This window comes from Luteibacter sp. SVR4-7G (genome assembly GCF_056755555.1).
Genome location: NZ_JBPGXO010000020.1, coordinates 1 through 56878, shown reverse-complemented (window position 1 = coordinate 56878; position 56878 = coordinate 1). Strand labels below are relative to the sequence as shown.

48 protein-coding genes (1 of these 48 cut by a window edge) are annotated in these 56878 nt (G+C 66.9%); 28 read left to right on the top strand and 20 right to left on the bottom strand.

Going from position 1 to position 56878, the window contains the following annotated elements:
* Both ACR9ZH_RS09655 and ACR9ZH_RS09650 read right to left on the bottom strand, forming a co-directional pair.
* Positions 1-366 carry the 5' portion of a cation:proton antiporter gene (locus ACR9ZH_RS09655; protein WP_481290550.1) on the bottom strand. The gene continues 822 nt to the left of window position 1, outside the view, so only the first 366 of its 1188 coding nucleotides appear in the window; it begins with the start codon at positions 364-366; its stop codon lies off the left edge, out of view.
* 49 nt (positions 367-415) lie between these two features.
* Positions 416-1876: an MFS transporter gene (locus tag ACR9ZH_RS09650; RefSeq protein WP_481290549.1), complete on the bottom strand. Its 1461-nt coding sequence runs from the start codon at positions 1874-1876 to the stop codon at positions 416-418.
* Positions 1877-1989: 113 nt separating this feature from the next.
* On the opposite strand from ACR9ZH_RS09650, the gene ligA reads away from it, so the two are divergent.
* Genes ligA through gloA2 form a run of 3 tightly spaced genes read left to right on the top strand, consistent with a single transcriptional unit; the run spans position 1990 to position 5716 of the window.
* Positions 1990-4380: an NAD-dependent DNA ligase LigA gene (ligA, locus tag ACR9ZH_RS09645; protein WP_481290548.1), complete on the top strand. Its 2391-nt coding sequence runs from the start codon at positions 1990-1992 to the stop codon at positions 4378-4380.
* Positions 4377-5327, top strand: coding sequence for an EF-P lysine aminoacylase EpmA (epmA, locus tag ACR9ZH_RS09640; RefSeq protein WP_481290547.1), 951 nt, complete (start codon positions 4377-4379; stop codon positions 5325-5327). The genes ligA and epmA overlap by 4 nt, the downstream gene beginning before the upstream one ends.
* Before the next feature lie 5 nt (positions 5328-5332).
* Positions 5333-5716 carry an SMU1112c/YaeR family gloxylase I-like metalloprotein gene (gene gloA2 / locus ACR9ZH_RS09635; protein ID WP_481290546.1) on the top strand — a complete coding sequence of 128 codons (384 nt, stop codon included), beginning with the start codon at positions 5333-5335 and terminating at the stop codon, positions 5714-5716.
* Positions 5717-5967: 251 nt separating this feature from the next.
* On the opposite strand, the gene ACR9ZH_RS09630 is transcribed toward gloA2, so the two are convergent.
* Positions 5968-6654 (bottom strand): DUF2461 domain-containing protein, encoded by a 687-nt coding sequence (locus tag ACR9ZH_RS09630; RefSeq protein ID WP_481290545.1) that lies wholly within the window; start codon positions 6652-6654, stop codon positions 5968-5970.
* 11 nt (positions 6655-6665) lie between these two features.
* Complete coding sequence (gene sbcB / locus ACR9ZH_RS09625; protein WP_481290544.1) at positions 6666-8090, bottom strand: exodeoxyribonuclease I; 1425 nt, start codon at positions 8088-8090, stop codon at positions 6666-6668.
* A 109-nt stretch (positions 8091-8199) separates the two neighbouring features.
* Between sbcB and orn the strand changes: the two genes are divergently transcribed.
* The 4 genes from orn (at position 8200) to ACR9ZH_RS09605 (ending at position 12219) form a co-directional block, all read left to right on the top strand.
* Entirely contained in the window at positions 8200-8766 is a 567-nt protein-coding gene (gene orn / locus ACR9ZH_RS09620; protein WP_481290543.1) for an oligoribonuclease, read from the top strand.
* A 4-nt stretch (positions 8767-8770) separates the two neighbouring features.
* Positions 8771-9673, top strand: a complete 903-nt coding sequence (gene folP / locus ACR9ZH_RS09615; RefSeq protein WP_481290542.1) for a dihydropteroate synthase — start codon at positions 8771-8773, stop codon at positions 9671-9673.
* Positions 9674-9861: 188 nt separating this feature from the next.
* Positions 9862-11265 (top strand): phosphoglucosamine mutase, encoded by a 1404-nt coding sequence (gene glmM, locus ACR9ZH_RS09610; protein ID WP_481290541.1) that lies wholly within the window; start codon positions 9862-9864, stop codon positions 11263-11265.
* 18 nt (positions 11266-11283) lie between these two features.
* Positions 11284-12219, top strand: coding sequence for an isopenicillin N synthase family dioxygenase (locus ACR9ZH_RS09605; RefSeq protein WP_481290540.1), 936 nt, complete (start codon positions 11284-11286; stop codon positions 12217-12219).
* 189 nt (positions 12220-12408) lie between these two features.
* Here the strand turns inward: ACR9ZH_RS09605 and ACR9ZH_RS09600 are convergent, their stop codons facing one another.
* From ACR9ZH_RS09600 to ACR9ZH_RS09580, 5 genes are all read right to left on the bottom strand, one after another.
* Positions 12409-13305, bottom strand: a complete 897-nt coding sequence (locus tag ACR9ZH_RS09600) for a DMT family transporter (protein WP_481290539.1) — start codon at positions 13303-13305, stop codon at positions 12409-12411.
* A gap of 141 nt (positions 13306-13446) precedes the next feature.
* Positions 13447-15591 carry an AsmA family protein gene (locus ACR9ZH_RS09595; RefSeq protein ID WP_481290538.1) on the bottom strand — a complete coding sequence of 715 codons (2145 nt, stop codon included), beginning with the start codon at positions 15589-15591 and terminating at the stop codon, positions 13447-13449.
* A gap of 112 nt (positions 15592-15703) precedes the next feature.
* A complete protein-coding gene (locus ACR9ZH_RS09590) occupies positions 15704-16456 on the bottom strand; it encodes a siderophore-interacting protein (RefSeq protein WP_481290537.1) in 753 nt (250 codons plus the stop codon).
* Positions 16453-17055: a PadR family transcriptional regulator gene (locus ACR9ZH_RS09585; RefSeq protein ID WP_481290536.1), complete on the bottom strand. Its 603-nt coding sequence runs from the start codon at positions 17053-17055 to the stop codon at positions 16453-16455. The genes ACR9ZH_RS09590 and ACR9ZH_RS09585 overlap by 4 nt, the downstream gene beginning before the upstream one ends.
* 246 nt (positions 17056-17301) lie before the next feature.
* Complete coding sequence (locus ACR9ZH_RS09580; RefSeq protein ID WP_481290535.1) at positions 17302-18273, bottom strand: thioredoxin family protein; 972 nt, start codon at positions 18271-18273, stop codon at positions 17302-17304.
* 117 nt (positions 18274-18390) lie between these two features.
* Between ACR9ZH_RS09580 and ACR9ZH_RS09575 the strand changes: the two genes are divergently transcribed.
* Positions 18391-19908, top strand: a complete 1518-nt coding sequence (locus ACR9ZH_RS09575) for a fumarate hydratase (protein WP_481290534.1) — start codon at positions 18391-18393, stop codon at positions 19906-19908.
* A 129-nt stretch (positions 19909-20037) separates the two neighbouring features.
* On the opposite strand, the gene ACR9ZH_RS09570 is transcribed toward ACR9ZH_RS09575, so the two are convergent.
* The 3 genes from ACR9ZH_RS09570 to ACR9ZH_RS09560 all read right to left on the bottom strand — a co-directional run bounded on the left by ACR9ZH_RS09570 (position 20038) and on the right by ACR9ZH_RS09560 (position 24483).
* Complete coding sequence (locus tag ACR9ZH_RS09570) at positions 20038-21075, bottom strand: acetate/propionate family kinase (protein ID WP_481290533.1); 1038 nt, start codon at positions 21073-21075, stop codon at positions 20038-20040.
* On the bottom strand, positions 21072-23438 hold the full coding sequence (locus ACR9ZH_RS09565; RefSeq protein WP_481290532.1) for a phosphoketolase family protein: 2367 nt from the start codon (positions 23436-23438) through the stop codon (positions 21072-21074). The genes ACR9ZH_RS09570 and ACR9ZH_RS09565 overlap by 4 nt, the downstream gene beginning before the upstream one ends.
* Before the next feature lie 175 nt (positions 23439-23613).
* A complete protein-coding gene (locus ACR9ZH_RS09560) occupies positions 23614-24483 on the bottom strand; it encodes a restriction endonuclease (RefSeq protein WP_481290531.1) in 870 nt (289 codons plus the stop codon).
* Between the two features lie 146 nt (positions 24484-24629).
* Between ACR9ZH_RS09560 and ACR9ZH_RS09555 the strand changes: the two genes are divergently transcribed.
* The 3 genes from ACR9ZH_RS09555 to ACR9ZH_RS09545 all read left to right on the top strand — a co-directional run bounded on the left by ACR9ZH_RS09555 (position 24630) and on the right by ACR9ZH_RS09545 (position 25921).
* Complete coding sequence (locus ACR9ZH_RS09555; protein ID WP_481290530.1) at positions 24630-25154, top strand: hypothetical protein; 525 nt, start codon at positions 24630-24632, stop codon at positions 25152-25154.
* Between the two features lie 113 nt (positions 25155-25267).
* Positions 25268-25735, top strand: coding sequence for a DUF1203 domain-containing protein (locus ACR9ZH_RS09550; protein WP_481290529.1), 468 nt, complete (start codon positions 25268-25270; stop codon positions 25733-25735).
* 36 nt (positions 25736-25771) lie between these two features.
* Entirely contained in the window at positions 25772-25921 is a 150-nt protein-coding gene (locus tag ACR9ZH_RS09545) for a hypothetical protein (RefSeq protein WP_481290528.1), read from the top strand.
* 21 nt (positions 25922-25942) lie between these two features.
* On the opposite strand, the gene ACR9ZH_RS09540 is transcribed toward ACR9ZH_RS09545, so the two are convergent.
* From ACR9ZH_RS09540 to ACR9ZH_RS09530, 3 genes are all read right to left on the bottom strand, one after another.
* Positions 25943-28813, bottom strand: a complete 2871-nt coding sequence (locus ACR9ZH_RS09540) for a TonB-dependent receptor (RefSeq protein WP_481290527.1) — start codon at positions 28811-28813, stop codon at positions 25943-25945.
* Positions 28814-29041: 228 nt separating this feature from the next.
* Positions 29042-29863, bottom strand: a complete 822-nt coding sequence (locus tag ACR9ZH_RS09535) for an alpha/beta fold hydrolase (RefSeq protein ID WP_481290572.1) — start codon at positions 29861-29863, stop codon at positions 29042-29044.
* 251 nt (positions 29864-30114) lie between these two features.
* Entirely contained in the window at positions 30115-30498 is a 384-nt protein-coding gene (locus tag ACR9ZH_RS09530; RefSeq protein WP_481290526.1) for a TraR/DksA family transcriptional regulator, read from the bottom strand.
* A 170-nt stretch (positions 30499-30668) separates the two neighbouring features.
* Here ACR9ZH_RS09530 and ACR9ZH_RS09525 point away from each other — a divergent pair, with 170 nt between their 5' ends.
* The 5 genes from ACR9ZH_RS09525 to ACR9ZH_RS09505 all read left to right on the top strand — a co-directional run bounded on the left by ACR9ZH_RS09525 (position 30669) and on the right by ACR9ZH_RS09505 (position 35390).
* On the top strand, positions 30669-31127 hold the full coding sequence (locus ACR9ZH_RS09525; RefSeq protein ID WP_481290525.1) for a nuclear transport factor 2 family protein: 459 nt from the start codon (positions 30669-30671) through the stop codon (positions 31125-31127).
* Positions 31128-31193: 66 nt separating this feature from the next.
* Complete coding sequence (locus ACR9ZH_RS09520) at positions 31194-32546, top strand: hypothetical protein (RefSeq protein ID WP_481290524.1); 1353 nt, start codon at positions 31194-31196, stop codon at positions 32544-32546.
* A gap of 117 nt (positions 32547-32663) precedes the next feature.
* Positions 32664-33431, top strand: a complete 768-nt coding sequence (locus tag ACR9ZH_RS09515; RefSeq protein ID WP_481290523.1) for an SDR family NAD(P)-dependent oxidoreductase — start codon at positions 32664-32666, stop codon at positions 33429-33431.
* 104 nt (positions 33432-33535) lie between these two features.
* The gene (locus ACR9ZH_RS09510) at positions 33536-34750 is read left to right on the top strand and encodes a zinc-dependent alcohol dehydrogenase (protein ID WP_481290522.1); all 1215 of its coding nucleotides are present in this window, start codon (positions 33536-33538) and stop codon (positions 34748-34750) included.
* Positions 34743-35390, top strand: coding sequence for a hypothetical protein (locus ACR9ZH_RS09505; RefSeq protein ID WP_481290521.1), 648 nt, complete (start codon positions 34743-34745; stop codon positions 35388-35390). Before ACR9ZH_RS09510 ends, ACR9ZH_RS09505 begins: the two co-directional genes overlap by 8 nt.
* Positions 35391-35397: 7 nt before the next feature.
* On the opposite strand, the gene ACR9ZH_RS09500 is transcribed toward ACR9ZH_RS09505, so the two are convergent.
* Both ACR9ZH_RS09500 and ACR9ZH_RS09495 read right to left on the bottom strand, forming a co-directional pair.
* Positions 35398-38877: a CheR family methyltransferase gene (locus tag ACR9ZH_RS09500; protein ID WP_481290520.1), complete on the bottom strand. Its 3480-nt coding sequence runs from the start codon at positions 38875-38877 to the stop codon at positions 35398-35400.
* A gap of 79 nt (positions 38878-38956) precedes the next feature.
* A complete protein-coding gene (locus ACR9ZH_RS09495) occupies positions 38957-40258 on the bottom strand; it encodes a sigma-54-dependent transcriptional regulator (RefSeq protein ID WP_481290519.1) in 1302 nt (433 codons plus the stop codon).
* 158 nt (positions 40259-40416) lie between these two features.
* Between ACR9ZH_RS09495 and ACR9ZH_RS09490 the strand changes: the two genes are divergently transcribed.
* The 3 genes from ACR9ZH_RS09490 to ACR9ZH_RS09480 are packed head-to-tail and all read left to right on the top strand — an operon-like array spanning position 40417 to position 43761.
* Positions 40417-41742 (top strand): NRAMP family divalent metal transporter, encoded by a 1326-nt coding sequence (locus tag ACR9ZH_RS09490; RefSeq protein WP_481290518.1) that lies wholly within the window; start codon positions 40417-40419, stop codon positions 41740-41742.
* A 46-nt stretch (positions 41743-41788) separates the two neighbouring features.
* Positions 41789-42778, top strand: coding sequence for an MDR/zinc-dependent alcohol dehydrogenase-like family protein (locus tag ACR9ZH_RS09485; RefSeq protein WP_481290517.1), 990 nt, complete (start codon positions 41789-41791; stop codon positions 42776-42778).
* Positions 42775-43761 carry a Gfo/Idh/MocA family protein gene (locus ACR9ZH_RS09480; RefSeq protein WP_481290516.1) on the top strand — a complete coding sequence of 329 codons (987 nt, stop codon included), beginning with the start codon at positions 42775-42777 and terminating at the stop codon, positions 43759-43761. Before ACR9ZH_RS09485 ends, ACR9ZH_RS09480 begins: the two co-directional genes overlap by 4 nt.
* A gap of 3 nt (positions 43762-43764) precedes the next feature.
* Here ACR9ZH_RS09480 and ACR9ZH_RS09475 read toward each other — a convergent pair whose 3' ends face one another.
* Positions 43765-44805 carry a UDP-glucuronic acid decarboxylase family protein gene (locus tag ACR9ZH_RS09475; RefSeq protein ID WP_481290515.1) on the bottom strand — a complete coding sequence of 347 codons (1041 nt, stop codon included), beginning with the start codon at positions 44803-44805 and terminating at the stop codon, positions 43765-43767.
* 270 nt (positions 44806-45075) lie between these two features.
* On the opposite strand from ACR9ZH_RS09475, the gene ACR9ZH_RS09470 reads away from it, so the two are divergent.
* Genes ACR9ZH_RS09470 through ACR9ZH_RS09440 form a run of 7 tightly spaced genes read left to right on the top strand, consistent with a single transcriptional unit; the run spans position 45076 to position 53457 of the window.
* Positions 45076-46191 (top strand): NAD-dependent epimerase/dehydratase family protein, encoded by a 1116-nt coding sequence (locus ACR9ZH_RS09470; protein ID WP_481290514.1) that lies wholly within the window; start codon positions 45076-45078, stop codon positions 46189-46191.
* Complete coding sequence (locus ACR9ZH_RS09465; RefSeq protein WP_481290513.1) at positions 46188-48248, top strand: SDR family NAD(P)-dependent oxidoreductase; 2061 nt, start codon at positions 46188-46190, stop codon at positions 48246-48248. The genes ACR9ZH_RS09470 and ACR9ZH_RS09465 overlap by 4 nt, the downstream gene beginning before the upstream one ends.
* On the top strand, positions 48227-49327 hold the full coding sequence (locus ACR9ZH_RS09460; protein ID WP_481290512.1) for a glycosyltransferase family 4 protein: 1101 nt from the start codon (positions 48227-48229) through the stop codon (positions 49325-49327). The genes ACR9ZH_RS09465 and ACR9ZH_RS09460 overlap by 22 nt, the downstream gene beginning before the upstream one ends.
* Positions 49315-50430, top strand: coding sequence for a CgeB family protein (locus ACR9ZH_RS09455; RefSeq protein WP_481290511.1), 1116 nt, complete (start codon positions 49315-49317; stop codon positions 50428-50430). Before ACR9ZH_RS09460 ends, ACR9ZH_RS09455 begins: the two co-directional genes overlap by 13 nt.
* Positions 50427-51524: a CgeB family protein gene (locus tag ACR9ZH_RS09450; protein ID WP_481290510.1), complete on the top strand. Its 1098-nt coding sequence runs from the start codon at positions 50427-50429 to the stop codon at positions 51522-51524. The genes ACR9ZH_RS09455 and ACR9ZH_RS09450 overlap by 4 nt, the downstream gene beginning before the upstream one ends.
* Before the next feature lie 11 nt (positions 51525-51535).
* A complete protein-coding gene (locus ACR9ZH_RS09445) occupies positions 51536-52621 on the top strand; it encodes a CgeB family protein (RefSeq protein ID WP_481290509.1) in 1086 nt (361 codons plus the stop codon).
* A gap of 8 nt (positions 52622-52629) precedes the next feature.
* Complete coding sequence (locus ACR9ZH_RS09440; protein ID WP_481290508.1) at positions 52630-53457, top strand: methyltransferase domain-containing protein; 828 nt, start codon at positions 52630-52632, stop codon at positions 53455-53457.
* 87 nt (positions 53458-53544) lie between these two features.
* Here ACR9ZH_RS09440 and ACR9ZH_RS09435 read toward each other — a convergent pair whose 3' ends face one another.
* Positions 53545-54435, bottom strand: coding sequence for a manganese catalase family protein (locus ACR9ZH_RS09435; protein WP_481290507.1), 891 nt, complete (start codon positions 54433-54435; stop codon positions 53545-53547).
* Between the two features lie 209 nt (positions 54436-54644).
* On the opposite strand from ACR9ZH_RS09435, the gene ACR9ZH_RS09430 reads away from it, so the two are divergent.
* Entirely contained in the window at positions 54645-55154 is a 510-nt protein-coding gene (locus ACR9ZH_RS09430) for a ferritin-like domain-containing protein (protein WP_481290506.1), read from the top strand.
* 13 nt (positions 55155-55167) lie between these two features.
* On the opposite strand, the gene ACR9ZH_RS09425 is transcribed toward ACR9ZH_RS09430, so the two are convergent.
* A complete protein-coding gene (locus ACR9ZH_RS09425; protein ID WP_481290505.1) occupies positions 55168-56007 on the bottom strand; it encodes an SDR family NAD(P)-dependent oxidoreductase in 840 nt (279 codons plus the stop codon).
* A gap of 194 nt (positions 56008-56201) precedes the next feature.
* Between ACR9ZH_RS09425 and ACR9ZH_RS09420 the strand changes: the two genes are divergently transcribed.
* A partial coding sequence (locus ACR9ZH_RS09420; protein ID WP_481290504.1) for an alcohol dehydrogenase catalytic domain-containing protein occupies positions 56202-56878 on the top strand: 677 nt, incomplete at its 3' end.

The window sequence follows — 56878 nt, the reverse complement described above, 5'->3', positions numbered from 1 at the left end:
CGACTTGATCCAGTCGAAGCCCGAGCCGTGTGCCCACAGCGCGCCGAGGCCGAACGGCAGCAGCACGCCGAGGACGCCGACGAGGAAGGCGCTGGCGCCTACCTTCTTCAGGTCGTCCAGCCGCGTTTCCAGGCCGACTGAGAAAAGGAGCAGGATCACGCCGATTTCGGCGAGCACATCCAGCGGCGTCCCCACCGCGATATCGGGCAGGCTCACCCAGCCGAGGGCCGAAGGCCCGATGACGCAGCCCGCGGCGATTTCCCCGACGACGGAAGGCAGGCGCAGCCTCTGCGCCAGCTCGCCGCCGATCTGCGCGGCGACGAAGATGATGAACAGGATCAGCAGAATGCCGGCGGAATCGTGCATGGGATCGTTCCAGATCAAGCCGCGAAGGAAGGCGCGGTGTCCTTGTGAGTTATACCGTGGCGGGCCGCGTTTCGCGCAATCTGCCGAAAATCCAGCTTCCGGCGAGGGTGACCATGCCCAGCATGGTCACCGACCAGCGGAAGGCCCGGACGTAACCGTCCGCGCTGTGCGAGTCGAGGAAGCCGGCCATGAGCAGCGAGGCCAGGGCGATACCGAAGCTCATCGACAGGTACTGCGCCGTGGAGGCCATCGACGATGCCATCGAGGCGTGCTTCACGTCGAGGTCCACGTAAGCCAGCGTGTTCATCGAGGTGTATTGCAGCGACATCACCGCACCGTACACGTACACGAAGCCGGCGATGAGCCAGGGCGGCGTATGCGGCGAGAGGAAGGCGAACGAACACAGCACCACCGACACGGCGATGGTGTTGCCGAGCAGCAGCTTGCGGTAGCCAAAGTGCGTGAGCAGGCGGTCGATGAAGGGTTTCACCGAGATGGAGCCTATGGCCTGCGGCACCATCATCATGCCGGCGGCCAGGGGCGACCAGCCACAGCCGATCTGCAGGAACAGCACCAGCAGCAGGTACATGCCTGACACGCCGAGGCGGGTGAACAGGTTGCCGGCCAGCGACACCCAGACGCTGCGTACCTTGAGCAGCGAGAGGTCGGTCACCGGGTGATCCGTGCGCCGGCTATGCCACACGTAGAGCGTGGCCAGCGCGATCGCACCCAGCGCGTAGCCCGTGATCGCGACCGCATGGCCCTTCGTGCCGAGCGTTTCCGCGGCCATCAGGCATAGCGCGGACGCGCCGGCGAAAAGCATGAAACCGAAGGTGTCGAAACGGTGCGCGCGGTCAAGCCGGTAATCCGGCATCTCGCGGCGGTTCAGCACGAGGCCGAGGATGCCAACGGGCACGTTGATGAGGAAGATCAGGCGCCAGTTGGTGAACTCCACGAGCGCGCCGCCGATCAGCGGACCGAACACCGAGCCGAGCAGGCCAAAGGTGGCGACCGTGGTCATCGACTTCACGAACTCGTGGCGATCGATGCTGCGCACGAGCACGTAGCGGCCCACCGGCATGAGCGCGGCGCCGCCGAGTCCCTGCAGGATGCGCGAAAACACGAGCTCGGGCAGCGTTTGGGCCAGGCCGCAGAGCAGCGAGCCCAGCGAGAACACGAGGATGGCGCCGCCGAAGACCCTGCGCGTGCCGAAGCGGTCGCAGAGCCAGGGACTCATGGGGATGAAGACCGCCAGGGTCAGGACGTAGCAGGTGAGCGCCGTGCGCATGCTCAGCGGGGTGACCTGGAGCGCGCTCGCGATGGCGGGCACGGCCGTGTTCACGATGGTCGAGTCCAGGGCCTGCATGAAGAACGCGGCCGCGACGAGCCAGATCAGGCCGCGATAGCGCGCCGTGCTGGAGGGCTGCGCCGGTGCGAAGGCGGGGCGGTCGGATGGAAGGCCTGGGACGTCGTCGGTATGCGGGTCGGTGCTGACGTCTTCGAGAGGCATGGCCGGGAAATTATAGCGGATGAGAATGCAGGCGGGTGTCCCTTGCTTTTGCCGCGGCTTCGGCCGAGAGTTCAGGGTCGCGTCGGTCGTACGCACCACCACGGACCTTGCCCATGCCCCAAGCCATCGCCCCTGTCGAAGCCGTCGAGCGCGCGCGGGACCTGCGCAGGCGCATCGAGGACGCGAACTACCGCTACCACGTCCTCGACGAGCCCGATATCGCGGATGCCGAATACGACCGGCTGATGCGCGAGCTCGAGGCGCTGGAGGCGGAGTATGCGGATCTCGCCAGCGACGACTCGCCCACGCGGCGCGTGGGCGCCCGTGCCCATGGCGGCTTCGCCGAGGTGGTGCACGCGGTGCCGATGCTGTCGCTCGGCAACGCCTTCGAGCAGGAAGGCGACACCGATCGCGAGAAATACCGCGAGGTGGCCGACTTCGAACGCCGTATTGAACAGACCCTGGGACGCAGACAGCCGGTGTTCTCGGTGGAGCCGAAGCTCGACGGGCTCGCCATCAGCCTGCGCTACGAGAACGGTGTCTTCGTGCAGGGCGCCACGCGCGGCGACGGCGCGGTGGGCGAGGACGTCACCGCCAACCTGCGCACGGTGAAAGCCATCCCGCTGCGCCTGCGCGGCGAGGGCTGGCCGCGCGTGCTCGAGGTGCGTGGCGAGGTGATCATGCCCCGCGCCGCCTTCGAGGCCTTCAACGAGCGCGCACGCGCCGCGGGCGAGAAACCCCTGGCCAATCCGCGCAATGGCGCGGCGGGTTCGCTGCGCCAGCTGGATCCCGCGGTGACCGCCAAGCGTCCGCTGGCCTTCTTCGCCTATGCCGTGGGCCGTGTCGATGGCGGCGACCTGCCGGAGACGCATTCGGCCACGCTGGCGAAGCTGCGCGAATGGGGTTTCCCCGTGTCGCCCGAGGTATCCACCGCGAAAGGTTTCGAAGGCCTCATCGCGTACTTCCGCCGGATCGGCGAGAAGCGCGACAGCCTGCCGTACGACATCGACGGCGTCGTCTACAAGCTCGACGACTACGAAGGCCAGAATGAGATGGGCTTCGTTTCGCGGGCGCCGCGCTGGGCCATCGCGCACAAATACCCTGCGCAGGAACAAATGACGACGGTGGAGGGCATCGAGATCCAGATCGGCCGCACCGGCGCTGCCACGCCGGTGGCGCGGCTGGCCCCCGTGCAGGTGGGCGGCGTCACCGTCACCAGTGCCACCCTCCATAACGCCGACCAGATCGCGCGCCTCGACGTGCGCGTCGGCGACACCGTGATCGTGCGCAGGGCCGGCGACGTCATTCCCGAGGTGGCGCGCGTGGTGATGGAAGGGCGGCCGGCGAACACGGTGCCCTGGAAGATGCCGGAGACCTGCCCGGTGTGCGGGTCCGAGCTCCTGCGCGAGGAAGGCGCGGCGGCCTACCGCTGCTCCGGCGGCCTCATCTGCGGCGCGCAGCGCAAGGAAGCCCTCATCCATTTCGCGTCGCGCCGCGCCATGGACATCGACGGCCTGGGCGACCGCTTCGTGGACGCCCTCGTCGAGTTCGACATGGTGCATACGCCCGCCGATCTCTACGCGCTCACCGTCGACAGCTTCGTGCGCATGAAGACGCTGGCGGACGAACGCGACGGTTCCACGCCGGAAACGGTGAAGCAGGGCAAGGTCGCCACGAAGTGGGCCGAGAACCTCGTGGCGTCCATCGCAGCGAGCAAGAAGAGCACGCTGCCGCGTTTCCTCTTCGCGCTGGGCATCATGCACATCGGCGAGAGCACGGCGAAGACCCTCGCCACGTGGCTGGGCTCGCTCGCCGTCGTGCGCCGCACGCCGGCAGCGGTGCTGCGCGTGCTGCCCGACATAGGCGACGAGGTGGCCACCTCGATCGCCGCGTTCTTCGAGCAGGAAGGTAACCAGAAGGTCGTGGACGCGCTGCTGGCCGCAGGCATCACCTTCGCCGACGAAGGCGCGCCCTCGCCGAAGCTGCGCGACCGCCTGGGCCTCGACGTCCTGCTCGAGGCGGCGAAGGTGCCGAAGTTAGGTCCGAAGAACGTCGCCTTGCTCGCGAAGACGTACAAGAGCGTGCAGGAACTGGTTTCGGCCGGCGAACACAACTGGATCGTCGCCGGCGTACCGGCCGCTGCCGCGGCCAACCTGTGGGCGCACATCAGCGAGCCGGCCAACTACCGGAAGCTGGTCAACGATTTCGTCGACATGGCCTGGCTGCTCGACCAGCTTCCGGCCAGGGCCGCGGCCGCGCTGCCGCTCGAAGGCCATACCTATGTCATCACCGGCACGATGGAGACGCTGAAGCGCGACGACGCCACCGAGCGGCTGGAGTCGCTGGGGGCGAAGGTCGCCGGTTCGGTCTCGAAGAAGACGACCGGCGTCTTCGCGGGCGAGGCCGCCGGCTCGAAGCTCGACAAGGCGAACGAGCTCGGCGTGCCCGTCTACACGGAGGCCGATCTCCTGGCCTTGCTGGCCGAACACGGAGTCGCGCCATGAAAGACCTCGGGCAGCTGCGTCTGCGTGCCGCCACGTATGCGCGGATCCGCACGTTCTTCGCCGGCCGCGGCGTGCTGGAAGTGGAGACGCCGATCCTCTCCGCGGCGGGGAATACCGACCCGAACATCCAGAGTTTCAGCACGCGCTTCAGTGGTCACGTCGATGCCGGTCCGCGGGAACGCTGGATGCGCACCTCGCCCGAGTTTCCGATGAAGCGCCTGCTCGCGGCCGGTATCGGCGACTGCTACGAACTGGGCCGGGTCTTCCGCGATGGCGAGGCGGGTGGCCGGCACAATCCCGAATTCAGCATGCTCGAGTGGTACCGCGTCGGTTGGGACGAGGCGAAGCTCGCCCGCGAGGTGATCGACCTGCTGGAGAAGCTGCTGCTGGAAGCGGGGCGCACGTTCGACGTCGTGGAGACGACCTATCGCGGCCTCTTCCGCGACACGCTCGGCGTGGACCCGCTGACCGACCCGCTCGAACGGATCCAGGCGCCCCTGGCCGGCATCGGCCTCGATCCGCAGGGCCTGGAGCGTGACGACTGGCTGGACCTGCTGATGACGCATCGTATCCAGCCAGGTTTTCCGCGTGACCGGATCACGGTGGTCTCGGACTACCCGGCGAGCCAGTGCGCACTCGCACGCATTCGCCCGGGCGACCCGCCGGTGGCGAAGCGTTTCGAGGTCTATGTGGGCCCTTATGAGCTCGCCAACGGCTACCACGAACTCAACGACGCGGCGGAACAACGCGCGCGCTTCGAGCGCGACAACGCTAAGCGCCGCGAGCGCGGCCTGCCGGAAGTGCCGATCGACGAGAACCTGCTGGCCGTGCTGGATGGCATGCCGGATTGCGCGGGCGTCGCGCTCGGTGTCGAGCGTCTGTTGATGGTCCTCTCGCGCACCGACGCGATCGCCGACGTGCTCGCCTTTCCGTTTTCCGAGGCGTGAGTCCGATGCTGGAAGCCATCCACCACGTGGCGCTGATTTGCTCCGACTATCCGCGTTCCAAGGCGTTCTATACCGAGGTGCTGGGGTTCAGGGTGCTCCACGAGGCGTACCGTGAGGCGCGCGACTCGTGGAAGCTGGACCTCGAAGTCAGTCCGGGCGTGCAACTGGAACTGTTCTCGTTCCCGTCGCCGCCGAAGCGCCCGTCGCGTCCTGAAGCCCAGGGCCTCCGGCACCTGGCGTTTTCCGTGCGCGACATCGATGCCGTGGTGGCCACGCTGGCCGAACGCGGCGTCGCGTGCGAACCCATTCGCACCGACGAATACACCGGCCGCCGCTTCACCTTCTTCGCCGACCCGGACGACCTGCCGATCGAGCTCTACGAGTTGTAGGAGCGCGCCTGCGCGCGACATCTTTTGAGGCCTCGAGCAGCAGGGCCTGCGGCTCTGTCGCTAAAAGCTGTCGCGCGCAAGGCGCGCTCCTACAGGCCCGTCCGGAATTCTGCGACCTTGACCGAGCTCTGTAGGAGCGTGCTTGCGCGCGACATCTTTTGAGGCCGTGAGCATCAGGGCCTGTGGCTCTTCGCGAGAAGCTGTCGCGCGCAAGGCGCGCTCCTACAGGTCTATGGGCTTCCTGCTGGTCTTTAGAACTCCAGTTCCTGTGCGGCACAGAGGTAGTCCACCATCGGCGCCAGTCGCTTGAAGTTGTCCACCACGAACGGCAGCAGTTCGGATGAACAGGCCAGCGCCTCGTCGAAGTCCTGCCCGGCGGCGAAGTTCTTCCGCTTCAGGTCCTCGATCAGCTCATGGCTCGCATCGAATCCGCGCGGCGGCCGCGACAGGCTGTCGCCCCAGAAGCTGAAGCGCTCCACGAACGCCTTTGAATGCGTCGCACGCTTCCATGCCCCGGGATTGTCGGCAAGGAACTCGCGCAGCTTCTTCAGCACGGGCGGCTCCGGATGCCACATGCCGGCGCCGACGAAACACTCTCCCGGCTGGATGTGCAGGTAGAAGCCGGGCGCCTGGATCTCGTGGCGGCGCTCATGGAAGAAGCGCGAGCCCTGCCAGCCCTTGTATGGCTGCTTGTCGTTGGCGAATCGCGTATCGCGGTGGATGCGATACAGCGAGCCGCCCACCTTGCGCGTGTCGGCGCGGAAGTGCGGGCTGATCTTCTGCAACGGCGCGGCGAGGTCGCCGATCAGTGCAAGGAACGGCTCACGCACATGGCGCTCGTAGTCGTCCTTGTGCTCCTGGAACCATTCGCGATTGTTGTTGCGAACCAGCGATTTGAAGAAGCGGAAGGTGGCGGGCGTGAAATAGGTCTTGGGCATGGTCGGAGGTTTCAGCGCAGTTCCCGGCCCCACGCTTCCAGCTCGTCGAGCAGGGCGAAGGGCGAGCCGGGCAAGGCACGCAAGGTGGCGAGTTCGGTGAAGTAGTCGTCCAGGGTGAGCGTGGTCAGCGGGCCGTGGCGGGTCAGACGGTCGACACGAAACGCCTCCCAGCGCGCCTGTTCGTCCAGGCTGAGCGTCTGCGGCCAGTTCCGCGCTCGATAGCGGAACAGCAGTTCCGGATAACGCGGGTCGCGGAAAGGGAATGCGCGGCTGCCCAGCTGTTCTGGCGGTGTGGCGCGCACCTCGGCGAGCAGGCGGCGGTCGGCGTCCGGCAGGAAGCCGCCATAGAGCGCCAGCTCGGGATCTTCCGCAGGCGGCAGGTCGCTCGCATGCCCGTACACGCGGCGCAGCTTCTCGGCCAGCCCGCTGGCGTTGCGCAGCGCTCCCAGGTGGCGTTCCACCGATGCCATGTCCAGTCCGAGCCGTCCATGGTCCAGGTTCTTCAGCACCGACAACGGCGCCAGGGCAGGCGCATGGTTCGCGCGGACGGTGCGCAGCGCGATCCGCTCCACGCCTTCGGGCAGGTCCGCGCGGGAGGTGAAGACACGGTCGGCAACCTCGTCGTCGTCCAGCGCGAGCAGGTCGGACGGGTCCGAGGCGAGGTCGTACACGATGACTTCGCCCGGCCGCGATGGATGCGCCGCGAGAGGGACAATCACGGCGAGGCAGTGGCGGCTGGCCGGATAACGCGATGAGACGTGCACCACGGGCGTCATCGCCGCCACGTCCAGCAGTTCGAACACCCGCTGCTTCCGGCGCAGGGCGAAGTACCAGTCCCACAGCTTCGGCTGCTTCTGCCGGATGAGCCGGGCCAGGCCGATCAGCGCTTCCACGTCCGACAGCGCGTCGTGGGCGCGGTCCTGCTTGAGGCCGTTCGCGGTCGCGAGGTGCTCCAGCTTGAAGCTCGGCGTGCCGTCCTCGCGGGTGGGCCAGACGATGCCTTCCGGGCGTAGCGCCTGGCACATGCGTACCAGGTCGATCAGGTCCCAGCGCGAATTGCCGTTCTCCCACTCGCGGCCATACGGGTCGTAGAAGTTGCGGTAGAGGAGGTGCCGCGTGAATTCGTCGTCGAAGCGCAGTGAGTTGTAGCCGACGGTGCAGGTGCCGGGGAAGGCGATCTGCTCGTGGACGGCGGCGGCGAAGTCGGCTTCCTTCAGGCCCTCGCGCTCGGCGAGTTGTGGGGCGATGCCGGTGACCAGGCAGGCGGCCGGCTGCGGAGGCATGTCCCGTGGCGGCTTGCAGTAGATCATCACGGGCTCGCCGACCACCTCGAGGTTCGTGTCGGTACGGATGCCGGCGAACTGGCTGGGGTGGTCGCGCCGCGGATCGGCGCCGAAGGTCTCGTAGTCGTGCCAGAAGAAGGTCGGTTCGGCCATTCCGGGATGATAGCGCGCCGCTCCAGCGCTCCGTTGGCTTTTCGCCTGGGTAGTCGGCTCCTACAGTTCGTGCTGACGGGGTAGACTTCCGTGACAGAAGGGAGCGCCCATGACCGCCGCGAACGAAGACAACCTCATCTGGATCGACCTGGAAATGACGGGTCTGGATACCGACAACGATTCCATCCTCGAAATCGCCACCATCGTGACGGACAAGGATCTGAACGTGCTCGCCGAGGGGCCGGTCTTCGCCATATCGCACGCGGATGCCCGCCTGCAGCAGATGGACGCCTGGAACCGCAACCAGCACATGCGCTCGGGCCTGTGGGGCCGCGCCGTGGAATCCGACACCTCGCCCGAGCAGGCCGAGGAAGCCACCATCGCCTTCCTGCGCGAATGGGTGCCCGCGGGCAAGTCACCCATGTGCGGCAACTCCATCTGCCAGGACCGCCGCTTCATGCACCGCGAGATGCCGAAGCTGGAGCGTTACTTCCATTACCGGAACCTCGACGTGTCGACCCTCAAGGAGCTCTCCCGGCGCTGGTCGCCGGAGATCGCGCGGGGTTTCGCGAAGGACTCGGCGCATACCGCGCTCTCCGACATCCGCGATTCCATCGACGAACTCCGCTACTACCGCCGTTTCATGGGCGCCATCGGCGGACAGCAGCCGGGTTGAGCGCATGAACTACGATCCCTTCGCCACGGTCCTCGACTGCAACGGACGCGCGCTGTCCCTCGACCGGCCCCGCGTCGTCGGCATCGTGAACGTCACGCCCGATTCCTTCTCGGACGGCGGCAGGCACGCCACCCTCGAGGCCGCGTACGCCCATGCGATGACGCTGGCGGAAGAGGGCGCCGACATGCTTGACGTCGGCGGCGAATCCACGCGTCCGGGAGCGGACGATGTCGCCGCCGAGGAAGAAATCCGCCGTGTCGTGCCGCTGATCGAGCGGCTCGCGGCCGCGACCTCGCTGCCGATTTCGGTGGACACCTCCAAGCCCGAGGTGATGCGCGCCGCCGTCGCCGCGGGCGCGGGCATGATCAACGACGTCCATGCGCTGCGCCGCGAAGGTGCGCTGGATGCCGCCGCCGAGCTGCGCGTGCCGGTCTGCCTCGTGCACATGCAGGGCGAGCCGCGGACGATGCAGGATGCGCCTGACTACGACGACGTGGTCGGCGATGTCCACCGCTTCCTCACCGACCGCCTTTTCGCCTGCGAACTGGCGGGCATCGAGCGGCGCAGGGTCCTGGTCGATCCCGGCTTCGGCTTCGGCAAGACCCTCGAACACAACCTGGCCCTGCTGCGTGCCACCGCACGCTTCGCCGAGCTGGGCGCGGGTGCCTACGTAGGCGTGTCGCGCAAGGGGATGATCGGAACGCTCACCGGCCGCCAGGACCCGGCCGCGCGCGTCCATGGCTCCGTGGCCGCGGCGCTGATCGCCGTGCAGCGGGGCGCGCTGATGGTCCGCGTGCACGACGTGGCGCCCACGATCGACGCACTGGCCGTGTGGGCCGCCGTGAAGGTGGGCGATACCGCCCCGCGCAACGACAAGCCAGCCCCGCCCCGCTGGCCCGACGAGTAGGAGCGCGCCTCGCGCGCGACAGTTTTTGAGGCCGTGCCTTTAAGCTGGCGCGCCAGTTTTGGGGACTGGGCCGAAAAGCCGTCGCGCGCGAGGCGCGCTCCTACACCACTGGCTAGCGCGTCGGGCCTATCGGGCCCGTTCACCGGGCCGGAGTATCATCTGCCGAACCTGCAAGGAACGATAAGACCATGAGCGAACGCAAGTATTTCGGCACAGATGGCATCCGCGGCCATGTCGGGAGCTACCCGATCAGTGCCGATTTCATCCTGCGCCTGGGCCGCGCCGCCGGCGCCGTGCTGGCCCGGAGGCGCGCCGCCGACCTGCGCGGACCGGGCGGCGGTCCAGAGCGTCGCGACCAGAGCCGCAAGGTCACCGTGGTTATCGGCAAGGACACCCGCGTTTCCGGCTACATGTTCGAATCCGCGCTGGAAGCGGGCCTTGTCGCCTCCGGGGCGAACGTGCGCCTGCTCGGCCCGATGCCGACGCCGGGGGTGGCCTACCTCACGCGTTCCCTCCGCGCGGACGCGGGTATCGTCATCAGTGCCTCGCACAATCCGCACCAGGACAACGGCATCAAGTTCTTTTCCAGCCATGGCGAGAAGCTGGACGACGAGCTCGAAGCGGAGATCGAGGCGGAGCTCGAAGCGGAGTTCGCCACGGTGGCCTCCGAGTCGCTGGGCAAGGCCAGCCGCGTGGAAGACGCCGTTACCCGTTACGCGGAGTTCTGCAAGTCCACCGTCGCCGACGATTTCTCGATGGCGGGTATGCGCCTGGTCCTCGACTGCGCTCACGGTGCCACCTACCAGGTCGCGCCGAAGGTCTTCCGCGACCTCGGTGCCGAGGTGTACACCATCGGCACCGAGCCCGATGGCCTGAACATCAACCGCGGCGTCGGGTCGACGGATCCGGGGGCCCTTGCCCGGGCCGTGGTCGAACACGGCGCCGACCTCGGCATCGCCTTCGACGGCGATGGCGACCGTGTCCGCTTGGTGGATCGCGACGGTACGGTCACCGACGGCGACGACATGCTTTACGTGATCGCGCGGCACTGGAAGCGGCGGGCATCGCTGCCCGGTCCGGTGGTCGGCACGCTGATGAGCAACTACGGGCTCCAGCGCGCGCTGAAGCAGCTCGACATCCCGTTCGTGCGCGCCAACGTGGGCGACCGTTACGTGCTGCAGCAGCTCAAGGAATACGGCGGCGTGCTCGGCGGCGAGACCTCCGGCCACGTGCTCTGCCTCGATCGATTCACCACCGGCGACGGCATCGTCGCCGCGCTGGCCCTGCTCGAAGTGCTCGCGGACTCCGGCGAGACCTTCGCCGAGGCCCGTGCCGGCCTGGTCAAGCTCCCGCAGACGATGGTGAACGTGCGTGTGGAAGGCGCCAAGGCGGCACTGGGCACGGACACCGTGCGCCAGGCGCTGGCCGAGGTGGAGGCCGCGCTGGAAGGCCGCGGCCGCGTGGTGCTGCGTGCCTCGGGCACGGAGCCGCTGGTGCGCGTGACCATCGAGGCGGCCGATGCCGCCGAGGTGGAGCGGCTGGCGGGGCAGCTGGCGGACGCCGTAAAATCGGCGGCTCAGGCAGCAGCCTAACCCCGCACGAGACGATGCATGAAGAAGGTTCCCACCCTCGATATCCGCCGCTACGACACCGATCGCGAAGCCTTCGTGGCCGAGCTGGGCGCCGCGTATCGTGAATTCGGCTTCTGCTGCATCAGCGGCCATGGCATCCCCCAGGAGGCCATCGAGGGGGCCTACGACGCGTTCAAGCGCTTCTTCGCGCTGCCGGACGAAGTAAAGCGCAAATACCACGTTCCCGGTGGCGGCGGCGCGCGGGGTTACACGCCTTTCAAGGTGGAAACCGCGAAGGACAGCAAGTTCGCCGATCTCAAGGAATTCTGGCACATCGGCCGCGAGATCCCGCGCGACTCGCGGTTCGCGGACGTGATGCCGCCGAACGTGTGGCCGGAAGAGGTGCCGGATTTCAAGGAGAAGGGCTACGGGATCTACGAGGCGCTGGACCAGCTCGGTGCGCGCGTGCTGCGCGCCCTGGCCCTGCACATCGACCTGCCGGAGCGTTTCTTCGACGACAAGATCGATTCGGGCAACTCCATCCTCCGCCCGATCCATTACCCGCCGATCGAGCAGGCCGACGTGCCGAACGTGCGCGCCGGTGCGCACGAGGACATCAACTTCATCACGCTGCTCGTGGGCGCCAGCGCCGCGGGCCTCGAAGTGCTCACGCGCGAAGGCGAGTGGCTGCCGATCACCACCGAGGGCGACGCCATCGTGGTGAACATCGGCGACATGCTGCAGCGACTGACCAACCACGTGTATCCGTCGACCACGCACCGCGTCACCAACCCGCAGGACGAGAACGCGCGCAAGCCGCGCTATTCGGTGCCGTTCTTCCTGCACCCGAATCCGGATGTGGTACTGGATGTGCTGCCGTCCTGCGTCACCCCGGACAACCCGAAGCGTTATCCGGAGCCGATCACGGCGCACGAGTACCTTCAGGAACGTCTGCGTGAAATCAAGCTGATCTGACGCCCTGTTTGCAGCTTTTTCACCAAGAGGGTCGGAGCATCGACCCTCCAGGTTCCGTTCCCGGAGTCACCCGTGAAAACATTCCGAAGCAAGCGCGGAGGCCGGTCCGCGGCCCAGCGCGCCCGTCGCGCCCGCACGATGCGCGCCCGCGGCAGAGCCTGAGGCGCCCTCATACGCCCGACGGCGGACTCATGGCGCCACGAGATCCGCGGGCTCCGCTTTCTCGCCGCGATGCAGCCATGGATGCGCGAAGACCGCGATGAGGATAATCGCAACGCCCGCATAGAACGTCCACCCGAGCTCACGCTGTTCACCCAATAGCGGGATCGCGAGCACGATCGCATACACCGGTTCCAGGTTCGTCACCATCTGCGTCGCGAAGGCGGAGAGGTGACGCAGCGCCGCCAGCGCCAAGGCAAACGGCAGCAGCGTGCAGCCAAAGGCGAGCAACAGGAGCAGCAGGCCGTCGTGCGTGCCGGGGACGACAAAGGCAGGCGAGGCGAAGAACGGCGCCAGGACGGTGAGGAACAGCGTTCCCGTTCCCAGCTCGACGCAAGTGACCGTCAGCGAGTCCGAACGATCGATCAGCCGTTTGTTGAGTGCACTGAAGAAGGCGACGAAGATGGCCGAGAGCACGCCCACCGCGAGGCCCAGGCGCATGTCGCCGGGCAGGCCGCCGGCGACCAGCGCCACCCCCGGCACCACGGCAGCGCCGATCATCAGTTCACGCGGGTCGAAGCGCCGCCCGGCCACCCAGGGTTCCACGATCGCGAGGAAGGCGGGACACAGGGCGATGCACGTCGCCGCCACCGAGGCGTTCGCCAGCTTGATCGCGCCGTAGAAGGTGAGCCAGTGCAGCGCCACGATCACGCCGATACCCGCATAGGAAAGCAGCAGGCGCGGCGGCATCGCGCGCAGCCCCCGCCATACGCGCGGCACGCAGAGCAGCGCGCCGGAAACCAGCAGCATGCGCCACCACACCAGCGGCAGCGCAGGCAGCTGGATCAGTTTTCCGAGGATGGCGGTAAAGCCCCAGAGCAGGACGCAGAAGTGGATCTGGAAGTGAGCTTTGCGGGAAGGCGACATGCCGCGAAGCTTGCCTGAACCCGCAGCGCTTTTGTAGGAGCGCGCCTCGCGCGCGACATGTCTTGAGGCCGTGCCCTGGAGCTGGCGCGTGAAATCGGGGACTGCGGCGAAAAGCCGTCGCGCGCAAGGCGCGCTCCTACATTATCCGCGGCTTCCTGCGGGTGGGGCTTTGGGCGGATTCCTGCGCAGGTCTTCTAGCAACGGCTGACATTGCGTGGCGTCGGCCTTGCCGCTTTCCGGCACGGCCAATGGCGCCAGGGCCGCGATGGGTGCGGCGAACACGGCCAGCGCCAGCGCACCGCCGCCGCGCAGGATCAGCGGGCCGGCATGCACGCCCACCGAGGGGTCCTTCATCGTCCCGTGCACGTACAACGGCGAACGCAGGGAGAACAGGCGGAAGCCCTTCGTGTGCGGGACGATGTCGAGGTTGAGCTTCTCGCTGCGGAAGTCGATGTTGCCATTGACGTTGATCAGCGCTTTCTCCGTGTCGAAAGCGAACAGCTTCGAATCCATGACCCCCTGGGTGACCACCAGGTCGGCGGCCATGCAGTTGATCTTCACCACCTCGTCGCCGAACAGCTTGTTCACCGCATAGCTGCCCACGTTGAGGCCGGCCAGTTCGAGCAGCGAACTGCTGATCGCGCCGTCATTGATGAGCAGCTTCACTTCGCCGTTGGAACTGCCCAGCAGCGCGGCCGGCGAATTGCCGGTGGCAGTCAGCGAGGCGTCGCCGTTGAGTTCGCCGAAGCTCGTCTGCATCGGTGCGAAGGTGGGGAACAGCTCCTTCAGTTTCAGGTGGCGAGCACCGAGGTTGAAGCTGCCCTTCATCGGGGTATTCGAACCGTCCAGGTGGATATTGCTGCCCACCGTGCCGCCGGCCACGCCGAACCGCAACGGGTCGAGCGTGAGCACGCCGTCCTTCAGGATGAGGTGGGTGGACAGGTTGTCGATCGGCAGGCGCTCGCCGTGAACGATCTTCACGCCGGTAAAGCGCACGTCGGCATCCATGGCCTTCCATCGATCGGTCTTGAACGGCTCAACTGGCAGCACCTTGTCCGCTGGCTGCTTCGTGACGTCGCCGCGCTCGGCCTTCTCTTCGTTCGACCCGCCGCCCACAAGGGGCGCGAGGTCGCTGAAAAGCAGCTGGTTCGACTTCAAGGTGCCGGAGAGGCTGGGACGCTGGCCGCGCGTATCGTAAACCAGGCTGCCCCCGAGATCGCTTCCGCCCACGCGGCCGGTGAAGTTCTCGTAGGTGTAGACGCTGGCACCTGTCTTGAGGTTGGCCTTGAGATGCCCCTCGGTGGCGAAAGGCGGGGTATCCGGAAGAGTGATGCCGGTGAGGTCGTATAGGTGCGACATGCTCGTGCCGGAAAACCAGAGGCGCACGTCCAGCGCGCCCATGTTGACCGGATCGGTGAGCGTGCCGACGAAGGCGATATGCGTGTCGCCGAAGCGGGCGTCTGCCTGCACGGGGAAGGGGCGATCCGCGTCGCGCAGTGCCAGCACGCCACCCGTACGGGCCTTGGCCGAAACGCTTGATTTCTTGTATGTGCCCTTGGCGTCCCAGGCGAAGTAATAGACCTGCTTCTTCTTGGTCTCGTCCTGGCGATCCTTTTCGTCCGCACCGCTTTTTGCCATGGCCTTCGCGCTGGCGCCGGTGATCTTCTTCGCCTGCGCGCGGGCGTCCTTCTCCTGTTCCGCCATGATCTGGTCGAAGGGAATGCCCTTGCCCAGCGGCGTCACGTCGATGCCCATGACCAGCTGGTTCGTGGCATCGGAGAAATCGATATGGCCCTTATCGAAGGCGATGGCGTCGAGTTCGAGCTGCCATTCCGACGGGCCGGTGCTTTCCGGTAGCTTGAAGGTCCAGGTGTTATCGCCGTTCTTCTGCCGTTGCAGGGCGATGCGCGGCTGGCCCAGGCGGATCTCCGGCACCACGATGCGGTGGACGATCAGCGGAAACGGCGAGAGCCGGAACTGGATCGAATCCAGCGTCGCGAACTGTTTGTCCATCGCCCAGCCCGGATTGGCCACGGTGATATCGCGCGCCGTGAAATGCGGCCAGGGCATGAGGCTTGCGGCTCCGCCTTCTCCCGGCTCGCGGGACCAGTGCGCGGAGAGGTCGCCGTTGATGGCGAAAGGCCTCCCGATGGCCGCCGACACTTTCTCGTTGATGGTGGGCTTCAGCCGGTTCCAGTCGAAGAAGGCGATGAACAGTATGACCGCCACGATCAGCAGGACCACGATGCCGAGAACCCAAGCCAGTATTTTCCTGCCGCGCCGCATCGTGCCGCCTCCCTCCCAATACTCGTCTAGGGGTACCTTGCTGGCCGCCAAGGTTATGTGTTCGTCGAGCGGCTCGCATTAAGGGAAGTTCAGCTTTCGCGAGCCAAGGTTCCTAATCTGCCTGCCAGTAGCCGGTGGCTTTGACCCGGTCCTTGTCCACGCCGCGTTGTTCCACCAGCAGCGAACGTAGCGTGCGGGCGCGCTTCGATTCGAGCGCGACCCACCAGAATGTGTCGCCGTCGGGAATCGGCAGCGAAGCCAAGGTCTCGTCGAGGCCGGGCGACTCGCCCGCCGCGAACCAGCGTACGTCGCGTGGCAAGGCCTGGCGCTCGGGATAGGAATCGACCTCGACCAGGACCGTGACTTCGCGGTCCGCCGGCATCTCTTCCAACCAGCGCCCGATGGCGGGAAGCGCCGTGGCGTCGCCTACGAGCACGTAGTGATCGTAATCGTCCGGCACGATCATCGAACCGCGGGGCCCGCCGACGCCGAGCCTGTCGCCCACCTTCACGTTCTCGGCCCAGGTCGAAGCCGGCCCCTCCCCATGCAGGACGAAGTCGATGTCCAGCTCGTTGAGGGCGGCGTCGTGGCGGCGCGGTGTGTAGTCACGCGACGGCGAAGGCTCCACGCCTTCCGGATAGACGGGGCCTTCCGGTCCCAGCGTCGGCAGGTTCAGCGCGCCGCCGGCGACGGGAAAGAACAGCTTCACGTGGTCGTCCGGCGAGGCGGATGTGAAACCCTCCAGTTCCACACCGGTGAGCGTCACGCGGACCATGTGCGGCGTGAGCTGCCGCACGCGGGAAACCTCCAGCCGGCGCATCTTCAACGCATGACGCACGCGCACGATGGCATGGCGCTCGCTCATCCCTGGCGCTCCGCGACGGCCCGGGCGGTGGCTTCGATCAGCTTCGCGACGCGACGGACTTCGGCGTCGTCCCAACCCTTGTGGTGGTTCATGAGTTGGTGCTTCAGCGCGTGCATGGCCTCGCGGATGGGATTGGGCACGCTCATCCGGCGCATGTGCCGGGACATCACCTGGAGGCGCTCCGTGAGTGCTTCGAGGCTGTCGCGGTTTTCGGCAAGGAAGGCGCGGCCGGCGTCGGTGATGGCATACAGCTTCTTGCCGCCGGTTTCGGCCTCGACCCGGGCGTAGCCCAGTTCCTCGAGCATGGTCAGGGTGGGGTAGATGGCGCCAGGGCTCGGGCTGTACTGGCCGTCGAACATCTCCTCGATGGTCCGGATCAGCTCGTAACCGTGGCGCGGCTGCTCCTCGATCAGGGCCAGCAGGAGCAGCCGCAGGTCGCCGGTGCCGAACATGCGACCACCGAAGCGGCCGCCGCCCCGGCCCCCGCGCATGCCTTCACGGTCGTCGAAGCCGAACGGGCCGCCGCCGAAGCGGCCGCCGCGGCCCATGGCCTGCATGTGTTCGTGGAAGCGATGGCGGGCATGGTGGAAGAAGTGCATGGGTGCTCTCCGATATATCGTACGTAGTGGTCGTACGATATATCTTAAGAAACACTCTTACAAGCCCCGGGGGTGTAGGAGCGCGCTTGCGCGCGACAGCTTTTCGCGAGAAGCGACAGGCCCTGCTGCTCTCGGCCTCAAAAGATGTCGCGCGCAGGCGCGCTCCTACAGGGCCACGCCGCGGGAACGCAGGGCCAGCCGCGCGAGAGCAGGGCCCGGCCGCGGGAGAGATGTCCGGCGACGGCCCTAGCCGAAAGTGAAGGTAAACGCGTGGAAGTTGGCCTTCGGCACGCGGATCGTCAGGACGTGGTCCTTGTAGTCCTGGCCGCTGTACAGCGTGTAGAGCATCGATTTCTGCACGGCTACCGGGGCCAGCGGCTTTCCATCGAGGAGCACCTCGACCGTCACCGGGTCGTTCGCGCTGGCGACCATGTGCACCTTCTTTGCCTTGAAGTGCAGGCGGATTTCGCCGTTCGGACCGACCAGGCTGGCGTTCTGGCGGCCGATTTCCCAGCGGCCCACGAGGGCGAAACGGTTGAGATCGAGGCGCGAGGGGGCGGTGAAGTCGCGCGTGCCGTCGCCGTCGCCTTCCGGGCTGGCGTTGTTCTGGCTGCGGTCGCTGCCGAAGTACATCTCCGGGGAGCCCAGCTGGGTGAAGTCCGGGGCGTCCTTGTCCGCCTCCGCGCTGGCATCGGTGAGCCGCGGCAGGCCTAGCAGGGTGCGGATCGCGTTCTCCATCTCCATGTAGTTGCCCTCGCCGAAGTGGTGGGCGATGACGTTGCCGCGCTGGTCCACCAGGTATTCCGCCGGCCAGTACTGGTTGTCCCACGCATCCCAGGTGGCCAGGTCGTTGTCCTGGGCCACCGGATAGTGGATGCCGTAGCGCGCGATGGCGTCGCGCACGTTGCCTTCCTGCTTTTCGAAGGGGAATTCCGGCGAGTGCACGCCGACCACCACCAGCCCCTTGTCTTTGTACTGGTCGTACCAGCGGGTGACGTGGGGCAGGGTGCGCAGGCAGTTGATGCAGGAATAGGCCCAGAAGTCGATCAGCACCACCTTGCCGCGCAGCTGGCGCATGGTGAGCGGCTTGGAGTTCTGCCACGCGGCGATGCCGGCGAACTCCGGGGCGGTCTGGGCGGCGGCGGCCGGAAGGGCCAGTCCCAGCGCCGCGATGGCGAGGCCGCAGGCAAGGAGGACGTCGCGGAAGCGGTGGCGCATGGAAAACTCCGTGTTCTCGGGATACCGGGAGAAGACCGGTGGTGGCCCCGGCACCTTACACCGGCCCGGTGCGCTAAAATTGGCGTTTGCCAGCCTCGCGAGCCAGCCGTAAGCGCCATGACCTCGATCAAGCAGGACGACCTCATCACCAGCGTCGCCGACGCCCTCCAGTACATCTCGTACTACCACCCGGTGGACTACATCCGGAACCTCTCCGCCGCGTACGAGCGCGAAGAGTCCCCGGCGGCGAAGGACGCCATCGCGCAGATCCTCATCAACTCGCGCATGTGTGCCGAGGGGCACCGCCCGATCTGCCAGGACACCGGCATTGTCACCGTGTTCCTCAAGGTCGGCATGAACGTGCGCTGGGATGATGCCACGATGGGCGTCGAGGACATGGTGAACGAGGGCGTTCGTCGCGCCTATAACCATCCGGACAACAAGCTGCGCGCTTCGGTACTCGCCGATCCGGCGGGCAAGCGCATGAACACGCGCGACAACACGCCCGCGGTGGTCAACGTGTCGATCGTGCCGGGCGACAAGGTGGACGTGATCGTCGCCGCCAAGGGCGGCGGGTCGGAGGCGAAGTCCAAGTTCGCCATGCTCAATCCGTCCGATTCGATCGTGGACTGGGTGCTGAAGACCGTGCCGACCATGGGCGCCGGCTGGTGTCCGCCGGGCATGCTCGGCATCGGCATCGGAGGTACTGCCGAGAAGGCCATGCTGCTGGCGAAGGAAGCGCTGATGGAGCCGATCGACATCGTCGACCTCATCGCGCGTGGCCCGTCGAACCGTGCCGAAGAGCTGCGTCTGGAGCTGTACGGGAAGGTCAACGCGCTGGGCATCGGCGCGCAGGGTCTCGGCGGCCTCACCACGGTGCTCGACATCAAGATCAAGGATTACCCGACGCACGCGGCCAATCTTCCCGTGGCGATGATCCCGAACTGTGCCGCCACGCGCCATGCGCACTTCGTGCTCGACGGCTCGGGCCCGGTCGCGCTCGACCCGCCGTCGCTGGAAGACTGGCCGAAGCTCACCTACGACGCCTCGAAGGGCCGCCGGGTGAACCTCGACACCATCACCCGCGAGGAAGTGCAGGGCTGGAAGCCGGGCGAGACCATCCTGCTCAACGGCAAGCTGCTCACGGGCCGCGACGCCGCGCACAAGCGCATGATCGACATGCTCAACCGCGGCGAGACGTTGCCGGTCGATTTCACCAACCGCTTCATCTATTACGTGGGTCCGGTCGATCCGGTGCGCGACGAGGTGGTCGGTCCCGCCGGCCCGACCACTGCGACGCGCATGGACAAGTTCACCCGGCAGATGCTCGAGTCCACCGGACTGCTCGGCATGGTGGGCAAGTCCGAACGCGGTCCCGCGGCCATCGAGGCCATCCGTGACAACAAGGCCGTGTACCTGATGGCCGTGGGCGGTTCGGCCTACCTCGTGTCGAAGGCGATCAAGGCCTCGCGAGTGCTCGCGTTCGAGGACCTGGGCATGGAAGCCATCTACGAGTTCGAGGTGAAGGACATGCCGGTGACGGTGGCGGTGGACAGCGCCGGTACCTCGGTGCACGAGACGGGGCCGAAGGAGTGGCAGTCGAAGATCGGGAAGATCCCGGTGGTGGTCGTCTGATTTCCTGTCGACCCGTCTATACATAGCGCAGCGCCCTCGGTAGGAGCGCGCCTTGCGCGCGACGGCTTTTCGCGAACGAGCAGCAGGGCCTGAGCTTTTCGCGAAAAACTGTCGCGCGCAGGCGCGCTCCTACGGGGAGCTTGCGAGGCGCCAGGTGTGCCTCGCGATCTGCGCATCTTCTTCGGTGGGGATGACGCGGACCTCGAACGATCCGAGCCAGCGCAGTCCATCGGCGATCGCCCCGCGCGTCGCCGCATCGTTCTCGCCGATGCCGCCGGTGAACACCAGCAGGTCGATGCCACCCAGCGACGCTGCCATGGCCGCCACGTGCTTCCGCGCCACGTGAGCGAACACATCCAGCGCCAGGCGCGAGGCCTCGTTCCCCATCTCGTGCAGTTTGCGCACGTCGCTGGTGCCGCCGGACAGTCCCTTCAGGCCGGACTCGCGATCCACCAGCGACTCCAGCCGCTTCGCGTCGTAGCCGCGCTCGCGCATCAGGTACAACAGCACGCCGGGGTCCAGGTCGCCCGGCCGCGTTCCCATCACGATGCCGCCGGTGGGCGTCAGGCCCATGGTCGTGTCCACCGATGCGCCACGGCGCACCGCGCACAGGCTGGCGCCGTTACCGAGGTGCGCGATGACGACACGCTCCGGTATGCCATCGCCCAGCTGGCGCACGATGGACTCATACGACAGCCCATGGAAACCGTAGCGCTCGATGCCACCCTCGCGCAGGTCCGCAGGCAGGGGCAGCGTCTTCGCCACCGTGGGCATGGTGGCGTGGAATGCGGTGTCGAAGCAGGCCACCTGCGGTACACCGGGAAAAGCCTCCTGCGCGCGCTTCACCATCGCGAGGGCGTTCGGCACATGTAACGGCGCGAACGCCCTGGCTTCCTCCAGGTGCGCCATCAGCGCATCGTCGATGCGCGCGTGCTCGCGCACGTTCGGTCCGCCGTGCACGATGCGGTGGCCGACGGCGTCGGGCATCGGCAGCGATCGCCTGCGCAGCGCGTCCAGCACGCTGGCGACCGGATCGGCAGCGCCGCCGGCGCCTTCCGCCTGCGCGGCCAGCAGTTCCTCGCAAGCATCGCCTTGCATGCGGTACAGGCCGTATTTCAGCGACGAGGATCCCGCATTGAGCGCCAGGACGTGCCCGGATGCGCTCATGCGCCTTCCTCGGCCTTCCACTGCCAGTTGAGCACGTCGGGCAGATCCTGGCCATGCTCGCTCACGTACAGCTTGTGCCGCTCGATGTCGGCCCAATAGCGCTGGGCCGCCTTTTCGCGTTCGCCCGCGAAACGCGGGATGCGGTTGATCGCGTCCAGCGCCAGCTGGAAGCGGTCCATGTTGTTGAGCACCATCATGTCCAGCGCCGTGGTGGTCGTGCCTTCCTCCTTGTAGCCGCGCACGTGGATGTTGTCGTGGTTGCGGCGGCGATAGGTGAGCTTGTGGACAATGCCGGGATAGCCGTGGAAGGCGAAGATCACCGGCCGGTCCCGGGTGAACAGGTCGTCGAAACGTTCGTCGTCCATGCCGTGCGGATGTTCCTCCGGCGGCTCCAGCGCCATGAGGTCCACCACGTTGACGACGCGGATGCGGATGTCCGGCACGTACTCGCGTAGCAGCATCACCGCCGCCAGCGTTTCCACCGTCGGCGCATCGCCGGCGCAGGCCATTACCACGTCGGGGTCGTCGCCGCCGCGTCCCGCCCATTCCCAGATGCCGGCACCGGCCGCGCAATGGCGCACGGCGCTCTCCATGTCCAGCCACTGCCAGTCCGGTTGCTTGCCGGCGACGATCACGTTCACGTAGTGGCGGCTGCGCAGGCAGTGGTCGGTCACGGAGAGCAGGCAGTTGGCGTCCGGCGGCAGGTAGATGCGCACGATCTCGGATTTCTTGTTGGCCACGTGGTCGATGAAGCCCGGATCCTGGTGCGAGAAGCCGTTGTGGTCCTGGTGCCACACGTGGGAACTCAGCAGGTAATTGAGCGAGGCTAGGGGCGGGCGCCACGACATCTTTCTCGTCGTTTTCAGCCACTTGGCGTGCTGATTGAACATCGAATCGATGATGTGGATGAAGGCCTCGTAGCAGGAGAAAAAGCCGTGGCGGCCGGTAAGGAGGTACCCCTCCAGCCAGCCCTGGCACTGGTGCTCGCTCAGCACTTCCATGACCCGCCCGGCGGGGGAAAGGTCCTCGTCCACCGCTTCGGTCGCGGCGAGCCAGGTCTTCCCGCTGGCCTCGTACACCGCTTCCAGCCGGTTCGAGGCCGTCTCGTCGGGGCCGAACAGACGGAAGTTCTCCATGTTCCGCCGCATCACCTCGCGCAGGAAGCGTCCCAGCACGCGGGTGGCCTCGGCCTTGTGGTCGCCCGGCGTCTTCACCGCCTCGGCGAAGTCGCGGTAATGCGGCATGTGCAGTGGCGTGAGCAGCTGGCCGCCGTTCGCGTGCGGGTTCATGCCCATGCGGCGGCGCCCCTTCGGTGCGAGCGAGGCGAATTCCTCGCGGAACTTGCCTTCCTCGTCGAAGAGCTCCTCCGGCTCGTAGCTCTTCATCCAGCGCTCGAGGATGGCCACGTGTTCGTCATTCTCGAATTTCGCGATGGGCACCTGGTGCGCGCGCCAGGTGCCTTCCACCGGTTTGCCGTCCACTTCCTTCGGGCCGGTCCACCCCTTGGGGCTGCGCAGCACGATCATCGGCCAGCGCGGCCGCTTTGCGTTTTCGGCGCTGCCCGTGCGCGCGGTCTGCTGGATACGGGCGATGTCGTCCAGGCAGCGGTCGAGCGCGGCGGCGAAGGCCTGGTGCATCAGCTCGAACTCGTGGCCTTCCACGAAATGCGGCTCGTAGCCGTAACCGCGCATGAGCTCGCGCAGTTCGTCCGGCTCGATGCGGGCGAGGACCGTCGGATTGGCGATCTTGAAACCGTTGAGGTGCAGAATCGGCAGTACCGCGCCGTCGCGTTCGGGGTTGAGGAACTTGTTCGAGTGCCAGCTGGTGGCGAGTGCGCCGGTTTCGGCTTCGCCATCGCCGACGACGCAGGCCACGATGAGGTCGGGATTGTCGAAGGCCGCCCCAAAGGCGTGCGACAGCGAATAGCCGAGCTCGCCGCCTTCATGGATGGAGCCGGGCGTTTCCGGCGCCACGTGGCTGGGGATGCCGTACGGCCACGAAAACTGGCGGAACAGTTCGCGCATGCCTGCGGCACTGCGGTCGATGTGCGGATAGATCTCGGTGTACGAGCCTTCCAGGTACGTGTGCGCCACGACGCCGGGCCCGCCGTGGCCCGGACCCATCACGTAGATCATGTCGAGGTCGCGCTCGACGATCGCGCGGTTGAGGTGGGTGTAGATGAAGTTCAGGCCGGTCGTCGTACCCCAGTGGCCCAACAGGCGGTGCTTGATGTGCTCCCTGCGCAGCTGCTCCTTGAGCAAGGGATTGTCGCGCAGGTAGATCTGGCCGACGGTGAGGTAATTCGCGGCGCGCCAGTAGGCGTGCATGCGGCGCAGGAGATCGGGCGCGAGCGTCTCGGTCATGCGGGCGGTCCAGGCGAAGGATTCGCCCTTCAGGTTAGGACCTGGCATGCCCGGCCGGCGTGAAAGAAAAGCGCTTTGTTTGTGCGGAGTGCGCTGGGGTGGACGCTTGCCGCAAGTTCCCTTTCGCGCGCCAGCGCGCTTCCCACAACACCGCGCTTCCCGCGGCAGCGGGTGGCTAATCCGCCGAACCGACTTCGCGGGTGTTTCGTTCCATGACCTTCATGGCGTCCTCGGACTGGCGATGCGAATCGCGCGATGGCTTTGCATCCGTCGCTTCGCGCAAGCGGGCGCGCTCTTCGAGTTCCTTCGGGAGCGGCGGCGTGGCCTCCGGTCGGGCGACTGATGGCGGAAGCGGCGCGTCGGCTGGTTGCGTCGCGACCGGCGGTGCCGCGACGGCTGGTGGTGCGCCGACCGGCGGAATCGCAACGGCTGCATCGTCCGGCGCGGGCGCGACGTCCGGGGAAGTATGCCGCGACATGGCGTGCCAGACGAAGAGGCCGAGCAGGAGCGCGATCACAACGACGAGGAGCAGCGGCATCAGGCGCGAGCTCATATCGCCATCGGACTTCCGCCGGCGCTTGCCAGATCGGCGTCCCGCGACGTCGGGCAGCGCCACACCAGGGATCGAGGTATCCAGGTGGTCGGGCAGCTTCAGCATCACCCGAAGCACGTCGCCGTCGATCAGCTGCAGGCGCGGTTGCCGGCGTGGCATCGCACGGGCTTCGGCACTGTAACGGCCGCGCGTGACGAGTACGCCGCGGGTGGCCGCTTCGTTGAGCATCGTGCCGAGCAACTCGTTCACTTCGTGCAGTTGCACTTCGGCCGCGTCCCAGTGTTTGCACTGGACGATCACGGTCTCGTTGCCCCGATACAGGCGCAGGTCGAAAGCGCCTTCGAGCTGCTTCAGCGAGGCCGCCGGCGAACGGTACTCCACCCGCCAGCCCTGGTCACGGTAGTGCTCGGCGAGCAGGTGCTCGAAATCGTGCCAGCTGAGCCGTGCGAGTGCGTCCGTGCCGGCGGGCGATGGCGGTCGCGCCGAAAACATCGATCAGTGATACCTGCCAGGGTAAAACGCCATGATACCGCCCGGAATGTCGATTGGGGCACGCTTTTCACATTCGTGACGATTGCCGCCGCCCCGCCGCTCCCGGTACATTGGGAAGTTGTGTTTGGGGAATCCGGGGAATCGAAGTGATCAAGCAGGTACTGACCGTGGCCGCCGTCCTGGCGCTTTCCGGCTGCGGCGGCAAGGCGGTCATTGAAAGCGACATGAGCCGCGTCGTGGACGCCAGCCCGGCCTCGCCGTGGCTTACGGTGGAGGGCAAGACGGGCTCCATCCTGACCGTCAAGGGGCTGGACGAGAAGGCCAAGGTGCAGGTGTCGCCGGATATCGCCTCGGTGGTCCAGGCGCAGGTGCGCACCGCGTTGCAGCCGCGCTACTTCACCGACCTGATCGTCAACTGCCGCGACCTCGAGGTGCTGGTCTCGGCGAAGGTCGACGACGAGACCGCGCCGCCGGCGGCGAACCTGGATCTCGCGGTGACCTGCCGGATCGTCGCGCGCGGCCCCGTCGTGTCGAAGACGTACCGGCTGCGCCAGACGGCACCGTTCAATCCCGCCGCGCCGCGTTTCGACGTGCTGGTGCCGAAGCTCATCGGGGCCGCGTCGGGCGAGCTGGCGGAGAAGCTCTGGGCAGACGTTCCGGCGCGTCGCTGACTGAGGGCGACACCGACGCGCGTCCCTTCCGGCCGGGCGCAAGATCCGGATGGCTGGCGCTCCCGCGGATGGGGACGATGGCGACATTCTCCCCCCAACGAAGGAGCGTCGCCATGTCTTTCCGCATCACCGGTCTCGATCCCAAACCGTTCATTCCCCTGTACGGACTCGACGAAGCGTCGCTGAAGGCGCGCGGCGTGGTTCGCATGCAGGCGTCGGACGATACGGGCTACCCGGAGCGCATCGAGCTGCGCAACGCGCGCAAGGGTGAATCCCTGCTTCTGCTGAATTTCGAACATCAGCCGGCGGACACGCCGTTCCGTTCCTCCCATGCGATCTTCGTCAGGGAAGGCGCCACCGTGGCTTACGACGCGTGCGACGAGATCCCGGAACCGCTGCGGGTGCGCACCATCTCCCTGCGCGGCTTCGACGGCAACCACTACATCGCCGACGCGAGGGTGGTGCACGGCGAGCAGCTGGCCGATGCCATCGAGCAGCTCTTCGCCATGGACAAGGTGAGCTACCTTCATGCGCACTACGCCGGCTACGGCTGCTTCGCCGCGCGCGTCGACCGGGCCTGAGGTATAACAGGGGCGCCCCGAGCGGAGACGCCCCTCATGCCCAGCGCGAACGACCCCCCTGTCTGCCCGATCTGCCAGGGCACCGGCATCCTCGTCCACATCGACGAGGAAGTGTGCTGCCAGGTGGAGGTGCCGTGCTGGGCGTGTTCGGTTCCGCTTGGTGAGGTACCCGATCCGGAAGGCTGAGTGTATTCACGTAGCGCGTCTTCAGAGCTTGTAGTTGACGCCGAACATCACCGTGCGGCCGAACTTGTCGTATTCCAGCGGCCTTCCCACCTTCACGTCGTTCGGCAAGGCCGCGATCTGCTCGGTCTTCATCGGCGAATTGGTCAGGTTGTTGACCTGCAGGAGGATCGACAAGCCATTCCAGGGGCCGTGCTCGAATGCATAGCCCAGCTGGAAGTCGGTCTGCTTGTCGGCAAGCACCTTCGTGTAGCCGAGCTGGTCGAACAGGGCGACCGCTTCCCCGGTGAACGACGAGCGATAGCGCTCCGCGATACGCACCGACCAGCCGTACTTTTCGTAGTACAGCGCCAGGTTGGCCACCTTGCGCGACAGGCCGGGCAGGGTGGACGGACTGCCGGGGATGGTGGACACCGCGCTTACCGGCAGCGAACTGTTGGTGAGCGAGAAGTTCGCCTGCATGCCGAAGCCGTCCAGGGCCCGCGTGAGCAGGCCCAGTTCCAGTGCGCCGGACAGTTCGAGACCTTGCATCTTGCCCCCCGTGCCGTTCTCCGGGCGCGTGAACGATCCGAAATTGCTGGTGGGCACCAGTGTCGGATTGTCGTTGGTGTACTTCGAGAAGTCGTAATCGAGCGTGGTCTCGTTGTAGATGTAGTTCAGCAGGTTCTTGTTGAACACGGCCGCGGCCACGTAGCTCGCCGTACCGAAATATTTCTCCCACGACAGATCGGCGCCCACCGCGATGTACGGCTTGAGCTTGGGATTGCCGCCGCTGCCCGACCACAGGACCTGGCCGGCCGCGGGGCCGTCCTGGACCTGCGACACGCTGGCCGAGGTGGCGACCTTCTCGTCGTCGATGCGGCCGCGGGCCATGCTCTTCGCGAGGCCGAAGCGCAGGTACTGCTTGTCCGCGATCTCTGCGACGAGGTTCAGGCTGGGCAGCACCTTGGTGTACCTCGTGCCGTCCGAGATGCTCCCGACGAGCGTATCGCCGTTCGTCTGGAACGCCTGCGACGACTGGTCGGTACGCACCGCCTGCACGCCCACGTTACCGCGCAGTGGTACGTCGCCGAGCGTCGTATCGATATTGAACTTCACGTATGCGACCGGCACCTTCTCGCGTACGGTGTAGTTGCGGCTCCAGTCGGCCTGGCCATTGCGCTGGGTCAGGTAGAACTGGCTGCCCAGGGCGCGCAGCACGTCGTAGTTGACGATGCCGGGGATACCGCCGTAACTCAGGTCCGTCGTGCCGCGCAGGAAGGGATCGATCGGTGCGGCGAAACCGGGATCGTAAGTGTCCGCGGTCGAGCCGTTCCCATTGAGCCAGGCGAAATACACGTCGGCTTCCTTGGTCTTGCGCCGGTCCGAGTAGTTCACGCCGAGCGTGGCGTCGGAGAAGATCCAGCCCACCGGATGGCTCACCTCGAGGCGGAAGGCCTTGATCGTGTCCTTCTGCTTGTCGAATTCCTCGCGCCCGTTGTAGCCGTAGTCGTTCGGATCGGTGAAGAAGATGACCGAGGGATCGGCGAAGTTCACGCCCGGACGGAAATCGGGGAAGCCTTCCTGCTCGGGCGTGGCGAAGTCCGTGGAGCTCGTGGCCTGGCCCGGAAGCCCCGCGAACAGGTAGGCATCGTGCAGCCGCTTCTTCGCACTGGAGTACGACGCATCGCCGGTAATCACCCAACCGTTACCGAAGTCGTACTGGTTGTTCCAGCCCGCCGAGAACAGCCGGTCCTTTTCCTTGGTGTATTCGTTCTGCAGGATGGATTTCAGGCCGTCGATATGGCCAGTGGTGACGATGGGATAGGGCAGGGCCGGCACCACGCCCACGTTCGAATACGACACGTTGTCGTACGAACTGCTCGACCACTGCGCGCCGTTGAGGTACGTCTTCTGGTCGAAGGTGGAGTAGTACAGATCCAGCGTGGAATGGTAGTGATCGTCGGGCGCCCATTCGAGCACGGTCATGAGGCCGTTGCGCAACTGGTTCTCGGACTTGGCGCGCAGCTGCATGCCCTGTTGCGACAGCACGTTGTCCGGCAGGCCGGGCGTGTGCGGCGCGCCCCAGTGGTTCTCGGCGCCTTCCGAACCGTTGTTGAGGTTCCACCACCAGGCCTGGTACTGCTGCTCCTGCACCGGCGAATCCAGCTGGGCAAAGCCCACGGCAAGACCGAGCGTATGGTCGAAGTACTGGTCGATATACGAGAAGCTGGCACGATGACCCGCATCGCCCACGCCGCTTCCGTGGTTGAGGCTGCCGTTGGAGTTCGTCTCGCCGCGGAGGTTGGCGGCGATCGCGCGCTTGGGCAGGTCCAGTGGCCGGATGGTGTGCAGGTCCACGGTGCCGGAAAGTCCCTGTCCGATGAGGCTGGCATCCGGCGTCTTGTACACCGCGGCGCCGCTGATGAGCTCGGACGGATACTGGTCGAAGTCGACGCCGCGGTTCTCGCCGATGGTCGCCTGCTCGCGTCCGTTCAACGTGGTGCCGGCGAAGTCGGGCGACAGGCCGCGGATGGAAATCTGGTTTGCGCGGCCGTCCACGCGCTGCGTGGCGAGGCCGGAAAGACGCGCCAGGCTTTCGGCGATGCTGCTGTCCGGCAGCTTGCCGATGTCTTCGGCCGAGATCGCCTCGATGATGTTGTCGGAGTTCTGCTTCGCCTTGATCGCGTTCTGGATGCTGCCCTGGATGCCGGTGACGACCACGGCATCGAGGTTGCTCACGGCATCCGGATTCGGATTGCGCTTCGGCCTGGGCGTGGTTTCCGCCGGTTTCGCGGGTGGCGTGCCCGCCTTATCCTGTGGCGGTTGTTCCTGGGCAGCCACGCCGGAAGCGAAAGAAAGTGCATACGCGATGGCGAGCGGCCGCAGGCCCACCGACAAACGACGACGAATCATTCGTTCCATCTCCCCGCAAGTTCTTGCGGCGCCCCTCAGCGCCTTGCGGCCGGAGAATGAGGGAGCGACACATGACTGTCATCCTGCGTCGCAGCAGAATGCGGGGGAATGGTGTAGGAGCGCGCTATGCGCGCGACATCTTTTGGGGTCGTGAGCAGCAGGGCCTGCTGCTCCTCGCGAAAAGATGTCGCGCGCAAGGCGCGCTCCTACACATGGCTTTCACATGGGTCAGCCCTTGATGAAGGCCAGCAGGTCCTTGTTGAGTTCGTCCGCGTGCACGGTGAGCATGCCGTGCGGGTAGCCCTTGTAGACCTTCAGCTGGCTGTTCTTCAGCAGCTTCGCCGACAGCGGCGCCGAATCCGCGAACGGAACGATCTGGTCGTCGTCGCCATGCATGACCAGCGTCGGCACGTCGATCTGCTTCAGGTCGTCGGTGAAGTCGGTTTCCGAGAACGCCTTGATGCAGTCGTACTGGGCCTTGATGCCGCCGATCATGCCCTGGCGCCACCAGTTGCCGACCGTGCCTTCGTTCGCGGTGTTACCCGGACGGTTGTAGCCATAGAAGGGAATCGGCACTTCGCGATAAAACTGCGCGCGGTTGGCGGCCAGCTGCTTGCGGAAGCCGTCGAACACCGAGATGTCGAGGCCGCCCGGATTGGCAGCGGTTTTCACCATGATCGGCGGTACCGCGCTGACCAGCACGGCCTTGGCCACGCGGCCCTTGCCATGCCTGGCGACATAACGGGCGACTTCGCCGCCGCCGGTGGAATGCCCGATGTGGACGGCGTTCTTCAGGTCGAGGTGCTCCGCCAACGCGGCGACGTCGGCGGCGTAGGTGTCCATGTCGTTGCCGGTGTCGGTCTGCGTGGAACGGCCATGTCCGCGGCGGTCGTGAGCGATGACGCGGAAGCCCTGGGCCAGGAAGAACATCATCTGCGCGTCCCAGTCGTCCGAGCTCAACGGCCAACCGTGGTGGAAAACCACCGGCTGGCCCTTGCCCCAATCCTTGTAGAAGATCTGGGTGCCGTCTTTAGTGGTGATGAATGGCATGGTGTTGTCCTTCTTCTGGGTGGTTTTAGGAACGGGTGCGGCACTGGCCGGTGCGGAAGCGGCGAGCGTTCCCAGCCCCGCGAGCGTGCCCGCGGCGAGTACGCCGGCGTTGAGGATGAAGCTGCGGCGTGCCTGGTCGGGCGCCGGTTCAGGGGAATCGGTCACGGCTCATCTCCTTGGAAGGGTTGCCCTTGCCATTCTTGGAACTGGTCGGGGAAGGGGATAGGAACCGCATGCCTTCGTTTGGACGCTCAACGCAGGCGTCCAAAACGCTCCTGGTCGGCAGCCTCTTCGACGGTGTAGCAACTCTCCGGCACGGCTTCGAGCCGTTCGCGCGGAATCGCCTCGCCGTTGCCGTCGGATAGGCCATAGGTGCCTTCCTCGATCTTTTCCAGCGCGCGGTCGATCGCGCTGAGGCGCGCTTCGTTATGGCTCAGTACCGCCTCGTCGTTGGCCTGCTGGGCGAAGCGGTCGCCGTCGTCGCCCTCATCCTGCGGCTCGCCGCCGGCCGAGGCTTGCAGCAGTTGCTCGTCCGCTCCCGCGGCATCGCCTGTCTCGATCAGCTGGCGGCGGAGATCGAGCAGGCGTTGTTTCTGTCGGGCCAGGAAATCGGCATCGAGCGAGGTGGCGGTCATTGCGGAAACTCCGGAAACAGGCAGAGGAAGGCCGTAGGTATAGCAGCCGCCGGCGGTTCCGGCTTGTCGATTCTGCTTGCCCTGGCGGAGGCATGCCTAAAGTCCCATGGTGCTGCCCGCGCGCCCGCCGCTAGGATGAGGGAACGTCATCACGTGCCGGGGGAGACCGCATGAACGCTCGACTTTTCGCCATCGTGGCCATGGCCACCCTCGGCGGCCTTGCCGCCGCGCCCTCGTTTGCCGCCACGAAGGACGAATCCGCGGTACTGGCGCCGGTCCAGGCGATGTTCGATGGCATGGCCAAGTACGACCAGGACGCCATGCGCGCCACGGTGCAACCGGAGGGCAGCGTAGCCCTGCTGCGCAAGGGCAAGGTGGTGCGCATGACCCTGGGCGAATTCATCAGCCACATCAAACCCGGCAAGGACAGGATCGAAGAGCGCATCCACGATCCACTGGTGCGCATCGACGGCGACCTCGCCATGGTCTGGACACCGTACGAGTTCCTGGTCAACGGCCAGGTGAAGCACTGCGGAACCGATCTCGTGCACCTGCTGCGGATGGACGGCCGCTGGGTGATCGCGGGCATCGCGGACAACAGCAGGGACGAGTGCCCCGCCGGCAGGTAACCGTCAAGAAAATTTCCCGTCTGCCGTTACCCGCGTAGAGACTGCGTGGGAACCGGAAGCGCCGCAATGATAGGGAACGTATCGACACTGGCGGGCAGCGCCGTCCCGCCCTCACGCGTGGCGGCCGCCGCGGCAGCGGCCTCCACCGAGAGCGCGGTGAGCCCGGCGAGCCCCGGGCCGTCCGTGGTGGTCACGCTAAGCGGGCTGGAGGTGGCGTCACCACCGGCCACCTATGCGCCGCCTCGTCTTCCTGCGTCGCCACGTGGCGATACACAGACCACGGCGACGCTGACGATTCGGACGGCGAGCGGGAAGTCGGTGGCGTTCGATATCGGCGGCGATGGGAACGAACGGACCGTCGCGATCCGCGGCGGCGAATCGCTCGACGACGCCGAACGGGCGGCAGTGACGAAACTCGCCGGCGCGTTCCAGGACACGCTCGACGGGATGGCGTCGGTCCCACCGAAGCTGGACCTGGGTGGCCTCGTCGGATTCGACCCGAAGGTCTTCGCGTCCGTGGGCTTCAGCACGCAGGTCTCTCGCGGTACCGAGGCCCCGACGACCTTCGCCTTCCATGCGGATAGCGCGTCCCGCAGCCTCCGGATGACCGGGGCCGGCGGCACGATCGACATCGGCGTCGACACGGGTACCCCTGCCATCCTCGGCAGTGCCGCGCAACGTGCCGCGGCGCTAGACAACTACATGCGCCAATTCGGCCAGGCGGCTTCGCGCGGGCATGCCGACCCCGCGCTCATGGCCGTGTTCAAGGATGCCTTCGGCCAGATGGCGTCCATCCACGACACCGCCCCGGGCACCGTGCCAATGCGCAGTGCCTTGTCGCCGGCCGAGCACGCCGTCCTGACCGGCATGCCGGATTTCCACGCGTCGCTGACCCAGGCCGGGCGTTCGCCGAATCCGCTCAGGCCCGGCGAGAAGGACGGCTTCTCCTATATGGTGTCGCAGGAGACGCAGGTGAAAGGCACCGGTCCGCTGGACCGCGGCCTGTCCCAGCACCTGCATGCGCAGCTGAGTGCCAGTTTCCACTCGCCGCTTACGCCCGGTGGCGCGTTGATGCTGACCCTCGATCCGAAATCGCAGAGCTATTACTACACGCGCGTCGACGACGTGGCCGATAGCCAGGCCGACATCGCGTATGACAAGGGCCGGCTCGCGCGGGCGTCGATCACGCGCTCGGCCAGCCAGACCACCGACCGTTCGAAGTACGTCATGGCGAAGCTCGTGGACGAGACCGTCACCCCGTACAGCAGGTCGGACGCGCGCGAATTGCTGGGTCTCCTGCGTTCGGTGGAAGACGACGGAAGCGCACCCACGCGGCAACGCCAGGCAGAGCGTGAGCGGGTGCTCGCGGAAGTCCACGCAAGCGTGGGCCTGGAGACGGATCCATCCCGTCTCGCCTGACACCTCCTCATCCCGCCACGGATGGCGGGCGGTGGCATCGCCTTCACCGCCGGAACTCGCCTTGCATACATGCACGGCACGACCATCGGGTTTTCCTCGATCAGCAGGCAAGCCGATATGAGACTCGAAGGCAAGAAAGCGGTGGTCACGGGAGCGGACAGCGGGATCGGACGTGCGATAGCCGAGGTGTTCGCCCGCGAAGGTGCCGACGTGGTCGTGCATTACCGCAGCGACCGGCAAGGCGCTGAAGAAACCTTAAAGGCCGTTCGCCAGGCTGGACGCAGGGGCGAAGCCATCGAGGCCGATCTCGCGGAGGTGGACGCGGTCACGGCGTTCTACGCGTCGGCCTGCCAGCCCTTCGGAAAGCCGGACATCTGGGTCAACTGTGCGGGCATGGGATCGTCCGCCTCCTCGTCGCTCGAGATCGACCCGGAGGCGTTCCAGAAGGTGATCCAGGTGGACCTGGTGGCCCCCTGGCTGCTCTGCCAGGCGGCGGCGCGGGACATGTGCAGCAATGGCGGCGGGGCGATCGTGAACGTGACTTCCGTGCATGAGGAGATCGTCTCCGCCGGTAGCGCCGCTTACGACGCAGCCAAGGCCGGCCTGCGTTCGGTCACCCGCACCCTGGCACTCGAACTGGCGGGCAAGGGCGTGCGGATCAATAACGTGGCCCCGGGCATGATCGCCACGGCGATGACCGCGGATCGCCTCGAGGATCCGGAGAAGAACGCGCAGGCGCGTTCGCAGATTCCCATGCACCGTCCGGGAGAGCCGCGCGAGGTGGCGAACGTCGTGCTCTTCCTTGCCTCCGACGAAGCGAGCTACGTCACCGGCAGCAGCTACTTCGTGGACGGCGGACTCATGGTGCACATCGGCGGTGCGTGACCGTCGCCGTTACCGAATGTCGCGATGCCGCGCACGCCATCCGCGTCGGTTCTTCACATCCCGCCCCCTAAGCTCAGGAGGCCTCTCACCAACGGAGCCCGGATGTGAAAGCCGTCGTATTCCATGGCCTTGGCGATATCCGTCTTGACGACGTACCCGAACCCGAACTCGCGTCCGAGTTCGACGCGATCGTCCGTCTCACCGCGTCCGCGATCTGCGGAACCGACCTGCACTTCATTCGCGGCACGATGGCCGGCGTGGAGCCGGGAACCATCCTGGGCCACGAGGGCGTCGGCGTGGTCGAGTCGCTCGGCGAAGGCGTGCGCAACCTGCAGGTCGGCGATCGCGTGGTCATTCCGTCCACGGTAGCGTGCGGTTACTGTTCCTATTGCCGCGCGGGCTACTACGCGCAATGCGACAACGCCAATCCGAACGGTCCCGGCACCGCCTTCTACGGTGGGCCAAAGGAGGCGGGCGGACTGAACGGCATGCAGGCGGAGAAGGTACGCGTTCCCTTTGCTCACGTGAACCTGGTGAAGCTGCCGGAGACGGTGAGCGACGATGAAGCCATCCTGTTGTCCGACATCTTCCCTACCGGGTACTTCGGCGCAGACATGGCCGATATCAAGTCGGGTCACACGGTGGCTGTCCTGGGTTGCGGACCCGTCGGACAGTTCGCCATCGCCTCCGCGCGCCTGCTCGGCGCCGGTCGCGTGATCGCCGTGGACCGGCACGAGGACCGGCTGGCCATGGCGCGTGAACAGGGCGCGGAAACCGTGGATTTCGATCGCGAAGACCCGGTGGAAACCGTCAAGCGGCTCACCGGCGGCATCGGCGTGGACGCCGTGATCGACGCCGTGGGCGTGGATGCCGAGCATGCCCATCACGGGCCCGCAGCGGAACATCCCGCACCCGGCGGGGCCAAGGACGCGTCGCCGGAAGCCCGGGCGGACGAGAAGGAGTGGAAGGCCGGCGATGCCCCGATGCAGGCACTGGCATGGGCCGTGGACATGGTTGCCAAGGCGGGCACGATATCGATCATCGGCGTCTATCCTCCGACGGACAACATGTTCCCGATCGGCGCCGCGATGAACAAGAACCTTACGATACGGATGGGAAACTGCAATCATCGCAAGTACATCCCCATGCTCGTGGAACGCGTCCGCTCCGGTGAGGTATCGCCGGCCCGGATACTGACCCAGCAGGAACCCTTGTCCCATGTGCTCGATGCCTACAAAGCCTTCGACCAACGACGTCCCGGCTGGATCAAGGTCGAACTCGAGCCCGGTGGACGCGGCACCCGGCGCGGCGATGGATGAGGAAGCGAACGGCGCCAGCGCGTCCGAGGCTGCATTTCGCAGGGAAGCTGCGCACGCGCTGAGTACGCCGCTGGGAAGCCTGCTGTTGCAGGCTGAGTTGATCGAGCACTACCTGGGCCAGTACAAGCTGCCACAGGCGCGCGAGGCGGTGTCGGCGCTCCTGAAGGATTTCGATGCCTTCGGCAGGCGCTTTCGTGAGGTCTTTTCCGCCATGGCCGACATCGCCGAGGACGGAGCGGGGGCGTCCGAGCCGCAGGACTGCCTTGCCGCGGCACTGGCGGAACTCGGCGCGGATGCCCTGGACGTTGGTTATCGCGGCGTGTCCCCCCGCGTGGCGGTACCCGCCCTTGCGCTGACGGCGTTGCTCCGGCGCCTGGCGTCGGTGGCCACGGGTTCCGGCGGCCGCGAAGCCACGATCACGGGCAGCGAAGACGGGGGCGCCTGCCGTCTGTCGCTCATCGTGGAAGGAGTGCCTCACCGCGGCGTCCCCGACCCGTCTTTCGATTCGCCGCAGGGCCTGGACCTTCGCGTGGCCAGCCTCATCGCCGTTCGCCACGGAGGCACGCTCGAAACCACAGGCGCCCCCGGGGGCAGCGTCACCATCGTGGTGACGCTGCCCCTGGCTGACCCGAATACCTAGCGCAGCCTCATGAATCCCTGGTCGCGCGCTTCCTGCGCGCACTGCCGGACCTGGTCCGTCCGAGCCGTCCCAGCGCGGCAAGCAGGGCGGTCATGGACACCGGCTTGCTCAGGTGCGCGTCGAATCCTGCCTCCAGCGCATTCCGCTCGTCCTTCGACCGTCCGAAACCGGTCAGGGCGACGGCGACCACTTTTGTCGCCACGGGAGAGGCGCGCAGCTGGCGGATGAGCTCGAGACCGTCCATGCCGGGCATGCCGATGTCGGAGAGCAAGGTGTCGTAGTCGCCGGTGCGCAGCAGGCCCAGTGCTTCCTGTGCCGAGCGCACCGCTGCCACCTGGGCTCCCTCCATCGTCAGCAATTCGGCGAAGGGGCCGAGCAGTTCTTCGGAATCGTCCACGAGGACGATGCGGCGCCCTTCGAGCCGGCGGGCCATCGCGGCAGCGTGCCCGGAAGCCGCATCCTCCCCGGGTTCGACCAGGGGCAGGCGCACGGTGAAGCAGGAACCCTTTCCCGGACCGTCCGAACTGGCCGTCACGGTACCGCCGTGCAACTGCACGAGCTGCCGCACCAGGGCCAGGCCGATGCCGAGGCCGCCACCCGTACGGTTGCGGCCGGTGGCGCCCTGTTCGAACATGTCGAAAGCACGCTCCACCAGTTCGGGCGTCATGCCGATGCCATCGTCCTGGACGCGCAGCCACGCCTCGCCGTCGTCCCGCACGAGCTCGACGACGATGCGCCCGCCGTCGCGCGAGAACTTCGCGGCGTTCCCGAGCAGGTTCCACACGACCTGCTCGATGCGCACACTGTCCGCCAGCAGTTCGACGTCCTCGCTGCCGAGCTGTTGCTCGAGCACGATGTTCCGCCGGGAAAGATCCGGGGCCATGCCGGCGGCCACGCGGCGAATGCATTCCGACACGTTGACCGCCGACAGGTTGAGCGTGAGCTTGCCGGTGTTGAGACGCGACAGGTCGAGCAGGTCGTCGATGATCTGCGCCTGGCCTTCGACGGTCTTGCGGATGGCGTCGGATGCGCGCTTCAGGATGGGGTCCTCGCTGCCCGCCGCGGACCGCGCCACCAGCTCGGCGTTCATGAGGATCAGGTTGAGCGGGTGCTTCAGTTCGTGCGACATCACCGCGAGGAACTCGTCCTTCGTCTCGACGGCACTCTGCGCCTGTTTCCTGGAGGCTTTCTCGGCCCGGAGAAGTTCTTCCCGCTCGCGTTCGCGCTCCTTGTCCAGCGTGACGTCCCTGGCGACCTTGGCGAAGCCATGGAAGCCGCCACGCTGCATGGGCGTCGTGATGCCGCTGCAGAAGATCCGGCGGCCGTCGGCGCGGACGTGCCAGCGGTCGTCGTGGGCGCGGCCGTCCCGGCGCGCCTGGTCCATTTCCAGGCGGAACGCTCCACGTGCGCGATCCTCGGGCGTGAAGATGATGTCGCCGTCCCGACCGATCGCGTCGCTGGCCGTATAGCCGAAGATGCGCTCGGCGCCCTTGCTCCACGAGGTGATGCAGCCTTCCGTATCCGTGGTGATGAAGGCGTAATCCAGTGCGCTTTCGGACAGGAGGCGCATGCGCTCGTCGCTGCTGCGCGCCGACTCTTCCGCGTTGCGGCGCCGCGTGATGTCGATGAAGGTAAGCACGATCCCTTCGATGCTGTCCTTGACGGTGCGATAGGGAAGGATCCGGGCGATGTACCAACGGCCGTCCTGGCTGCCCACTTCGCGTTCGATCGTGCTCAGCGTCTGGAACGCACGCTCGGCGTCGGCGGCAAGTTCGGGGTAGTCGAGGCTGTGGTTGAGGTCGAGCAGCGAGCGGCCTATGTCGGCTTCGATCAGGCGGAACACGTCGGCCGCACGCGGGGTGAAGCGCTTGATGCGCATGCCACGGTCGACGAACACCGTGGCGATGTCGGTCGATGCGGCGAGGTTCTGCAGGTCATCGCTGACCTTGGCGGTTTCCTCCACCTTGAGCTTCAGCTCGTGGTTGACGGTGATCAGCTCCTCGTTGATCGACTGGAGCTCTTCGTTCGAGGCCTTCAGCTCCTCGCTGGCACTTTCCGACTCCTCCATGGTGATCTGCAGCTGTTCCTTGGTGTGCTTCAGTTCTTCCTCAAACTGCAGCAGCAGCGGAGCCTGCTCGTCCTGCCCGGCGTCCGCGGAGGACCCGTCTTGCGCCGCGCCTTCGCGGAACACCACCAGTTGATAGCCGGCGTCGGTTTCCTGGTCGTGGACGGGCCACACCTCCAGGCGGGCCGACATCGTCTTTCCGCCCCGTTCGAGTTTCACCGGGCGCGAAAACGCGGGCTTGCGCTTCTGCGATGCCTGGAACAACGAGGTGCGCAGTTCCAGGCGAAGCTCGGGCACGATCAGCGACAGCAGGTTGTACGAGGGCAAGCCGCCGGCGAGGCGCAGGAAGGGCCCGGCGTTTTCCGACATGTGGGCGATGACGCCATCGCGATCGACGAGGATGCTCGGCGGCGAGTGCTCTTCCATGGCACGGCGATGGACCTCGGCCAGCGAATGGGCTCGCCGCTCTTGCGCCGGCGAGGTCACGAGCGCGACCTTCGCCGACGGTTCCGCCCGCGGCTCGCGGGATGGGCTCTTCAGGAACAGGCTGGTGGTTCGCGCCGGCGCGGCGCGATAGATGCGGTTCTTCTTGTCCACCGGGACGAAGAACCTGCCCGCGACATCCGCCGACTCGGAACTGCCCAGGAAAAGGAAGCCACCGGGCCGCAGCGCGAAATGGAACATCTCCAGCACATGGACCTGGATGTCACGGTTCAGGTAGATGAGGAGATTGCGGCAGGAGATGAGGTCCAGTCGCGAGAATGGCGGATCCTGCAGCACGTTGTGCCGCGCGAACAGCACTTTCTCCCTGAGTTGCTTCGGCACCTGGTAGGAGTTGCCGTCGCGGACCAGGAACCTTGCGAGCCGCTCCGGTTCGATGTCGGCGGCCACGGCCACGGGATACGTTCCTTGCCGGGCAAACGAGATCGCGCCGTCGTCGATATCGGTAGCGAACACCTGGACCGAGGCGTTCGCGGGCGCGGCTTCCGTCAGCAGCATGGCAAGCGAGTAGGCTTCCTCACCGGTGGCGCAACCTGCGCTCCACGCGCGGATACGGGTGTCCCCGGCGGTTTTTTCGAAGAGCTGCGGCAGTACATGCCGCTCCAGCGATTCGAAGGCTTCCCTGTCGCGGAAGAAGTTGGTCACGCCGATGAGCATGTCTTTCAGCAGCGCCGGCCGCTCGTGGGGATGGTCATGCAGGAAATGCCGGTATTCCTCCAGCGTGCGCAGGCCATTGACCTGCATGCGGCGTTCGATGCGGCGCAGGACCGTGGCGCGCTTGTAAGCCCTGAAGTCGTGGCCCGTCTTGACGCGGAGGATGGCCATGATGTCGCGCAAGGCATCTTCGTCCACCGGCGCCGGGTGACTCAGGCGGACCTCGGGATCTGTTTCGGGATCGGGCGGCGGCAACGGGTTCGACATCAGGAGGCCCTCCGCGACAGCGAACGCCGATTGTCCTCCATATGCCGCCCAAGTGGGTGCGTGGCGGAATCCGCCGCCTTCACCTTCCCGTGGCGCCCGGACGCCCTGGCAATCGGTAGTTCGCGAGCTTGTTGTAGATCGTCCTGGTGCTCACCCCCAGCCGGCGGGCAGCGGCGGCGCGGTCTCCGCCACACGCGGACAGCGCTTCGAGGATCGCCAGCCGCTCGATGTCGGCCAGCGTCGTCGGCTGGTCGTGGTGATCCGTCGCCGCGTCCGGGCGCTTGAGGATCAGCTGCGGGCCACCTTGCAGGTATGCGCGCTGTACCACCTGCCTGAGCTCGCGCACGTTCCCCGCCCAGGCATATCCCCGCAGCGCATCGAAGGCTTCCGGGGCGAAGCGCTGGTCCGTGCCGTATTCCATGTTGAGATCGTCGAGGATCGCCTGGGCGATGAGTTCCACGTCGCCGGGACGCTCGCGCAGCCCCGGCATCCTTACTTCGTAGCCGGCCACGCGGAAGTACAGATCGGCGCGCAGGCGTCCGTCCTCGATGGCCTGACGGGGGTTGAGGTTCGTCGCTGCCACGATGCGCACGTCGACCTTGCGCGTGCCGCGACTCCCCAGGGGCGTGACCTCGCCGGACTCGAGGAAGCGGAGCAGGGCGGCCTGTACGCCGGGCGCCGCCTCGGTCAGCTCGTCAAGGAACAAGGTGCCGCCATCGGCTTGCGTGAGCAGGCCTGCGTGATTCTCGACGGCGCCGGTAAAACTTCCGCGCTGATGGCCGAACAGCTGGCTCGCGAGGAGATCAGGCGACAGGGCTGCGCAGTTGATGGCGACGAAGCGCCCATGCCTGCCGCTGTGCGCGTGGACCAGGCGAGCCGCCAGCTCTTTCCCTGTCCCGCTCTCGCCGTGGATCAGGAGCGGAAAGCGGCTGGCGGCCACCGCCTTGAGTTCGTCGAGGACCGCGCGCATCGCGAGGGAGGTGCCCAGGAGACGGACATGCGAGGCGGTCCAGGCGCCCTCCCGCGACGCGGGTGATCTCGCCAGGAGTTCCCTGAAAGCGGAAAAGCGGAACGGCTTGGTCAATACCCCCAGGGCGCCGGGGATGCTCCGGCCAGCCCACCTCGCCAGGGCCGCGTCGCCACTCATGACGATCTTCCGGGTGTCGGCCAGGCGCGGGTCGGACAACAGTTCGAGGCCGCAACCGTCGGGCAGGCCGATGTCCACCAGGGCGCAGTCGAAGCGGCGGGTGGCCGCGGCTTCCACCGCTTCGCCGAGCGTCACCACCGGATGCGCCTCGAAGCCCACCTCGCGGGCGAATTCGCCCGCCCTCTCCGCGAAAGAACGGTCGTCGTCGAGGATCAGCAAGGTGTGGTCGGCCATGGGAGGCGTCGGCGTGGTATGCAACGTGGGGGAAAGCCGTAACCTGTGACCTGCGTCGTGACGATGTAGTCAACACAATGTGGTGGCTCGGCTCGATTTAGCTTCGTGTGAAGGCTTTCACGGCGAGCGCGCGGAGGAGGGCGATACGGATCGCCATCATGCCGGCTCCCTTGGAGGACATCGTCATGAGCCGGCATGCGGCCGAGATGGACAAGGCCGCGCGCCAGCCCCGGCGACGCCTGCGCTGGCTGGGCAGCGGCATCGTGACCGGCGCGGCGGACGACGATCCCTCGGCGATCGGCACCTATGCGAGTACGGGCGCGCGCTATGGCCTGGGCGCGTTGTGGATCGCGCCGGTGCTCCTGCCGATGATGTACGTCGTCATGTATGTGTCGGCGAAGCTGGGCCGGGTATATGGCAAAGGCCTGTTCGCGGCCCTGCTCGACCGTTTCCCCCGTTACGTCGTCTATCCCATGGCCGTGCTCGCCATTTCCGGGAACGTGGTGGAGGCCGCGGCCAACCTCGGCGGAGTGGGCGCCGCACTGAACCTGATGCTGCCCCTGCCGGTGTGGTCGATCGTGGTGGTCGTGGCGGCGGCCGTGACCGGGCTGCAGATCCTGGGTTCGTACGCGTTGTTGCGGAAGATATTCCGCTGGTTGGCGCTGGTCCTTTTCGCCTATGTGGGTGCGGCGCTCATGGCCCGTCCGGATGCCCGCGAGGTGCTGCGAGGCACGCTGCTGCCGTCGATGCGCTGGGACGCGGACTTTGTCGCGATGCTCGTCGCCTGCATCGGCACCTCGCTGTCCGCCTACGTTTACACGTGGCAGTCCAACCAGGAAGTGGAGGAACGCATCGCGGACGGGTATCCCAATCCCTCGGAGCATCCTGGCGCGAGCAGGAAATCGATCGCGGTCGTCCGCCGTGACGTGATCGCCGGCGTCGCCTTCTCCAACATCGTGCTGTACTTCATCATCATGTCCACGGGCGCCACGCTCTACGCGACGGGGCAACACGACGTCGACAGCGCGGCGACGGCGGCGATGGCGCTGGAACCCATCGCGGGCACCGGCGCGCGCTGGCTTTTCGCCCTGGGCGTGGTCGGCGTGGGCTTCCTCGCCATTCCCGTGATGACCACCGGTGCGGCGTACGACCTGGTGCAGGTGCTGGGCCGGCCGGGCAGCCTGCACCACCAACCGCGGCAGGCGCCGCTGTTCTACGGGACCATCCTCGTGGTGACCGTGGTCGCCGTGGCGCTCAATTTGCTGGGGTTCAATCCCATGCGCGCCCTGGTCTGGTCCGGCATCGTGCAGGGCTTCTCGGTTCCTCCACTTCTGTTCCTGATCATGGTGATGACCGGGGACCGGCGAATGATGGGCGATCGCGCCAACGGGCCCCTCACGCGCGTGCTGGGCTGGACCACGACGGCCGTTACCGGTCTCGCCACCCTGGCCCTCGTCGTGCTGTGGGCGTCGGGCGCGATGTGACCGCTCCGCGCATCCGTTTTTTCATTCAATAACCCTTGGAGGAACGATGACCGGCACCGTATCCGCGACCATGCGCGCCGCCGTGCTGGCGGCGCCGGGCCAGGTTCGCATCGAAACCGCACCCCTTCCACATCCCGGTCCTTCGCAGGTCCGCATCCGCCTGCAGGGGAGCGGCCTGTGCGCGTCCAACCTGCCCGCATTCGAAGGCCGCGACTGGTTCACGTATCCCATGCCGGCGGGCGAACTGGGCCATGAGGGCTGGGGCATCGTCGACGCCGTGGGCGACGACGTGACGGATCTCGTACCGGGCCAGCGCGTGGCCGGTCTTTCCTACCGTGCCTACGCCGAATACGACCTGGCCGAGGCGGCCCACGTCGTGCCCCTGCCGCCCGCGCTCGATGGCCAGGCATTCCCGGGCGAGGCGCTGGGGTGCGCGATGAACATCTTCCGCCGCGCCGAGGTACGGCCGGGACATACCGTCGCCATCGTCGGCATCGGCTTCCTCGGTGCCGCGCTGGTCCAGCTGTGCGCGAAAGCCGGAGCGCGGGTGGTCGCGGTGGCACGGTCGGAAGCCGCGCTCGATCTCGCGCGCCGGTGCGGAGCGTCCGAGGTGCTGCCCATGCTCGACCATGCGACGGTGATAGGTCAGATGGAAACGCTCACGGCGGGCGCGTTCTGCGACCGCGTCATCGAGTGCACGGGCAAGCCCTGGCCGCTCGACCTCGCCGGCGAGTTCACGGGCGTGCGCGGGCGCCTGGTGATCGCTGGCTTCCACCAGGACGGACTTCGTCAGGTGAACGTGCAACTCTGGAACTGGCGCGGGATCGACGTCGTCAACGCGCATGAGCGCGACCCCGCGGTCGCCACCGAAGGCATCCGCATGGCGGTGGACGCGGTGCTGGATGGCCGCCTGGACCTGTCCTTGCTGGTGACCCACCGCTTCCCGCTGGCTCATGCCGAGGCCGCGCTGCGCACCCTGCGCGACAGGCCAGACGGCTTCACGAAAGCGGTGCTGCTGATGGAGGAAGCCGCATGACGCGCCGGTTGAGGCTCGGCTTTGCGGGTGTGGGCTGGATCGGGCGCCATCGCATGCAGGCGCTGCTCGAAGCGGATGTGGCGGAGGCGGTCGCTCTTGCCGACGTCGACGAGGCCAGCCTGGTGGAAGCGCGAGCGATCGCCCCGGGTGCCGCGGTTTGCACGACCTACGATGCGTTGCTGGGGCTGGACCTCGAGGGCGTGGTGATCGCGACGCCGAGTGCCGGCCACGCGGAACAGGCCATCGCCGTCCTTCGCCGCGGTCTGCCGGTGTTCTGCCAGAAGCCGCTGGGCCGGAACGGCGACGAGGTGGCCGCGGTCGTGGCGGCCGCCCGGGAGGCCGACCGCTGCCTTGGCGTGGACCTCAGTTACCGCCACCTCGCGGGCATGGCTGAGGTACGCGAGATCGTGCGCCGTGGCGAGCTGGGACGCGTATACGCGTTGGAAGCGGTGTTCCACAACGCCTACGGGCCGGGTAAGCCGTGGTTCTACGATCGCACCCACTCCGGCGGAGGTTGCGTCATCGACCTCGGTATCCACCTCGTCGACCTGGCCTTGTGGCTGCTGGGCAACCCGGCGGTGCAGCGCGTCGACAGCCGCTGTTTCGTCCACGGCGTGCCGCTTCGCGAGGCGCCCGAAGCCGTGGAGGACTACGCGACGGCCCGGTTGGACCTCGAGGGCGGCATCACCGTCGACGTCGCCTGCTCATGGAACCTGCCGGTGGGGACCGACGCCGAGATCGGCCTGCGCATCTACGGCACCGGCGGCGGTATCGGACTGCGCAACGTGTATGGCTCGTTCTACGACTTCATCCTGGAACGTTTCCACGGCCGCCAGCGCGAGGTGCTCGCTTCGCCCCCCGACGCCTGGGGTGGGCGCGCCGCCGTGAACTGGGCGCGGCAGGTGCTGGCTTCGCCACGCTACGACGCCGCGGCGGACGAACTGGTCACGCTCGCCCGCGTGCTGGACGGGTTTTACGCGTGATGCTCAGGCACTGGCGGCCGCTGTCATGCCGGCCGTGCCGCGGCTGTTTCGCCGGCGGGCCGGCGCGAGTTCGCGGCGGAAAGCCTCGATGGTCAGCGCGAGGCCTTCCTCGGCCGGCACGCGCGGGCTCCAGCCCAGCAGTTCGCGCGCGCGGGTGATGTCCGGGCGGCGGCGCTGTGGATCGTTTTCCGGCAGTTCGCCGAATGCGAGCGTCGAGGTGCTCCCCGTGAGCCGGATGATGAGTTCCGCGATTTCCCGGACCGAACGCTCCACCGGATTGCCCAGGTTCATCGGTCCGCAGTGGTCGCAGTCCATGTAACGCACGATGCCTTCGATGAGGTCGGAGACGTATTGCAGGCTCCGGGTCTGGGAGCCTGAACCGAACACCGTGAGCGGCTCGCCGGCGAGAGCCTGGCGGATGAAGTTGGTGACGATGCGCCCGTCGTGCGCATCCATCCTCGGCCCGTACGTGTTGAAGATGCGGATGATGCGCACGGGGAGGCCGTGGTGCCGGTGGAACGCCATGGTGGCGGCTTCCGCGTAGCGCTTGCCTTCGTCGTACATGCTGCGCGGCCCGTTCGGGTTCACGTTGCCCCAGTCGTCCTCCTGCTGCGGGTGATGGATGGGATCGCCATAGACCTCGCTGGTACTGGCGAGCAGGAACTTCGCACCGTGCGAGCGCGCCATGTGCAACAGGTTATGGGTGCCGTAGCTGTTGGCCTCGAGCGTTTCGATAGGCCATTGCTGGTACTTCGGCGGCGATGCCGGACTGGCCAGGTGCATCACCCAGTCCACGTGTCCCTCCACGTCGAAAGGGCGTGCCACGTCATGTTCGACCAGGCGAAACCGCGGGTGGCCGTCGAGGTGCGCGAGGTTGGTCCGCCGGCCGGTGATGAGGTCGTCCACCCCCGTCACGCGATGGTCCCCGGCCAGCAGGCGATCGACGAGATGGCTGCCCACGAAGCCCGCCGCTCCCGCAACGACGACGTGCAACGAACGGGACGGCGGGGCGCATGCCCCTTCCGGCGGAGTTGCCTTTGCCATGACTGTATCCTCATCTGGCGTGGAACGTGACGAAAAGACCAGCGCCCTCGCGAGCGGCCTCGCAAGCGTGGGACGGCGGCAGGTGGAACGAGCGACTACGAGAATGGAAGTCCATTCGTGCGGGAGGGGTGAACAGGCGATGGCCATCCAAACACGATCCTGAGCGCGTCACGCACGTTAAGGATTGTCGTCGCGGCGGCCGATTGAATTCACTCCTTGTGTCCAGGCGCGCGCCGAAGCTGATCCCTTCCTGCGAAGGGAGCATGTCGAATGAGCAAGACCATCCTCATCACCGGCGGCGCCGGTTTCATCGGCTCATGGCTCGCGGACGAACTGCTGACGGAAGGGCATCGCGTGCGCGTGCTGGATCTCCTGGCTCCGCAGGTGCATGGCGCCGAAGGCGGGCGGCCACCCTATCTCGACGACGACGTGGAACTGCTGCAGGGCGACGTCCGCGATGCCGAGGCGGTGCGGCGCGCGCTGAAGGGTGTGGACGGCGTGTATCACCTCGCCGCGTCGGTGGGGGTGGGCCAGAGCATGTATGAGATAGCTGGCTACACCTCGATCAACAACCTCGGTACGGCGGTGTTGCTGGAAGCGCTGGTGGAACGCCCCGTCGAGCGCCTCGTTGTCGCATCGAGCATGAGCATCTACGGCGAAGGCGCCTACATCGATGCCGACGGCCATCGCGTCGCGGGGATCCGGCGCGAGAGGGCGCAGCTCCAACGGGGTGACTGGGAACTGCGCGACGATGCGGGGCGGCACCTCTTGCCCATGCCCACCGACGAGGGCAAGCAGCCGGACCTGTCGTCGGTTTACGCACTGTCGAAATATGACCAGGAGCGCCTGTGCCTCATGATCGGCGAGGCGTACGGCATTCCCACCACCGCGCTGCGCTTCTTCAACGTCTACGGTCCGCGCCAGGCGCTGTCGAACCCGTATACCGGCGTCCTCGCGATCTTCGCCGCGCGGCTCCTCAACGGCAATCCGCCGAGCATCTTCGAGGATGGCTTGCAACGACGCGACTTCGTCAACGTGCGCGACGTGGCCCGGGCCTGCCGTCGCGCGTACGAAGCGCCCGATGCCGCGGGCATGGCCATCAACGTCGGCAGCGGACGGTCGTACACCATCCTCGAGATCGCGCAGCGGCTTGGCGAGGCCACCGGCCACAGGATCGCACCGGAGGTGACCGGGAAGTACCGCGTCGGCGACATCCGTCATTGCGTGGCTGACATCGCGCTCGCGGAGCGGCTCATCGGCTACCGGCCGCAGGTGAGCATAGAGGACGGTCTTTCCGAACTGGTGGAGTGGCTGGGCACGGCCACGGCGGTTGACCGCGTCGTCGAGGCGAGCGCGGAACTCCATCGCCGGGGGCTTACCCTGTGAGCGCGCTTACCGAACGGCAGCTGGGCGCCGTAGCCCAGGCACGCGAGCCCGCCCCGGCAATGGGTGTCCTCGAGTGGTTCTGGATGGGCGACCGCGGACTGGCCGAGGCGGCCATCGACGAGCTTCGCGAACTCGGCGTACGCCACCTGCGTTTCGGCATCTCCTGGGCAGACTTCCTGCGCGAGGGCGGCCCAGGGTGGTATGACTGGCTGGTGCCGGCGCTGGCCCGCCATTTCGAGCTGCTGCCGTGTTTCCTTTACACGCCACCCTCCCTGGGCGAGACGCCCAGTACGGCGTCGCCGCCACGCCGGCTGAAGGACTACGCCGATTTCCTGGACGTGTGCATCACGCGCTACGGCGAGCATTTCGAGTACGTGGAGCTTTGGAACGAGGCGAACAACCTCATCGAATGGAACTACGGTCTCGACCGCGGCTGGAACAAGTTCTGCGAAATGGTCGGCAATGCGGCCGCCTGGGCGCAACGGCGTGGCAAGAAGACCGTGCTCGGCGGGATGTCGCCGATCGATCCCAACTGGCTGGAAACCATGTTCGCCAACGGCCTCATGGCGTACATCGACGTGGTCGGCGTGCATGGTTTTCCCGGCAGCTACGACATGCCGGGCGAGCCGTGGGAGCTGCGCATACAGCGCGTGGCCGACGTGCTCCGGGCGCACGGCCATCCCGCGGAACTGTGGCTGACCGAGACCGGCTACTCCACGTGGCGGCATGACGAGTTCGAGCAGGTGCGCGTCGTGGCCGACGCGGAGCGTCTCCCGGTTTCGCGCGTCTACCTGCTCTCCTTGCGCGACCTTGCCGCGGAACGGCCCTCGCAGGCCGGGTTCCACAACGACGAGCGCGATTACCACTTCGGCATGCTGCGCGAGAACGGGCAGCCGAAGCTCCTGTACCGGCTCTGGGCGACGCATGGTCTTCGCGGCGTGCGCGAAGCGGCGCGCTGGCCGACCCGCCCGAGCCGCGACGTTCCGGTATCGGTGGTTACCGGTGGCGCGGGATTCATCGGCTCCAATATCGCCGACCGGCTCCTGCGCGAGGGGAGACGGGTGCGTATCGTCGACAGCCTGGCGCGGCCGGGCGTGGAGGACAACCTGGGCTGGCTGCGCGAGCGCCACGGCGAGCAGGTCGAGTTCGTGCCATGCGACATGCGCGACCGGCACCATCTCGCCGACGCGATCGGCGGCGCGAGCGAGATCTACCACCTGGCGGGGCAGGTGGCCGTCACCTCCAGCCTCGACGATCCGGTCACCGATTTCGACATCAATCTGGGCGGCGCGGTGAACGTACTGGAGGCGGCGCGCCGGCAGAAGCGCGTGCCGCCCGTGGTGTTCGCCTCCACCAACAAGGTGTACGGAGGACTGGAGGACATCGCACTGGAAGTCGTCGACAAGCGCTACCAGCCGGTCGACCGCGAATGGTTGGCGCACGGCGTCGGCGAGTCGCGCAACCTAGACTTCCACAGCCCGTACGGTTGTTCGAAGGGCGGTGCGGACCAGTACGTCGTGGATTATGCGCGCTGCATGGGCGTGCCCTCGGTGGTGTTCCGCATGAGCTGCATCTACGGACCGCGGCAGTTCGGCACCGAAGACCAGGGCTGGGTCGCCCACTTCCTCATCCGCGCCCTGGAAGGCGAGCCCATCACCATCTACGGCGACGGGATGCAGGTACGCGACATACTTTTCGTCGACGACGTAGTGGACGCTTATCTGCTCGCCGTGCGTCGCATGGCGGACCTGCGCGGCAGGGCGTTCAATCTTGGCGGAGGACCCTCGAACACGATCAGCCTGCTGCAGTTGCTGGACTGGATCGAGGAGCTCGACGGGCGACGCCCTGGCATCCGCCGGTCGGAATGGCGTCCTGGCGACCAGCGCTACTACGTGTCGGATACGCGCCGCTTCTCCCAGGCCACGGGTTGGCGCCAGACCGTGGATGCGCGCGAAGGCGTCGCCCGGCTTTACCGCTGGCTGCGCAGCTACCGGGGCATGGACGATCGCGGCGAACAGCGCGTGGGCGAGTGGTCATGGCTGTCCGCCGCGTCATGATGAGCGCGGACGCGGTCGGCGGCGTATGGACCTTCGCCCTCGAGCTGGCCGACGGTCTCGGCCGGCACGGCATCGAGGTGCTGCTTGCCGTGCTCGGACCGCCGCCCGACGGCGGCCGCTTGCGCGCGGCGCAGCGCATTCCCGGCCTGCGTCTCGCACACGGCGACTTCCCGCTGGAATGGATGCGCGAGGCAAGCGACGCCAACCAGGAAGCTGCCGGCAGGTGGCTGCTCGAACTGGCTCGGGACTTCGCTCCCGACATCGTGCACCTGAACCATTTCTGCCATGGCGGCCTGCCGTGGCCGGCGCCGTGCATCGTCGTCGCGCATTCCTGCGTCGCTACCTGGCACGAATACGTACGCGGCACGCTCCCGGGCGCCGAGTGGGACGATTATCGGCGCCGCGTGGCGGCAGGACTCGCGGGGGCCACCCTGGTGGTCGCGCCCACCGAAAGCATGCTTCGCGACCTGCAACGGATCTACGGCGGACTGCGCCAGGTGGCCGTCGTGCACAACGGCCGCCGGCCCGACGCGTTTCCCGCCGCGCGCAAGCAGCCCTACGTGTTATGCGCGGCGCGCGCATGGGACGAGGCGAAGAACGTCGCCTCGCTCGACGCCGCCGCACCGCTCGCATGCTGGCCCATCCGCGTCGCCGGCGACGTGCGTCATCCCGAAGGCGGCCATGCCCGTTTCGACCACGTAGAGCTGCTCGGCGCGCTGGGCGAGGGCAGCATGGCGGGGCAGTTCGCGCACGCGGCGATCTACGTCCTCCCGGCCCGCTACGAGCCCTTCGGCCTGTCCGTGCTCGAAGCGGCCTTCGCGGGGTGCGCGCTGGTGCTCGGCGACATTCCTTCGCTGCGCGAACTATGGGAAGACAACGCAGTATATGTATCCCCCGACGATCCCGCGGCGATCGCCGCGGCCATAAACGCGCTGGCGCGCGACCGGCGCACGCTGCATTCCCGCGGCGTGCGCGCCCGCAGGCACGCCCGCCGTTACTCGGCGGAGCGCATGGTCGCCCGGTGGCGCGAGACCTATGGGCAACTAGCGCGGGAGGGAAAGAAACCATGCGCGTCGTGATGTTCTACCACTCGCTCGTTTCGGACTGGAACCATGGCAACGCGCACTTCCTGCGCGGCGTGGCATGCGAATTGCTGTCGCGCGGTATCGAGGTCGAGGTATACGAACCGAAGGATGCCTGGAGCGTGGAATCGCTGGTCGCCGAACAGGGGAGGGGGCCGCTCGACGCTTTCCACCAGGCCTACCCGATGCTGCGCAGCCATGTGTACGACCCCGGCAACCTCGACCTGGACGCCGTGCTCGAGAATGCCACGCTGGTCCTGGTCCACGAATGGAACACGCACGAGCTCGTGGCGCGGATAGGCCGGCATCGTCGTGACAACGCGCATTACCGGCTGCTGTTCCACGACACCCACCACCGCGCGGTGAGCGATCCCGCGGCGATGGCGGCTTATGAGCTCGCGCATTACGACGGCGTGCTGGCCTTCGGCGAAGTCATCCGCCAGATGTACCTGCGCCATGGCTGGGCCGCGCGGGCATGGACATGGCACGAAGCGGCCGACACGCGCGTATTCCACCCGCTCGACGGCGCGGAGCGGACGCGCGACCTCGTCTGGATCGGCAACTGGGGCGACGGCGAACGTACGGCCGAACTCCATGAATTCCTGCTCGACCCTGCGCGCGAGCTGGGTCTGGACGGAACCATCCACGGCGTTCGCTACCCGCCGGATGCGCTGGCGGCGTTGCGCGACACGCGGCTGGACTACCAGGGCTGGCTGCCCAACTTCGCCGTGCCCGTCGCCTTCGCGTCCCACCGTTTCACCGTGCACGTGCCGCGTGGTCCGTACGTGCGTTCGCTGCCCGGCATTCCCACCATCCGGCCCTTCGAAGCGCTGGCTTGCGGCGTTCCCCTGGTCAGTGCGCCCTGGAATGACGTGGAGGGCCTGTTCCGTCCCGGCACGGATTTCCTGGTCGCCCGCGACGGTGCCGGGATGCGGCGCCATATGCGCGCGCTGAAAGAAGACCCTGGCATGGCCGACGAACTGGCCGCGCATGGACTCCAGCGGATTCGCGAGCGCCACACCTGCGCGCACCGCGTGGATGAACTGCTGGCCGTCCATGCATCCCTGGCACCCACTCCCACCGCGAGGACCTACGCATGAAGTTCGCCTTCTTCGGATCGAGCCTTGTCTCGGCATACTGGAACGGCGCCGCTACGTATTACCGCGGGCTCATCCGTCACCTCCACGAACGAGGCCACCTGGTCACCTTCTACGAACCCGATGCGTATGGCAGGCAGGCGCACCGGGATATGGACGATCCCGAGTGGGCGAGGGTCGTCGTGTACCCACCGACCACCGACTCGACCCACGCGATGCTCGACGATGCCTCGTCGGCCGACGTGATCGTGAAGACCAGTGGCGTCGGCGTACTCGACCGGACCCTGGAGGAGGGCGTTCTGAGCCTCAAGCGTCCGGGCAATACGGTCATCTTCTGGGACGTGGACGCACCGGCGACGCTCGACAGCGTGAACGCGGACCCTTCCAACCCGTTCCGGCGGTTGATCCCGCAGTTCGACCTGATCTGCACCTATGGCGGCGGAGCCCCGGTGGTGGCGGCATACACGGCGCTGGGCGCGCGCCATTGCGAGCCGGTGTATAACGCGCTCGACCCGCACACCCACCACCCGGTACCACACCGGCCCGGTTTCGCCGCAGACCTCGGCTTCCTCGGCAACAGGCTGCCCGACCGCGAGGCGCGCGTGGAGCGCTTCTTCCTGGCCGCCGCAGCGGCGCGCCCGGAATTGCGCTTCATCCTGGGAGGAAGCGGCTGGGACGACAAGGCCATGCCGGACAACGTCAGGTACGTCGGCCACGTGTATACGCGCGACCACAATGCCTTCAACGTGTCGCCGCGTGCCGTGCTCAACATCAGCCGCGAGTCGATGGCCCGCTATGGCCATTCACCCGCCACCCGTGTCTTCGAAGCGGCGGGGGCGGGCGCGTGCCTGATCACCGACGCATGGGAAGGCATCGAGAGCTTCCTCGAGCCGGGCACGGAAGTGCTGGTGGCGGAGGGAGGCGAAGACGTCGCCGCCCACCTCGACGCCCTGAGCGACGAGCGCGCACGTGCCATAGGCGCGGCGGCCCTGAAGCGGGTGCGGGCGGAACATACCTATGCGCACCGGGCGCGCCAGATCGAGGCCCTGTTGGATGGACGCGCGACCGCCGCCGCGGCACGCGCGGCCGTCGCATGAGAACGACCGGCATGGACATCGTATTCATCGGGTTGTCGATCACGTCGTCCTGGGGCAACGGCCACGCCACGACCTACCGCGGGCTGCTGCGGGAACTGGCCCGGCAAGGTCATCGGGTAAGTTTCCTCGAGAGGGACGTGCCGTGGTATGCGATGCATCGCGACCTGCCCGAGCCACCCTATGGGCAGACCAGGCTCTACGCATCGCTGGACGACCTGCGGACGCGCTTCACCGCACTCGTGCGTGCCGCCGACGCGGTGATCGTGGGCTCCTACGTCCCCGACGGTCAGGCAGTGGGCGACTGGGTGCAGCAGACAGCAGCGGGACTGACGGGGTTCTACGACATCGACACGCCAGTGACCCTGGCTAAACTCGCGGCCGGAGAGCATGAGTACCTGGCGTCGCGACAGATCGCCGGTTACGACCTGTACCTGTCCTTCACCGGCGGACCGACCCTGCAACGGTTGCGCGATACCTACGGGGCGCGGCATGCCCACGCGTTCTATTGCGCCTTCGATCCGGAAGCCTATTTTCCGGAACCGGCAGCGGTGCGCTGGGACCTGGGCTACCTCGGTACCTACAGCGTGGACCGGCAGCCTCGCGTGGAATCGCTGTTGATCTCGCCGGCTCGGCGTTGGAGCGAAGGCCGCTTCACCGTCGCGGGTCCCATGTATCCGGCTTCCATCGACTGGCCCGCGAACGTCATGCGTACCGATCACGTCCCGCCCGCGGAGCACCGGGCCTTCTACAACGCGCAGCGCTTTACCCTCAACGTAACCCGCGACGACATGATCCGCGCCGGCTGGTCGCCCAGCGTTCGCCTCTTCGAAGCCGCGGCGTGCGGGACGGCCATCGTCTCGGACGCCTGGGAAGGCATCGAGTCGCTGTTCGAACCGGGGAGCGAGATCCTGCTGGTGCGCGATGCGGACGACGTGCTCGACGTGCTCAGGTACATGCCGGAAGCCGAACGCGTGACCATGGGGCGGCGCGCCCGCGAACGCGTGATGGACGGCCACACGGCGGCGCACCGCGCCCACCAGCTGGCCTCGCTCATCGCTGCGGCGGCCGCCGCGCGCGATCTCTCCGCCACGGCGTAGGTGAGCCCATGTCCGGCCTGAAGACGCTGCAATCGCATCCCGCCCAGGCGGAGGCCTCGGCGCAAGACATCCACGAACTCGGACCGTGGTTCCACAACCTGCACCTGCCCGACGGACGGCAGACCGCGCCCGACCATCCCCTCGGCGACTACCCGGCGTACAAATGGCGGGCGCTCGCGTCCTGCCTGCCGCCGCGCCTCGACGGGCAGCGCGTGCTCGACATCGGCTGCAATGCGGGATACTTCGCCATCGAGCTGGCGCGCCGCGGCGCGCAGGTCACCGCCATCGACCACGATCCGCATTATTTGCGCCAGGCCGCCTGGGCAGCCGCGCAATTCGACCTGGGCAAGCGGCTTGTATTGCGGGAAGGCGACGTCTATGGACTCGCGAGCACGGGCGAGCGCTATGACATCGTGCTGTTCATGGGTGTGTTCTACCACTTGCGCTATCCCTTGCTGGGGCTGGACATCGCCGCTTCGATGTCCGACGGCTTATTGCTGTTCCAAAGTCTCGCCACCGGCGGGCCGGCGGACGAAATGGATACCTCGGATCCCGGCTACCTCGGGCGCGACAGGCTGCGTGAGGAGGCGTGGCCCAAGCTGGCCTTCATCGAACGCGAACTCGCCGGCGATCCCAGCAACTGGTGGGTACCGAACCCGCCGGCGATGCGCGCGATGCTGCGCTCTGCGGGCTTCGAGCTCCAGGCGATGGCTGATGACATCCACATCTGCCGGAGGACACGGGCCGCCGCGGACGCGGAGCTCCGGCTGGACGACCTGCTCGGACGCCTGTGCGGCGTCGGATGCGAAGCAGTGGAGCTGCCTCGCCGGCGGTAACGAATGCCGCGGACATCGTCCCGCGCGCCATGCGTGCGAGCGCGGCATGGCGGGAAAGCAGGGGCCGTGTGGCGGCCCCTGCTCGAGTCAGCGCGCCGCTTCCTGCTGCAGCGTGCCAAGGTCCGCGCCGGTCACCGGGTCCCTCGTCGGATCCGACTTGCCACGGACGATGAAGGCATCGATCGCCGTCTGTTCCTCGGCCGACAGTCCGACCTCCGCGTGACCGTCGCCGCCGTCGACGGGCAGGCTGTCCTCGGTCGGCGTGATGACCTTGCTGAATCCCTTGCCCTCGCACCAGGGACCCGTGCGGTCGCCTTCGCCGCGCGAGGTGTTGACGTAGGTATCGCTGAAACGGGGATCGCCGGGGAGCTTGCCGGGCGGGAAGCTCTTGTCCATGGAGTACAGCGCCTTCTCGAACGATTTCTGGTGGGAGATTTCGCGCGTCATGAGGAAGGTGAGCGCGTCGCGGACGCCGGGATCGTCGGTCACGTTGATCAGGCGCTCATAGACGATTTTCGCGCGCGCTTCCGCGGCGATGTTGGAACGCAGGTCGGCCGTCGGTTCGCCGATGGTGTCCACGTAGCCCGCGTTCCATGGCACGCCGGCGGAGTTGACCAGCGAGGGCCCGCCACCATAGAGGATCTGCGTCACGTGGCTATCGTTGCCCGCGCCCTGCAGGGCTCGATACATCTCGGCCTGCTGGTCGACCGTCTCGGCGAGCATGCCCTTCGCACCGCGGTTCAGCATGGCGATGATGGAGCCGATCACCTCGAGATGGCTCAGCTCCTCGGTCGCGATATCGAGGAGCATGTCCTTGCGGCCCGGGTCCTCCTCGGCCAGTGCCTGCGTGAAGTAGCGCATGGCGGCGGCCAGTTCGCCCTGCGGACCGCCAAACTGCTCGAGCATCAGGTTGGCCAGGCCGGGATTGGATTCGTTGACGCGGACGGTGTACTGGAGTCGTTTATTGTGATTGAACATTGCCGGCTGCACTCCTGGTCGGTTGCGTGGTTCGTCATCTTTTCCAAAGCCAGGTGCATAGGGCGGACATCGCGGGTGAGGGCGGCGTTTACTCTGCTGAACCAGGCAGGCCGCGTGTCATCGCGCCGTCACGCCGCCTCGCTGCGCGCTGCACGTCCCTTTGGGAAGCATTACCGCTCCTACCCACCGATACCGACAGGAGCGACACCATGGCCGACATGCGCGAAAACCTCCTCGACTGGCTTCGCGATGCCCACGCGATGGAGCAACAGGCGGAGCAGATGCTGAAGGCGCAGGCCTCCCGCATCGAGCATTACCCGATCGTGAAACAGCGCATCGAGCAGCACCTGCAAGAGACGCTCGATCAGCAGGCATTGCTGAAACAGTGCATCGAACGCCTCGGCGGCTCGCCGTCGGCCATGAAAGACATCATGGGCAAGATGGCCGCTTTCGGCCAGGCGGCCGGCGGCATGACCAACTCCGACGAGATCGTGAAGGGCGCCATTTCCAGCTACGTTTTCGAGAACCTCGAGATCGCGACCTACACCGCGCTCATCGCGGCAGCCCAGACCGTGGGCGACCTCGAGACCAAGCGCGTGTGCGAACAGATCCTTCCCCAGGAGCAGGCGATGGCCGAGTGGGTGCTCGAACACCTTCCGCAGCTGACCGAAGAGTTCCTTGTGAGGGACGCCACGCCCGACGTCGAAGCCAAGCGCTGACGGCGCCGGCGCCTCAGGCGGGTGGCGGCGATTCCTTGTCGCCGCGCACCCGCCGCGGCGACTCGACGTCTTCGTACATCTTCTCGTTCATGCGCGACTGCATGTGCTCGGACATGAACCGGCGGGAGAACACCATCGCCTTGTTAACCGCGCCGACTACCGCGACGCGCTCTCCGGCCATGACGGCCTCATAGCCAGCCTGCGCGACTTCCTCGGGGTCCATGAGGTTCGCCTTCTGGAAGGCGAAGCTGTCCTCGAGGTCGCCCTTCGGAAAGAAATCCGTGTCCGTCGGGCCGGGACAAAGCGCCGTGACGGTGACGCCCGTGTCCTCGAGTTCGGTGGCGATGGCTTCGCTCCAGGAGAGCACGAAGGCCTTGCTGGCGTGGTACACCGACATCGTCGGCCCGGGCTCGAAACCCGCGATGGAAGCCGTGTTGAGGATGCGGCCGTGACCGTTGCGGACCATGCGCGGCAGGAAGGCCGAGGTGAGGCGAAGCACGGCCTCGATGTTGAGGCGGACGATCGACAGGTGGGTCGCCAGCGGGACCTCGGCATAGTTGCCCTTGAAGCCGTGCCCGGCGTTATTGACGAGGATGCCTATGTCCCATCCCGCGCTTTCCAGCGCGGTCTCCACCGCGGCGAACGATTCCTTGCGCTCCAGGTCCACCGCTATGCGCAGGGTCTCCACGCCATGCCGCCGTTCGAGATCGGCCGCCAGCGCGTCAAGCTCGGACGCTTCCGGCGCGATCAGGCACACCGGGTGGCCGTGAGCCGCGAAGCGGTGGGCGAGGTGCAAACCGATGCCGCTGCTCGCGCCGGTAATGACCACGCGATCCATAGTCTGAGTCGTCACGGGAATCTCCGATACGTCTGGAAACCCTCCGGAGCGTACCCCACCTGCATTCAGCCGACGTGCTTCCGCGATGAAGGAGGGGCACACGTCGGTGAAGACGTTCGGCGATGTGTTCCACCGAGGCACGCGGCCTTGGCGCTCCGGTGACAACGCGCATCGAAGGATGCACGAGGTCCTCGCCAGCGGAGTCGACGATGCTTGCCACCACTTACCGGCGCCCTTATCGCGTGAGCGCCCGCCAGGTTCCCGATCCGGTCATCGAACATCCGCTGGACGCGGTCGTGCGAGTGCTGCGTTCGTGCATCTGCGGTTCGGATCTCCACCTCTACCACGGGCTGGTGCCGGATACGCGGGTAGGTTCGATCTTCGGCCACGAATTCGTCGGCGAGGTCGTCGACGTCGGCTCCGGGGTCAGGAACCTCAAGGTCGGCGACCGCGTGCTGGTGCCCTTCAACATCTTCTGCGGCACCTGCTACTTCTGCCAGCGCGAGCTCTACAGCAACTGCCACAACGTGAATCCAGCCGCCACGGCGGTCGGTGGCATCTACGGCTATTCGCATACCACGGGCGGATACGACGGTGGCCAGGCGGAGTTCGTCCGCGTGCCGTTCGCCGACATCGGACCGACGGTGATCCCGCCGGGCATGCACATCGAGGATGCCGTGCTGCTGACCGACGTCGTCCCCACCGGATACCAGGCCGCCGAGATGGGCGACATCCGCGAGAACGACACCGTCGTGATCTTCGGCGCCGGACCGATCGGCATCATCGCCGCCCGTTGCGCCTGGCTGATGGGAGCAGGGCGGGTCATCGTGGTCGACCACGTCGATTACCGGCTGGATTTCGTCCGCCGCTACGCGCAGTGCGAGAC

What these genes read in the sequence shown, in the direction of transcription:
- epmA (WP_481290547.1), top strand. Translation starts at nt 4,377, where the DNA reads ATGAAAGACCTCGGGCAGCTGCGTCTGCGTGCCGCCACGTATGCGCGG.
- ACR9ZH_RS09590 (WP_481290537.1), bottom strand. Translation starts at nt 16,456, where the DNA reads ATGAGCGAGCGCCATGCCATCGTGCGCGTGCGTCATGCGTTGAAGATG.
- ACR9ZH_RS09585 (WP_481290536.1), bottom strand. Translation starts at nt 17,055, where the DNA reads ATGCACTTCTTCCACCATGCCCGCCATCGCTTCCACGAACACATGCAG.
- ACR9ZH_RS09605 (WP_481290540.1), top strand. Translation starts at nt 11,284, where the DNA reads ATGAAGAAGGTTCCCACCCTCGATATCCGCCGCTACGACACCGATCGC.
- ACR9ZH_RS09570 (WP_481290533.1), bottom strand. Translation starts at nt 21,075, where the DNA reads ATGAGCGCATCCGGGCACGTCCTGGCGCTCAATGCGGGATCCTCGTCG.
- ACR9ZH_RS09475 (WP_481290515.1), bottom strand. Translation starts at nt 44,805, where the DNA reads ATGGCAAAGGCAACTCCGCCGGAAGGGGCATGCGCCCCGCCGTCCCGT.
- folP (WP_481290542.1), top strand. Translation starts at nt 8,771, where the DNA reads ATGAACTACGATCCCTTCGCCACGGTCCTCGACTGCAACGGACGCGCG.
- ACR9ZH_RS09460 (WP_481290512.1), top strand. Translation starts at nt 48,227, where the DNA reads ATGGCTGTCCGCCGCGTCATGATGAGCGCGGACGCGGTCGGCGGCGTA.
- ACR9ZH_RS09540 (WP_481290527.1), bottom strand. Translation starts at nt 28,813, where the DNA reads ATGATTCGTCGTCGTTTGTCGGTGGGCCTGCGGCCGCTCGCCATCGCG.
- ACR9ZH_RS09435 (WP_481290507.1), bottom strand. Translation starts at nt 54,435, where the DNA reads ATGTTCAATCACAATAAACGACTCCAGTACACCGTCCGCGTCAACGAA.
- ACR9ZH_RS09505 (WP_481290521.1), top strand. Translation starts at nt 34,743, where the DNA reads ATGGATGAGGAAGCGAACGGCGCCAGCGCGTCCGAGGCTGCATTTCGC.
- ACR9ZH_RS09430 (WP_481290506.1), top strand. Translation starts at nt 54,645, where the DNA reads ATGGCCGACATGCGCGAAAACCTCCTCGACTGGCTTCGCGATGCCCAC.
- ACR9ZH_RS09580 (WP_481290535.1), bottom strand. Translation starts at nt 18,273, where the DNA reads ATGCGCCACCGCTTCCGCGACGTCCTCCTTGCCTGCGGCCTCGCCATC.
- gloA2 (WP_481290546.1), top strand. Translation starts at nt 5,333, where the DNA reads ATGCTGGAAGCCATCCACCACGTGGCGCTGATTTGCTCCGACTATCCG.
- ACR9ZH_RS09445 (WP_481290509.1), top strand. Translation starts at nt 51,536, where the DNA reads ATGGACATCGTATTCATCGGGTTGTCGATCACGTCGTCCTGGGGCAAC.
- glmM (WP_481290541.1), top strand. Translation starts at nt 9,862, where the DNA reads ATGAGCGAACGCAAGTATTTCGGCACAGATGGCATCCGCGGCCATGTC.
- sbcB (WP_481290544.1), bottom strand. Translation starts at nt 8,090, where the DNA reads ATGGCCGAACCGACCTTCTTCTGGCACGACTACGAGACCTTCGGCGCC.
- ACR9ZH_RS09565 (WP_481290532.1), bottom strand. Translation starts at nt 23,438, where the DNA reads ATGACCGAGACGCTCGCGCCCGATCTCCTGCGCCGCATGCACGCCTAC.
- ACR9ZH_RS09485 (WP_481290517.1), top strand. Translation starts at nt 41,789, where the DNA reads ATGACCGGCACCGTATCCGCGACCATGCGCGCCGCCGTGCTGGCGGCG.
- ACR9ZH_RS09490 (WP_481290518.1), top strand. Translation starts at nt 40,417, where the DNA reads ATGCCGGCTCCCTTGGAGGACATCGTCATGAGCCGGCATGCGGCCGAG.
- orn (WP_481290543.1), top strand. Translation starts at nt 8,200, where the DNA reads ATGACCGCCGCGAACGAAGACAACCTCATCTGGATCGACCTGGAAATG.
- ACR9ZH_RS09470 (WP_481290514.1), top strand. Translation starts at nt 45,076, where the DNA reads ATGAGCAAGACCATCCTCATCACCGGCGGCGCCGGTTTCATCGGCTCA.
- ACR9ZH_RS09650 (WP_481290549.1), bottom strand. Translation starts at nt 1,876, where the DNA reads ATGCCTCTCGAAGACGTCAGCACCGACCCGCATACCGACGACGTCCCA.
- ACR9ZH_RS09520 (WP_481290524.1), top strand. Translation starts at nt 31,194, where the DNA reads ATGATAGGGAACGTATCGACACTGGCGGGCAGCGCCGTCCCGCCCTCA.
- ACR9ZH_RS09530 (WP_481290526.1), bottom strand. Translation starts at nt 30,498, where the DNA reads ATGACCGCCACCTCGCTCGATGCCGATTTCCTGGCCCGACAGAAACAA.
- ACR9ZH_RS09525 (WP_481290525.1), top strand. Translation starts at nt 30,669, where the DNA reads ATGAACGCTCGACTTTTCGCCATCGTGGCCATGGCCACCCTCGGCGGC.
- ACR9ZH_RS09535 (WP_481290572.1), bottom strand. Translation starts at nt 29,863, where the DNA reads ATGCCATTCATCACCACTAAAGACGGCACCCAGATCTTCTACAAGGAT.
- ligA (WP_481290548.1), top strand. Translation starts at nt 1,990, where the DNA reads ATGCCCCAAGCCATCGCCCCTGTCGAAGCCGTCGAGCGCGCGCGGGAC.
- ACR9ZH_RS09560 (WP_481290531.1), bottom strand. Translation starts at nt 24,483, where the DNA reads ATGTTTTCGGCGCGACCGCCATCGCCCGCCGGCACGGACGCACTCGCA.
- ACR9ZH_RS09550 (WP_481290529.1), top strand. Translation starts at nt 25,268, where the DNA reads ATGTCTTTCCGCATCACCGGTCTCGATCCCAAACCGTTCATTCCCCTG.
- ACR9ZH_RS09495 (WP_481290519.1), bottom strand. Translation starts at nt 40,258, where the DNA reads ATGGCCGACCACACCTTGCTGATCCTCGACGACGACCGTTCTTTCGCG.
- ACR9ZH_RS09480 (WP_481290516.1), top strand. Translation starts at nt 42,775, where the DNA reads ATGACGCGCCGGTTGAGGCTCGGCTTTGCGGGTGTGGGCTGGATCGGG.
- ACR9ZH_RS09500 (WP_481290520.1), bottom strand. Translation starts at nt 38,877, where the DNA reads ATGTCGAACCCGTTGCCGCCGCCCGATCCCGAAACAGATCCCGAGGTC.
- ACR9ZH_RS09630 (WP_481290545.1), bottom strand. Translation starts at nt 6,654, where the DNA reads ATGCCCAAGACCTATTTCACGCCCGCCACCTTCCGCTTCTTCAAATCG.
- ACR9ZH_RS09440 (WP_481290508.1), top strand. Translation starts at nt 52,630, where the DNA reads ATGTCCGGCCTGAAGACGCTGCAATCGCATCCCGCCCAGGCGGAGGCC.
- ACR9ZH_RS09455 (WP_481290511.1), top strand. Translation starts at nt 49,315, where the DNA reads ATGCGCGTCGTGATGTTCTACCACTCGCTCGTTTCGGACTGGAACCAT.
- ACR9ZH_RS09575 (WP_481290534.1), top strand. Translation starts at nt 18,391, where the DNA reads ATGACCTCGATCAAGCAGGACGACCTCATCACCAGCGTCGCCGACGCC.
- ACR9ZH_RS09450 (WP_481290510.1), top strand. Translation starts at nt 50,427, where the DNA reads ATGAAGTTCGCCTTCTTCGGATCGAGCCTTGTCTCGGCATACTGGAAC.
- ACR9ZH_RS09515 (WP_481290523.1), top strand. Translation starts at nt 32,664, where the DNA reads ATGAGACTCGAAGGCAAGAAAGCGGTGGTCACGGGAGCGGACAGCGGG.
- ACR9ZH_RS09595 (WP_481290538.1), bottom strand. Translation starts at nt 15,591, where the DNA reads ATGCGGCGCGGCAGGAAAATACTGGCTTGGGTTCTCGGCATCGTGGTC.
- ACR9ZH_RS09545 (WP_481290528.1), top strand. Translation starts at nt 25,772, where the DNA reads ATGCCCAGCGCGAACGACCCCCCTGTCTGCCCGATCTGCCAGGGCACC.
- ACR9ZH_RS09600 (WP_481290539.1), bottom strand. Translation starts at nt 13,305, where the DNA reads ATGTCGCCTTCCCGCAAAGCTCACTTCCAGATCCACTTCTGCGTCCTG.